Raw genomic sequence first — 57,671 nt, forward strand, 5'->3', positions numbered from 1 at the left:
AACATAGAATCTCCCACAGGATTCGCGTACATCCGCCAACCCTGTAGGAGCTGGCTTGCCAGCGATGGCGTCGTCACATCCAACATCTCAGCCGCCTGACACACCGCTATCGCTAGCAAGCCAGCTCCTACAGTATTTTTGGTCGTCCTCCGAGTCTGTGTACACCCATCACCCCTTGTGGGAGCTGGCTTGCCAGCGATGGGGCCGGCCCCTTCAATGCAAGGCTACAGTCAGTCCCGATAGCCCGGCGCCACCCTTTCCAGCAATCGCAACATCGCAGCCCACGCCAACTGCATGGCATCCGGGTCGCTCAACTCACCCTCATCCAGCGGCCGCCCCGGATCGTTGAACTGGCGCTCGGTATGCGCACACACCTCGTGCGATGGCAGCACCAGTTCCCCGGCAGCTTGCGCGGCCAGTTGAATTTCACACGCCTTCTCCAGGTAATACATGCGCAAAAACGCCTGGCTCACGGTTTCGCCAACCGTCAGCAAACCATGATTGCGCAGCATCAGCACCGGTTTGTCGCCCAAATCCCGGACCAGTCGCTGTTGCTCGCTCATGTCCAGCGCCACGCCTTCATAGTCGTGGTAAGCGACCCGACCGTAGAACTCCATGGAAATCTGATTCACCGGCAACAACCCGCACTTCAATGCGGCGACCGCGCAACCGGATTTGGTGTGGGTGTGCAACACGCATTGGGCGTCTTCACGGGCGCCGTGAATAGCACTGTGAATCACGAAACCGGCAGGGTTGACCGGATACGGTGAAGCCTCCACGGCGTGGCCATTGAGGTCGATCTTGACCAGATTGGACGCGGTTATTTCATCAAACATCAGCCCGTAAGGGTTGATCAGGAAGTGATGCTCCGGCCCCGGAATACGCACCGAGATGTGGGTAAAAATCAAATCGGTCATACGGAAATGCGCAATCAAGCGATAACAGGCCGCCAATTCTTCACGCAGGCGCTGTTCGGCCGCGCTGCGTGCAGTCAGGTGGGTGGCGATCTCGTTCATTGTTGTGATTCTCCAGGCTGATCGGCTGCGCAGACAGTAAGGCTGACACGTCAAATCGTCCAGCCAGCGAATCACGCTAGCGCAAGCGCAAGTAAAAAAACAAGTTGATTTTTTACTGTCGGTAAATTTCTATAGGACAATAATAACAACGCCGAAACCCGGTCTTTCGGCTTCAACCCGCCCGGAGTACCCGTACCATGCCGAGCCCGACCCCAGCCTTTGCCCACCTGTTCGAACCGTTGCAGATCCGTGGCAAACGCCTGAAAAACCGCATCATGTCCAGCGGTCACGACACCTCGATGCCCACCGACAACCTGGTCAACGAGCAACTGATCGCCTATCACCAGGCGCGTGCCGTAGGCGGTGTCGGGCTGATCGTGATGCAAGTGGCCGGCGTGCATGACAGTGCGCGTTATACCTCCCACGTGCTGATGGCCACCGACGACGCCTGCATCGAGGGTTACCGTAAAATCGCGCAAACCTGCCATGCCCACGGCACCGTCGTGCTGTCTCAAGTGTTCCATCCAGGGCGGGAAATCATGGAGTCCAGCGATGGCCTGCTGGCGGTGGCCTACTCTGCGTCGGCGGTGCCCAACGAACGATTCCGGGTGATGCCCCGCGCGCTGGATCAGGCGATGATCGACGAGATAGTTGGCGGTTATGCCGCTGCCGCCCGACGCCTGCATCAGGCCGGCATCGATGGCGTCGAAGTGGTCGCCAGCCACGGCTACTTGCCGGCGCAATTCATCAATCCGAGGGTCAACCGCCGCACCGATGGCTACAACGGCGAACTGGAACAGCGCTTGCGTTTCCTGCGTGAAATCATCGCCGCCATCCGGGACGCGACCGATGAGCAATTCATCATCGGCCTGCGCATTTCCGCCGATGAACGCGATCCCGAAGGCCTGACCGAAGACGAATCCCTGGCCGCCGTGCAATCGCTGCAACCACAACTGGATTACGTGCACATCGTCGCCGGCACCTCGGCCTCGCTCGGCGGTGCCGTGCACATCGTGCCGCCGATGGCGATCGAAGCGGCGTATCTGGCCAAGGAGGCTGGCACCTTCAAGGCCGGCTTGAACATTCCATTGTTTGTCACCGGACGCATCAACCAACCGCAAGAAGCCGAACTGATGCTCGCCCGAGGTCAGGCCGATGTGTGTGGCATGACCCGCGCCTTGATCTGCGATCCGCAAATGCCCAACAAGACCGATACCGGCCGAGTCGAAGACGTGCGCGCCTGCATTGCCTGCAATCAGGCGTGCATCGGGCACTTCCACAAAGGCTTGCCGATTTCCTGCATCCAGCACCCGGAAACCGGTCGTGAGCTGATCTTCGGCGAGCGTCAACCGACGACCCATCGCAAGCGCATCATGATTGCCGGCGGTGGCCCAGCGGGAATGAAAGCCGCTGCCGTCGCCGCGCAACGTGGCCACGACGTGACGCTGTACGAAGCCAGCTCACAACTCGGCGGCCAGGTGCAGTTGGCGCAACTGCTGCCGCGCCGTAGCGAATTCGGCGGCGCCAGTACCAACCTGCAACGGGAAATGGCATTGGCCGGCGTGCGCGTGGTGCGCAATATCCGAGTCGACCGCGCCTTGGTCGAACGGGATAAACCGGACATGGTGATCGTCGCAACGGGTGCCGAACCTTACTGGCCGCACTTCGAACGCGGTGGCGAATTGCAGGTGGTGGATGCCTGGCAAGTCCTGCGCGATGAAGTACAGATCGGCCGTTCGGTGGTGGTGGTCGACTGGCGCTGCGACTGGATCGGCCCCGGTATCGCCGAACGCCTGACCCGCGCCGGGCATCAGGTGCAACTGGCGGTCAACGGCACCCATTGCGGGGAAAACCTGCCGCTGTACGTGCGCGATCAACTGGCTGGCGAGTTGCACAAACTCGCCATTGGGATCACGCCTTACGCGCGGTTGTACGGTTGCGACGACAACACGGTCTACCTGCAACACACTGCCAGCGGCGAACCAATGCTGCTGGAAAATATCGACACGCTGGTGTTGTGTCAGGGGCATCAGCCGGTGGATACCCTTGGCGCTGAGTTGCAAGGTCTGGTGGAATTTCGGCGCATTGGCGATTGCCTGGCACCGCGCACCGCTGAAGAAGCGATTTATGAAGGACTGAAAGTCGCGTGGGAGCTTTAAGCCTGTTTATACTCCGGGCCTTCACATCCCCCCTGTAGGAGCTGCCGAAGGCTGCGATCTTTTGATCTTGTTTTTTTAAAGTCAAAATCAAAAGATCGCAGCCTGCGGCAGCTCCTACAGGGTTTGGCGTAGCCACCGGTTCGGAACTAACATGAGCAACAACAGCAAAGCCCAGCCGGCACCCGCCGCCGAACCACACTTTCTCGGCACGCGGATACGCGGCCTGCGCAAACGCCGGGGCATGACCCTGGCGGAACTGGCGCAACAGAGCGAACTCACCGCCGGCTACATCAGCCAACTGGAGCGCAACCTCGCCTATCCGTCGATTCCGGCGCTGTTCAACATCGCCCGCAGCCTCGGCGTGACCATTCAGTGGTTCTTCGCCAGCGAAGCGGTCACCGCTCCCGAAGACGACGGCATTGTCGTGCGCAAGAACAGTCGTCTTAGCGTGCATTACGAAGACGGCATCATCGACCAGTTGCTGACCCCACAACCCAACCAGCAGCTGGAAATGCTCCATTCGCGTTTCCCGCCCGGCACCTACAGCCAGCAAAGCTACAGCCACGAAGGCGAAGAAGCCGGGTACCTGCTTTCAGGGAGTTTCGAATTGTGGGTGGGCGAGCGTTACTTCCAGCTCAACGAAGGCGACAGTTTCAGCTTTTCCAGCCAGGAGCCGCATCGTTACGGCAACCCCGGCGATGTCGATGCCGTCGTGATCTGGGTGATTACCCCGCCGACCTTCTAACGGCGCCCGCGGCCATTTGGTTGCGCGGCGCTCACGCGTTTCAAGGTGTCGCTCGGCAACTCCTTGAACAGCGCGCGGTAGCTGCTGGAAAACCGCCCCAAATGCCAGAACGACCAATGCATCGCCACCTCGGCGACGGTGGTTTGCGTCGGTGTGCTGCTGAGCAATTCACGACGGGCACTGTTGAGGCGACGCAAACGCAGCCATTGGGTCGGCGCCATGCCGGTGTAGGTTTTGAAGGCGTGTTGCAATTGGCGCAGTGACACCCCGGCGACCTGGGACAGCTCCAGCAAATTCAAGTGTTCTTCTGGCGTATCCGCCGCCCATTCCCCCACCCGTTTCATGATCGCCCGTTCCCCCGCCCGACGCTGCAAGGCGCCCTGGTCCAGACAGACGCAGGCGTTGTCGAGAATGAACAGGCAATCGTCGAGCAATTGCTGAGTCAGCGCTTCGCGGCTCGGCGGATCGAACGTCTGCGACAAGCGTGTCAGCGTGCCACTGAGCCAGCGACTGAACAGCGCGTTCTGCTGCGAATTGAGCGGCGCCATGAACAACCCTTCCAGCCTGGCAACATCCAGCGCATGGCGCTGCACGAATTCCGGCCCGAATACTACGGCTATTTCCTGGTAGTTCTCCGGGGTGATCCAGATGTTGCGGCTTTCGCCATTCAACACGTAAAGCGCGTTATCGCTGCGATCGAAACAGAACGCCAGCGACCCTTGCGGCGCACTGAAATTCTGCTCGACCCGAGTGTTCATGTGTTCCTCGTAAATCTCCACGCCCTGCAAGTCCAGATAGCGCACCAGCCCCGCGAAATGCCCTGGCGACATCTGCTGGTAATGCTGAACCCAACCCGGTGTGGCGCGGATTTGCTCGGCCACATCGGCGGTACTGAACGCTTGAACCTGGAGGGGATTACACACTGTCATGGGGCGACCTTTGCGCACTCTTTTGGTGCGCTTTGTGCTGCTTAAAGTGGATAGATGGAACGTTGAGCCTCGCCCAAGATAGACGTCAACGCGCTACAGGGGAAGTGTCCTACAGACGAATCGGCTTTCTCCCGCGTTAACAAAACCAATAACGAGGTCTTTATGAATGCCCCTTTCGATCAGCTGTTCACTTGGCTGAAAGATCACAAGATTACCGAAGTCGAGTGCGTCGTCAGTGACCTGACCGGCATCGCACGCGGCAAAATCGCACCCACCAACAAGTTCCTGCATGAGCGAGGCATGCGCCTGCCGGAAAGTGTGCTGTTGCAAACGGTAACCGGGGACTTTGTCGACGACGACATCTACTACGACCTGCTTGACCCGGCCGATATCGACATGGTCTGCAAGCCGGTGGCCGATGCGGTGTACGTGGTGCCATGGGCGATCGAGCCGACCGCCATCGTGATTCACGACACCTTCGACAAGTTCGGCAACCCGATCGAACTGTCGCCGCGCAACGTGCTGAAAAAAGTGCTGCAGCTGTACACCGACAAAGGCTGGAAGCCGATCGTTGCGCCAGAAATGGAGTTTTACCTGACCCAACGTTGCGAAGACCCGGACTTGCCATTGAAAGCGCCGATGGGCCGTTCGGGGCGTGCGGAAAGCGGTCGTCAGTCGTTCTCCATCGATGCCGCCAACGAATTCGACCCGCTGTTCGAAGACGTTTACGACTGGTGCGAACTGCAAGGCCTGGACCTCGATACGCTGATCCACGAAGACGGCCCGGCGCAGATGGAAATCAACTTCCGTCATGGTGACGCACTGGACCTGGCTGACCAGATCACCGTGTTCAAACGCACCATGCGTGAGGCTGCGCTCAAGCACAACGTCGCCGCGACCTTCATGGCCAAGCCGATTGGCGACGAGCCGGGCAGCGCCATGCACATTCACCAGAGTGTGGGCGACATCGCCACCGGCAAGCCGATCTTCGCGGATGAAAACGGCAGCATGAGCACGTTGTTCCTGAACTACATCGGCGGCTTGCAGAAATACATCCCGAAAGTCCTGCCGATGTTCGCGCCGAACGTCAACTCGTTCCGCCGCTTCCTGCCGGACACTTCGGCACCGGTCAACGTCGAATGGGGCGAAGAAAACCGCACCGTCGGCCTGCGTGTACCGACCTCCAGCCCCGAGGCGATGCGCGTGGAAAACCGCTTGCCGGGCGCCGACGCCAACCCCTACCTGGCCATCGCCGCCAGCCTGTTATGCGGCTACATCGGCATGGTCGAAGGCATCGCACCGAGCGCCGCAGTTCAAGGCCGTGCCTATGAACGCCGCAACCTGCGCCTGCCGATCACCATCGAGGACGCGCTGACGCAGATGGAAGAGAGCGACACCATCGGCCGTTACCTGGGCGACAAGTTCGTGCGTGGATACGTCGCGGTGAAACGCGCCGAGCACGAGAACTTCAAGCGCGTGATCAGCTCGTGGGAGCGGGAGTTCCTGTTGCTGAGCGTCTGATTTCCCCGCTCTCACAAGGGATCACACCTCCCTGTGGGAGCGGGCTTGCCCGCGATGAGGCCGGCACTTTCAACCTCTTGGTTGACAGGAAGGCCGCCATCGCGGGCAAGCCCGCTCCCACAGGTTTAGGTGAACACCGAACGAATCCAATAATTCCAAGAAGGTATCGATATGCATCTATTGAAATCCGTGGTCCCGGTCGCGCTGGGGTTGTTGTTCAGCGCCGTTGTCCAGGCTCAGCCACAAGTCAGCGTCTACAACTGGACCGATTACATCGGCGAAACCACCCTCGCGGACTTCCAGGCCAAAACCGGGATCAAGGTGATCTACGACGTATTCGATTCCAACGAAACCCTGGAGGGCAAACTGCTCGCCGGGCGCACCGGGTATGACGTGGTCGTACCGTCCAACCACTTCCTGGCCCGTCAAGTGAAGGCCGGCGCGTTCCTCAAACTGGACCGCGAGCAACTGCCGAACTTCAAGAACCTTGACCCGAAACTGCTGGCCTTGCTGGAAAAAAACGATCCGGGTAACGAGCATTCGGTGCCGTACCTGTGGGGCACCAATGGCATCGGCTACAACGTCGACAAGGTCAAGCAAGTGCTGGGCATCGACCACATTGATTCCTGGGCCGTGCTGTTCGAGCCGGAAAACATCAAGAAACTCAGCGCGTGCGGCGTGTCGATGATGGACTCGGCGGACGAAGTGTTCCCGGCGGTGCTGAACTACATGGGCATGGACCCTCGCAGTGAAAATCCCGAGGACTTTAAAAAAGCCGAAGCCAAGTTGCTGAGCATCCGTCCTTACATCACTTACTTCCATTCCTCCAAGTACGTCTCGGACCTGGCCAACGGCGACATCTGCGTGGCGTTCGGCTACTCGGGTGATGTATTCCAGGCCGCCAATCGGGCCAAGGAAGCCAAGAACAACGTCAACATCGCCTACGCCATTCCCAAGGAAGGTGCGAATTTGTGGTTTGACTTGCTGGCCATCCCTGCCGATGCCAGCAACCCGAAAGAAGCCCACGCCTTCATTAATTACCTGCTCGATCCGCAAGTGATCGCCAAGGTCAGTGCCTCGGTCGGCTACGCCAACCCCAACCCGGCCGCCAAACAATTCATGGACCCTGAGCTGGTGAACAACCCAGAGGTCTACCCTTCCCAGGAAGTGCTCGACAAGCTCTATATCTCGACCACGCCGCCGCAGTCGATCATGCGCTTGATGATACGCTCCTGGAGCAAAGTGAAGTCCAACAAATGAACCAGTACACCAACGAACACGCCCATTCCTATTACGCCGCATCGGCCAACGGCATGGCACCCTACCCCGCGCTGGCCGAAGACCTGGTGGCCGATGTCTGCGTGATTGGAGGTGGGTTTACCGGCGTCAACACCGCCATCGAACTGGCTCAGCGCGGGCTCTCGGTGGTCCTGCTGGAAGGTCGGCGCATTGGCTGGGGCGCCAGCGGGCGCAACGGCGGGCAGTTGATTCGCGGCATCGGCCATGACGTCAGCGGTTTCGCCAGGCATGTCGGTGAGGAAGGTGTGCGCTATCTGGAGCATGCCGGGACTGAGTCGGTGCAGTTGGTGGGCAATCGGATCCGCGAACATGGCATCGACTGCGACCTGCGGTGGGGTTTTTGCGAGTTGGCCAACACCCCGGCGCAGTTCGCCGGGCTAAAGGCTGAACATGCGCAGCTGCAAGAATCGGGATACGCCCATGAAACCCGTCTGGTCGAAGCCGGGCAGATCCGAGACCAGGTAGTGAACTGCGGTGTGTATGCCGGCGGCCTGATCGACATGGGTTCGGGGCATCTGCACCCGCTGAACCTGGTCCTGGGCGAAGCGAAAGTCGCGCAATCCCTTGGCGTGCGGATTTTCGAGCAAAGTCCGGTGCTGGAGCTGGTCCACGGCAGCACCGTGCAGGTTCGTTGCTCCGGTGGCACGGTACGCGCCGGCAGTCTGGTCTTGGGTTGCAATGCGCATCTGGAAGAACTTGAGCCAAAACTCAGCGGTAAGGTGCTGCCGGCAGGCAGCTACATCATCGCCACCGAGCCCTTGTCGGCAGAGCTTGCCGCGCAATTGATCCCGCGTAATCTGGCGCTGTGCGACCAGAAAGTCGGCCTGGATTACTACCGGCTCTCGGCGGACCGGCGATTGCTGTTCGGCGGTGCCTGCCATTATTCCGGACGCGATCCACGGGACATCGCGGCTTACATGCGCCCGCAAATGCTCAAGGTCTTCCCGCAACTGGCGGACGTGCGCATCGACTATCAATGGGGCGGCAAGATTGGCATCACCGCCAATCGCTTCCCCCAGGTCGGACGCTTGAGCCAGTACCCGAACGTGTTCTACGCCCAAGGCTACTCCGGCCACGGCCTGAATGTGACCCACTGGTGCGCCAAGCTGTTGGGCGAAGCGATCCATGCCGGTCACAGTAAAGGTTTCGACGTGTTCAGCGCCGTGCCGCACATGACCTTCCCCGGCGGCCCTGCACTGCGCTCGCCGCTGCTGGCGCTGGGCATGTTGTGGTATCGGATGCGCGAGGTGCTGGGCTGATACCGTGTAGCACGGAAAGTATTACGCCTCTCAAAACACGAGGAAACGTCCGACACTCTTTTAGGGTTGCCCGTCAGAAGCCCGAAGTTTAGCGTGGTGGCTCCTGACACCAGTGGGGTTCACCATGAAGGATGCGTTTAACACCGCTGCCCGGCAATCCGGGCAGCAACGACAGCCGGCAACATACCGATTAGACTGGTCGGCACTGATCCCGGAGGTCACCATGAGTCCTCACATTCCCCCGATTCCAGAGTTCGAAACCGAAGAGCAGGCAGCCAGCCATGACCGTTGGTTTCGCGCAAAAGTACAAGCCGCGCTCGACGATCCACGCCCCGGCGTCTCGCATGAGCAGGTCATGGCCGATATGCGAGCCTTGATCGAGTCCAAGCGCAACAGGCGTGATGCTGATTGAATGGCGGCCCGAAGCGCGGGCTGAACTATGGCAAATCCTCAATTACATCGGTGACCGCAACCTCGCAGCAGCCATTGAGCTAAACCAGTCTATCGAAGCGGCTGTATCGGCTCTTCCGCAACATCCCTGCCTCTATCGAGTGGGTCGAGTATCCGGGACTCGGGAAATAGTGGTGCATCCAAACTACCTGGTGGTCTATCGAGCGACGGATCGGGTAGAGATCCTCGCCGTTTTGCACGCAAGACAAGAATTTCCCTGATTCCACCTGATCCCTTCGTATCCTCCAGTCGTTTAGCCTTTCGATTTGCTCAATTGCGAGTCACTTCTATATTGAGGGGGTGCTCATCAATTCTGCCCCTCTATCGAGCCTGGCCCATGGCGACGAGTGACCAACTGATCATCTGCGAGCACTGCGACTGCGTGTACGAAAAAGTAACGCTCGCCAAGCACCAGAAAACCCTGTGCACCCGCTGCGGCGGCGTGCTTCAGCGTTATAACGGCTTGTCCGTGGAGCAACGCCTGGCGTTGACCTTCGCCGCTTTGATGCTGTGGATTTTCGCCAACTTCTATCCGGTCATGAGCATCAGCCTCAAAGGCCTGAAAAACAGCGCCACACTTTGGGATTCGGTGGTGGCGCTGAGTCTGGGGCCAATCACCTTCATTGCCCTGGTGGCGGCGATCGCCATGATCATCGCGCCGATTTTCCAGTTGTTGCTACTGATCTGGGTGCTGAGCTTCGCCCTCAAGCAGCAGCGCGCGCCGGGTTTCAGTTTCTGCATGCGCTGGCTTGAATCCCTGCGCCCCTGGAGCATGCTGGAGGTCTGTCTGCTGGGCGCGATGGTCGCGGTGATCAAACTCGCCGGGTTGCTGGATGTGCTTCCCGGCATCGGTCTGTTCGCGCTGGCTGTCCTCAGCCTGATGATGATCCGCATTGCCGGCCGCGATATCCGTGAACTGTGGGACATCGTATGACAACGCCTCCCGTCGCCAGCGATCTCAACCTGTGCCTGTGCCACAGCTGCGGCCTGGCCTGTGACATGACCCATGAACCCCATGAGTGCGAGCGCTGCGGCGCCCCCCTCCATCGACGTAAAACCAACTCGTTGACCCGGACCTGGGCCTACATGCTCACAGCCCTGGTGTTTTACGTTCCGGCCAATCTGTTGCCGGTGATGAACACCAAAATGGTCGGCAGTGGCTCAGACAGCACGATCATCAGCGGCGTGATCGAGTTCTGGCAGCACGGTGCCTGGGACATCGCCCTGATTATTTTCATCGCCAGCATTGCAGTACCGGGCGTCAAGTTCGCCGCCTTGACGCTGCTGCTGGTGACCGTTAAACGCGAGAGCCAATGGGCTCTACGGCAGCGTTCGCAGATGTACCGTTTCGTCGAGCTCATCGGTTATTGGTCGATGCTCGACGTCATCGTCGTCGCCCTGGTGGCGTCCCTGGTGAAATTTCAAGCCCTGGCGGATATCGAACCGCGCCCGGGCATTCTGTTCTTTGGTCTGGTGGTGGTGTTCACCATGCTCTCGGCGATGAGTTTCGATCCGCGGCTGATCTGGGATAAAGAGCGGCAACAACCACAAAATGAGGAGGTCACGGATGAAGTCACAAGCCACTGACGGGCCACTGGTTCCCGGACCGGCTCCGATCAAGACCCGCCGTTTCAGCTTTTCGCTGGTGTGGGTCGTGCCGATTGTTGCGGTGCTGGTGGGGATATCGCTGGTGGTTCACAGCATCATGCAGGAAGGACCTACCATCACCATCACGTTCAAGACCGGTGACGGCCTGACCGCCAACAAAACCGAGGTGAAATACCGCAACGTGGTGATCGGCCATGTCTCGGACGTGGAACTGAGCAACGACCAGAAGAGCGTCAATGCCACGATCAAACTGGTGAAACAGGCTGAAAGCTTTACCCGTAAAGACTCGCAGTTCTGGGTGGTGCGGCCGCGGATCGGTGCTGGCGGTGTGTCGGGCATCGATACGCTGCTGTCAGGGGATTACATCGGCGCCGATATCGGCCAGGACAATGCCCGCGCGAAGAACTTCAAAGGCCTGGAAAACCCGCCAGCCATCACTTATGGCGAGCCGGGAAAACGCTTTACCCTGCACACCCAGGACCTGGGATCGCTGGATATCGGCTCGCCGGTCTACTACCGCAAGATTCCGGTCGGCCAGGTCGTGGCCTACGCATTGGACCCCGATGGCAAAGGCGTGAACATTGAACTGTTCATCCACGCGCCAAATGATCAGTACGTCACCGAGAACACACGATTCTGGAACGCCAGCGGTGTAGACGTGAGCGTCGGTGCCAATGGCTTTTCGGTCAAGACCGAGTCCTTGTCTTCCGTGCTGGTGGGCGGCGTTGCGTTCCGTGCACCTGAATACAGCCCCGATGACAAACCCGCGCCGGAGGAATACGCCTACGAACTGTTCGACGACCAGCTAACGGCCCTCGCCCCGCCGAGTGGCAAAGGACAGTTCATGACCTTGCGTTTTGAACAAGCCTTGCGCGGGCTGAAGGTCGATGCCCCGGTGGAATTTCTCGGCATCGAAATCGGCAAAGTGGTGTCAGTCAATCTGGATTTCGACGCGAAAAAACGCATCTTCCCGGTCAACGTCGGCATCATGATTTATCCGCAGCGCCTGGGCCGGGCACATACGAAAATGCTTGAGACACTCAATCACGATCCGAACGACGAAGCCGGCGCCGTCCGCGTCATCGGTACCTTTATCGACAACGGCCTGCGCGCGCAGGCACGCACCGGCAATCTGCTGACAGGTCAGCTGTACATTTCCCTGGACTTCTACCCTAAAGCGGAAAAAGTCGCGTTTGATCCATCCGCCCGTCCGGTCAGTATTCCGACCGTTCCAGGCAGCCTCGAACAATTGCAGGAAAAACTCGAGGCCATGGTCAACAAACTCAACCAACTGCCCATCGAGCGCATCGCCGGCAATCTGGACAGCAACCTCGTCGAACTGCGCAAAGGCCTGGTGCAATTCAATGCCAAGACCCTGCCGGGCGTGCAGACCACATTGATGGATGCGAGCAAGACGTTCCAATCAGCGACTACGACCTTGCAATCGGCCAATTCGACCATCGCCGAAGACTCGCCGCAACGGGAAAAACTCGGGCAGACCATGGACGATCTCGCGCGCACGTCGCGTTCCTTGCGCGACCTGGCGGATTACCTGGGTCGGCATCCGGAATCGCTGATTCGCGGTCGTCCGGATAATGCCGCGCCGATGGATATGAAAGGGCCGCCGAGCAAATGACCACAGGAGCAACATTCATGGCATTTCCACTGAAAATCACATTGGTCGCTGCGCTGTCGTTGCTCGCCGCTTGCCGCAGTGATCCGATCCAGTTTCACACCTTGACCCCCGCCCAGTTGACGGGCAGTTCACGCAATACGGCGGATATCCAGATTGAAAGCCTCACGGTTCCGCCGCAGGTCGATCGCCCGCAGATCGTCGTGCGCCAGGGCAATACCGGCATGGCGATCCTTGAAACCGAGTGGTGGGGAGCCAGTCTGGTGGATGAATTGCGCAGTGCGCTGGACGACCAGATGATCAACAACAATCCGCAACGCAGGCTATCCGTACGCATCGAGGTGCAGCGTTTTGATTCGGTGCCTGGCCAGTACGGGTTGCTCGACGTGAAATGGCGCCTTCGCACCGGCAATGGAAGTGAGGACGTCATGGAAACGTGTCGCAGCACTTTGCAGACACCGTCCGGCCCGTCCATTGATGAATTGGTGGCGGCGCAGCAGAACAACGTCAAACGCCTGGCCGCACTGATCAGCCAGGCAGCGACAGGTACGCAAAAAGGTTGTCCGTCAGTCCTGTAGGAGCTGCCGCAGGCTGCGATCTTTTGGCTTTGTTTTTAAAAATCACGATCAAAAGATTGCAGCCTGCGGCCGCTCCTACAAGGTTACGTAGTCGACCGTTTTAACGATTTTTTCTCATTCGGGGTCTTACATTAGCCGCGCCGTAAATCTGCAAATGATTCGTATTGATCTAGAATAATTGACGTCCTTCCTATGTCGATTCGCTCGAATCAGCCTGCAAGACTAAAAAACCAGGAGCTGGCGCCGCATGAAGTCCCCTATCCCTTCGTTTCTCAAAAAGGCCTTGCTGGCCACCGCGTTGCTGAGTACCGCTCAGGTCTATGCGGCCGATACCGTCGGCATCGTCGTCTACAACGCCCAGCATGAAAGCCTGACCAAATCCTGGGTCGAAGGTTTTACGCAGGAAACCGGTATTCCGGTGACCTTGCGCAACGGCGATGACACCGAAATGGGTAACCAGATCGTGCAGGAAGGCGCCGAATCGCCGGCCGATGTGTTCCTCACTGAAAACTCCCCGGCCATGGTCCTGGTCGATAGCGCAGGCTTGTTTGCCCCCGTCGACAAAGCCACCCTCGAGCAAGTCGATTCAGCCTACCGCCCGGCCCACGGCAAATGGGTGGGGATCGCCGCGCGTTCCACGGTGTTCGTCTACAACCCGAGCAAACTGCCGGAAGCCGACCTGCCTAAATCGCTGATGGATCTCGCCGCTCCGAGCTGGAAAGGTCGCTGGGGCGCCTCGCCGGGCGGTGCCGACTTCCAGGCCATCGTCGCCGCCATCCTCGAACAGAAAGGCGAAGCCGCTACCCTCGAATGGCTGAAGGCGATGAAAACCAACTTCACTGCGTACCGGGGTAACAGTTCCGTGCTCAAAGCGGTGAATGCCGGGCAAATCGACAGTGGCGTGATCTACCACTACTACAGCTTTGTCGATCAGGCCAAGACCGGCGAAAACAGCAAGAACACCGCCCTGCACTACTTCAAGCACAAAGATCCAGGCGCGTTCGTCAGCATCTCCGGCGGCGGCGTCCTGGCCTCGAGCAAAAACAAGGAACAAGCCCAGGCCTTCCTTAAATGGATTACCGGCAAGGACGGCCAGGCCATCCTCAAGAATGGCAAATCGTTTGAATACGCCGTGGGCAAAAACGCTGAATCCAACCCTAAACTGATGCCTTTGCAACAGCTTGACGCCCCCACCGTCGATGCCTCGAAACTCGACAGTAAGAAAGCCGTGGAGTTGATGACTCAGGCGGGACTGCTCTAATTGATACCTGAAATCCTGCCGGCGGGTGTCGCCGAGACGATACCTGCCAACCTGCGTCGACGTTCACGCGGCGTGTTCGCGAGCCGCGGTGGCGCGTGGGTGGTCGGTTTGTCGGTGTTGGTTTCGTTGCTGGCACTGCTGCCCATTGCGTATGTCATCGGCGTGTCGTTGCAAACCGGCTGGCAAACCGTTGTGACCCTGGTATTCCGGCCCCGTGTCGGTGAACTGCTGGTCAACACCTTGTTGCTGGTACTGCTGACGATCCTCTTGTGCATCGCGTTGGGGGTGACGCTGGCCTGGTTGACCGAACGCACGAATTTGCCCGGACGACGCTGGTGGTCCTTGCTCGCCACCGCGCCGCTGGCGGTGCCCGCCTTCGTCCACAGCTATGCCTGGGTCAGTCTGGTGCCACCGATTCACGGTTTGTTTGCCGGCGTGCTGGTGTCGGTGATTGCTTACTTTCCGTTTCTATACCTGCCGGTTGCAGCGACCCTGCGCCGGCTCGATCCCGCCATCGAAGACGTTGCCGAATCCCTGGGGCTCAAACCCTGGGCGGTGTTTTTCCGCGTGGTCCTGCCGCAATTGCGCCTGGCCATCTGCGGCGGCGCCCTGCTCGTCGGTCTGCACTTGCTGGCCGAATACGGTTTGTACGCGATGATCCGTTTCGACACCTTCACCACGGCGATCTTCGATCAGTTCAAATCCACCTTCAACGGCCCTGCCGCACACATGCTGGCCAGTGTGTTGGCGCTGTTTTGCTTGCTGATGTTAACGGTGGAGTCGGCGGCCCGCGGTACCGCGCGCTATGCCCGCGTTGGTTCGGGCAGCGCCCGTGAACAACGGATCGTATGCCTGGGCGTTACGTCGAAAGTCCTCGCCTTTGCCCTGCTGATCATCACCTGCGTATTGGCTCTGGGCGTGCCATTAATGACACTGGGCAGATGGTTGATCGCCGGGGGCACGGAAGTCTGGGACCTGACCGAGCTGTGGCCGGCCCTGGAGCAGACTCTGCTATTCGGCATCGCGGGCGCTGCCCTGACAACTTTGGCAGCGATTCCGATTGCCTGGCTGTCGATCCGCTCCCCCGGACGACTGCAACGCCTGCTGGAAAGCTGCAACTACATCACCAGTTCCTTGCCGGGAATCGTCGTCGCCCTGGCCCTGGTGACAGTCACGATCCATTTTGCCCGGCCGATTTACCAGACCACCATCACCGTGTTGCTGGCTTACCTGCTGATGTTCCTGCCGCGCGCGTTGGTGAGCTTGCGTGCGGGCATCGCCCAAGCGCCGGTGGAACTGGAAAACATCGCCCGCAGCCTGGGCCGTTCGCCCGCCCGGGCATTGTGGCTGATCACCCTGCGCCTGGCCGCACCGGGTGCCGCCGCGGGTGCTGCGCTGGTCTTTCTGGCGATCACCAACGAATTGACCGCGACCCTGCTGCTTGCCCCGAACGGTACACGCACCCTGGCGACCGGGTTCTGGGCGATGACCAGCGAAATCGATTACGCCGCGGCGGCGCCTTACGCGCTGCTAATGATTGTGCTGTCGATGCCGCTGACCGGACTCCTTTATCACCAATCCAAAAAAACGGCTGGCCGATGAACGCTTTAGAACTGCATTCGATCTCGAAGTCCTACGGTTCCCATCGGGCTCTGGAAAACGTCAGCCTGTCGGTGCCCGCCGGCAGCCGCACGGTGATTGTCGGCCCGTCCGGCTCGGGAAAAACCACGCTGCTGCGGATGATCGCCGGTTTCGAATTTCCCGATACTGGCCGCCTGTCCCTCAACGGGCAGACCCTGGTCGACAGCACCCATGAAGTTCCCGCCCATCAACGCCTGATTGGTTATGTTCCGCAGGACGGCGCGCTGTTTCCACACATGACCGTGGCTTCCAACATCGGCTTCGGGCTGACAATCAAGGGCAGTGAAAAACAGCAAAGAATCGCTGAGTTGATGGACAGCGTCGCCCTGGATTCACACATGGCCGAGCGCTGGCCCCACGAACTGTCGGGCGGTCAGCAGCAACGTGTGGCCCTGGCCCGCGCCCTGGCCCAACAACCACGACTGATGCTGCTGGACGAGCCGTTTTCGGCACTCGATACCGGTTTGCGCGCCACCATGCGCAAGCTGGTGGCGAGGTTGCTGGCCGAGGCAGGCGTCACCACCATTCTGGTGACCCATGACCAGAGCGAGGCGCTGTCCTTCGCCGATCAGCTGGCGGTGATGCGCCACGGCCGACTGGTGCAGTCGGGGCATCCGCTGGACCTGTATCGCTACCCTGACGATGTGCAAACGGCGTTGTTTCTCGGCGACGCCGTGGTCATGCCCGCCCGTATCGAAGCCGGTTGGGCCCATTGCGATCTGGGGCGGATACCGGTCAATAACCACCGCAACAACAGCGCCGCGCAGATCATGTTGCGTCCTGAACAACTGCAGTTGGCCAGTATCCTGCCCCACACCGCAGAAGTCGTGGGTTGCCGCGCCGTGGTCACCGACCGGGACTTCAGCGGCAATACCTGCACGCTGACGGTGGAGTTGCAGTCGTCGGCCTCTGGTGAGCAATCCGGTCGATCGCTGCTGGTACGCAGTTCTGGCATGTATGCGCCACCGGCCGGCAGCGCTGTTCATGTCTCGACCATCGGCCATGCCCACGTGCTGAGCGAACCTTGAGCGCTGAGCGTCAAAGATCGAAACGGTCCACCGCCCGACGCCGTTCGTTGTCGTCGCGCACATCGTAGTTGGCGGTTGTCTGGATGTTGCTGTGATGGGCGAGTTTCTGGGCGATCGACAGATCGTGTTCTTCGATCACTCGGGTGATGAATGAACGACGGAAATCATGGGGCATGATTTTCACCCCCACCTGCGCACCGCGCTGCCGGGCTATGTAATAGATCGCGTGTTTGGTGATGCGCTCGCGGGTGATGTGACTGCCACGGCGAATCCGGTTGAACAGGAACGAGTCGTCCACCTCGCCTTCCTTCAGCATTGATCGGCGCAACTCCAGCCAGGCGTCGAGTTTGGCAAACGCCCAGGCCGGGGCATATTTGATCAACTGCTTGTTGCCCTTGGCGGTGACACGCAAGCTGCGTTCGGTGAAATCGACCTGATCCAAATCGAGGTTCACCGATTCCGATTTGCGCATCCCCGAACCGTACAGAATCCCGATGATCGCCGCGTCCCGCAGACCTTGCGGCCGTGGATCGGCGGCGCAGACTTCCATCAATTCCTGGATCAGCGTGCGCCGAAGGTTCCGGCCCTGAGACAGCCGTGTACCGGCAATACCCTTGACCGAGCGCATTTTCAGCAAGTGTTCCTGGCTGATCAGGCTCATGCGCCACGCTTCGTTCATCACCCCGCGCACGGCGTTGACGTACAGCGACGAGGTGTTCGGCGCGTAACCATCGGCACGCAAGGCCGCCACCAGCGCAATCACGTCCTCGGGTTGCAGGTTGTGCCAGGGAATTTCCTCGATGTTCATGTCTTCGAAGCCCAGGCGGTCGGCGGCATCCTGCAACACATAGCGCATGGTCAGTTGGCTGGACGGCGCGAGACGCGCCAGATACAGGGTAAGCGGATTGGTCTGTGGGGTATTTGCAGCAACAGCGGGTAAGTCAGTCAAACGAAACGGCCTTGAATAAAAATACTGAAAGTAAGCAAAAAAGGATCGGGCGTTACGCCCGTGGCGAGGAAGCTTGCTCCCGCTGGACTGCGCAGCAGGCCCATTTCTTGTGGCCGCTTCGCGGCCAAGCGGGAGCAAGCTCCCTCGCCACAGGTAATCCGCGTTATCGGATCGGCATGGGGCGTTACGCTGCCGCTCAAGGCAGGGAAAGTCAATTACCGTGCGGCAGCGGCCCGTGTCTGGGCGATAGATGAACTGAAATATGGCCGTGTTAATCCTGAACCGGAGTCGATCGGGACAGGAGTGCCTCATGAAAATCAGTGTGTTTGGTAGCGGTTATGTTGGCCTGGTGCAGGCAGCGGTTCTGGCTGAAGTCGGCCACGACGTGGTGTGCATGGACATTGACCAGAAAAAAGTCGAGCTGCTGCAACAGGGCCACGTGAGCATTTTTGAACCGGGGCTGGCCAGCCTCGTGCGCGAAGGCCTGGATGCCAAACGGTTGCAGTTCACCAGCGATGAGAAACTCGCGGTGCAACACGGCCACGTGCTGTTTATCGCGGTCGGCACGCCGTCCCGGGACGATGGCTCGGCAGACCTGCGTTACGTGTTGTCGGTGGGCGAAGCTGTGGCTCGCCATCGCGAACAACCGGTGATCCTGGTGGAGAAATCCACGGTCCCGGTGGGCACCGGCGATACCTTGCGCGCGCACATCGATAAATGTCTGATCAAGGTCGGGCGCCTGCTGCAGTTCGATATCGTCTCCAACCCCGAATTTCTCAAGGAAGGCTCGGCCGTGGCCGATTGCCGGCGCCCGGACCGCATCGTCATCGGTTGCGAACGTGATGAAGTGCGTGACGTGATGCGTGACCTGTATGCACCGTTCAACCGCAACCATGACCGGATCATGTTCATGGACCTGCGCAGCGCCGAGCTGACCAAGTACGCCGCGAACTGCATGCTGGCGACCAAGATCAGCTTCATCAACCAGATTGCCGAACTGGCCGAACACCTGGGTGCCGACATCGAATCGGTACGGCTGGGCATCGGCGCCGATTCGCGCATCGGTTATCACTTCATCTACCCCGGTTGCGGCTATGGCGGCTCGTGCTTTCCCAAGGACATGCGCGCGCTGATCCACAGCGCCGAAGAGGCCCACTGCTCCAGCGACCTGCTGCAAGCGGTGGAAGCTATCAACCAACGGCAGAAACACAAGCTCTTCGAGCGCATCAAGGCGTTCTACCAGGGCGATTTGCGTGGCAAGACCTTCGCTGTGTGGGGCCTGGCGTTCAAACCCAACACCGACGACATGCGCGATGCCCCGAGCCGCGTGCTGCTGGAAGCACTGTGGGCCGCTGGCGCCAACGTGCGCGCGTTCGACCCGGAAGCCATGCAGGAAACCCAGCAGCTGTATCCCGATGAATCGAAGCTGATGCTCATGGGCACGCCGGAATCGGTGCTGGCCGGCGCCGATGCGCTGATCATCTGCACCGAATGGCAACAGTTCAAGGCCCCGGATTTCGAACTGATTCGCCAACGGCTGAATGCACCCGTGATCTTCGATGGTCGCAACCTCTACGACGCTGACCGCCTGGCGCGCAATGGCTTCACCTATTTCCCGATGGGCCGTGGCGAGTCGCGCCACTTGCCGATTCCGCTGCAGCGCTGGCCGGCGGCATCGATTGTCGCCTGATCGCCTGACACCAAAGGAGCTGATTAAACGCGTCGCCGTTGTAGGAGCTGCCGAAGGCTGCGATCTTTTGTCGTTGCATCGCCAGGATCAAGATCAAAAGATCGCAGCCTTCGGCAGCTCCTACAGGGATCAATCGTCATGTGTGGGAGGATCGCTGCAGCATTCGAACAAGGACTTTCATTCTCCCGTGGCCACCTACTCGCTCGTCATCCGCCGGTTGCTGATCTGCTCGCTGACCATCGTCATCAGCCGCGCGATCACCAGCCCGATGCTCACGCTGTTCCTGAGCAACAAGCTCGGCCTCAACCAACAGGACGTTGGCTTGCTGCTGGGCATCGCGGTGTTCGTCGCGACGCTGCTCGCGCTCTACGGCGGTTACATCATTGACCGTCTGGAAAAGCGCCGACTGCTGATGCTGACGATGCTGTCCAGCGCAATCGGCCTGGTGCTCCTGACCTTCGCTGAAAACCTCTACCTGACCACCGTCACCCTGGTGGTCACTGAAACCGCTTCGGCGTTGTTTCTTATCGGTTCCAAAGCGATCCTCAGTGAAAACCTGCCCGTGGGCCAACGCGCCAAGGCGTTTTCCCTGAGCTACACCCTGACCAACATTGGCTACGCCGTCGGGCCGATGCTCGGCGTAGTGATCGCCGGGGTTTATCCGATCGCACCGTTCCTGATCGCTGCCGGCATTGCGTTTTTCAGCATATTCTTGCTGACCGGGATCGCCAGAGACCCGGCATTGCCCCTCGCCACCGGACAAGTGCAGAGTTTCCTCAAAACCCTGATCACCCTGAAAAACGACCGCACGCTTATCATGTTCACCCTCGGCTGCCTGCTGAGTACCGTGGTGCATGGCCGCTTCACTTTTTACCTGTCGCAATACTTGCTGGTGACCAGCGACGACCAGAATACGCTCAAAGTCATGGCCGCCCTGCTCGCCTGCAACGCCATCAGCGTGATCCTGCTGCAATATCAGATCGGGCGATTCCTCAAGCGCGAGCATCTGCGTCACTGGATCGTCGTCGGCACCGCCCTGTTCATTTTCGGCCTGATTGGCTTCAGCCTCGCGGACAGCCTGGTGAGTTGGTGCGTGGCGATGTTTATCTTCACTCTCGGGGAAATCATCATTTACCCGGCCGAGTTTCTCTTCATCGACACCCTGGCCCCGCAAGAACTGCGTGGCAGTTATTACGGTGCACAGAATCTCGCGGCCCTTGGTGGTGCACTGAGCCCGGTGATTTGCGGGTTCCTGCTAATGCACACCCCGGCACCCACCATGTTCTACGCCTTGAGCGCACTTGCGGCGTTGGGTGGATTGCTGTGCTTCATGAGTGGCCGTGGCGTGGCAATACATCAGAAATAATGAACTGAAGCTTCATTAATATGAATTTGTCAGCATCAGCAATGAACGGCACACTGTGCACGTTCCTCCCCCAATAGTTGGAACAACTTCAAGGGCTTTCTGGGTATCCCCGGCAAGCCTTTTTTTTTCCTCGGTTTTTGTCTACGGAACGATCTTCATCATGCTCGCTCGCTGGTTGCCCGCCGCCATCAACACCCGCCCCACCGAATGGAGCCGCGCTGCCATTGGCATGGCCTTGGGAACCATGCTCAGTGTGTGGCTGTGCGGTCAGGTATTCGGCGTCGAGGTGGCGCAACACCTGATCGGTCCGCTGGGCGCATCGGCGGTGCTGCTGTTCGCGGTGTCTTCCGGCGCGTTGGCACAGCCGTGGTCGATTGTCGGCGGCTACTTGAGCGCAGCCGTCGTGGCGCTGTTGGTGGCGCACGTGCTCGGTCGCACCTTGACCAGCGCTTGTCTGGCGGCGGGCATGGCCCTGGTGTTGATGTGCTGGTTGCGCTGCCTGCATCCACCGGCCGGGGCGCTGGCATTGACTTTAGTCCTGGCCGATCCGGCAACCATCGCCATGGATTGGAAGGCGCTTGGCCCGGTGATGCTCGGCGCGTCGGTCATGTTGCTCAGCGCCCTGGCCTACAACAATCTGACGCGCATCCGTTACCCCAAGCGCCCCAGCGAACCGGTTGCCGTGGTGCCGGCCGATCATCCGCCCACCGACAGCCAGGCAATCACCGCCGAGGATCTGAAACTGGCGCTGGCGGATATGGAGGCGTTCTTCGACGTTACGCCGGAAGACCTCGAACAGTTGATTCATGCCAGTGAGTTGCATGCCAAGCGGCGCAGTATTGGAGAGGTGTTGAGCCGCAGCGCCTGATAATGTAAATGCCAGCCACTGTCTATTGTGGCGAGGGAGCGTGCTCCCGCTGGGCTGCGAAGCAGACCCAAAAGCAGGCGACTGCTGCGCAGTCGAGCGGGAGCAAGCTCCCTCGCCACAGGTACGTGTAATCCCCATGCAAAAATGCAGGAAGCACCTGCACATATCCCGGTTGTACATCACAAATTTGCACTGTTACGATCCTGCATCGCTCGCGCGCGAGCTTCTCTATAAAGAACAATAAAAGCAGGGAGTTAGTGATGACTGCTCAGGTTTCTTCTCCAGGGACTCAGTCTATGGATGCCACACAAAACGAAGTGCTGGCCGAGGTTCGCAACCACATCGGTCACCTGACCCTCAATCGCCCCGCCGGTCTCAACGCCATTACCCTGGACATGGTCCGCAGCCTGCAACGCCAGCTGGACGCCTGGGCGCAGGATTCGCAGGTGCACGCGGTGGTTCTGCGCGGTGCCGGCGAAAAAGCTTTCTGTGCCGGCGGCGACATTCGCTCGCTGCATGACAGTTTCAAAAGCGGCGACACGTTGCACGAAGATTTCTTCGTCGAGGAATACGCCCTCGACCTTACGATCCACCACTACCGCAAACCGGTGCTGGCCTTGATGGACGGCTTTGTCCTGGGCGGCGGCATGGGCCTGGTGCAAGGGGCTGACCTGCGGGTGGTCACCGAGAAAAGTCGTCTGGCGATGCCCGAAGTCGGCATCGGTTACTTCCCGGATGTCGGTGGCAGCTACTACCTGCCGCGCATTCCCGGTGAACTGGGAATTTACCTGGGCGTCAGCGGCGTACAGATTCGCGCCGCCGATGCGCTCTATTGCGGCCTGGCCGACTGGTTTCTGGAAAGCAGCAAACTGGCGACGCTGGACGAAAAACTCGATCAGCTGGAATGGCGCGACACCCCGCTCAAGGATCTGCAAGGCCTGTTGGCGAAACTGGCCGTGCAGCAATTGCCCGACGCGCCTCTGAAAGCGTTGCGCCCGGCCATCGACCACTTCTTCGCCCTGCCCGATGTGCCGAGTATTGTTGAGCAAATGCGCGCAGTGACGGTCGCCGACAGCCATGAGTGGGCCACGACCACCGCGAACCTGTTGGAAACCCGCTCACCGCTGGCCATGGGGGTCACGTTGGAAATGCTGCGTCGCGGTCGGCACCTGAGCCTGGAAAACTGTTTCGCCCTTGAGCTGCACCTGGACCGCCAGTGGTTCGAGCGCGGCGACCTGATCGAAGGCGTACGCGCCTTGCTGATCGACAAAGACAAGAACCCGCGCTGGAACCCGCCGACCTTGCAGGCGCTGGACGCCGAGCATGTCGCGAGTTTCTTTCACGGTTTCGATGAGAGCGGGAGCTGAGCCATGCACGACCTCGAACTGACCGAAGAACAAGTGATGATCCGCGACATGGCCCGGGACTTCGCCCGCGGTGAAATCGCACCCCATGCCCAGGCGTGGGAAAAGGCTGGCTGGATCGACGACGGTCTGGTGGCAAAAATGGGTGAACTGGGCCTGCTGGGCATGGTGGTGCCCGAGGAATGGGGCGGCACCTACGTCGACTACGTCGCCTATGCCCTGGCAGTGGAAGAGATCTCGGCCGGCGACGGCGCCACCGGCGCGTTCATGAGCATCCACAACTCCGTGGGTTGCGGGCCGGTGCTCAACTACGGCAGCGAAGATCAGAAACAGACCTGGCTGGCGGATCTGGCCAGCGGCAAGGTCATCGGCTGCTTCTGCCTGACCGAACCCCAGGCCGGTTCCGAAGCGCATAACCTGCGCACCCGCGCCGAACTGCGCGATGGTCAATGGGTAATCAACGGCGCCAAGCAATTTGTCAGCAACGGCAAACGGGCGAAACTGGCGATCGTGTTTGCCGTGACCGATCCTGATCTGGGCAAGCGCGGTATCTCGGCGTTCCTGGTGCCGACTGACACTGCCGGTTTTATCGTTGATCGCACTGAACACAAAATGGGCATCCGCGCGTCCGACACCTGTGCAGTGACGCTGAGCAACTGCACCATTCCCGAGGCCAACCTGTTGGGTGAGCGCGGCAAAGGCCTGGCGATTGCCCTGTCCAACCTCGAAGGCGGGCGCATCGGTATCGCCGCGCAGGCGCTGGGCATTGCTCGTGCAGCGTTTGAAGCGGCGCTGGCTTATTCGCGCGATCGCGTGCAGTTCGACAAACCGATCATCGAGCACCAGAGCATCGCCAACCTGTTGGCGGACATGCACATGCAATTGAACGCCGCGCGTTTAATGATTCTGCACGCTGCCCGTTTGCGCACGGCCGGCAAGCCATGCCTGTCGGAAGCGTCGCAAGCCAAACTGTTTGCGTCGGAGATGGCGGAGAAAGTCTGCTCATCAGCGATACAGATTCATGGCGGGTATGGGTATCTGGAGGACTATCCGGTGGAGAAATATTACCGGGATGCGCGGATCACGCAGATCTATGAAGGGTCGAGCGAGATTCAGCGGATGGTGATTGCCCGCGAGTTGAAAAACTACCTGGTGTGAAGCCCTAAAAGCATCGCTGGCAAGCCAGCTCCCACAGGTTTCGAGTTGTACACAGCATTTGTGAACGACCGAGAACATTGTGGGAGCTGGCTTGCCAGCGATAGCGTCAGAAAGAACGCCGCATTACTTACCGACGAACTCCGCCTCACGCTTGGCAATAAACGCCGCCATCCCTTCCTTCTGATCCTGCGTCGCAAACGCCGCATGGAACACCCGGCGCTCAAAGCGTACGCCTTCCGACAGGCTCACTTCGAAAGCACGGTTGACGCTTTCCTTGATCATCATCGCAATTGGCAGCGACTTCTTGGCGATCAGCGCCGCCACTTTCAGCGCTTCGTCCAGCAGTTCATCGCTCGGCACAATCCGCGCCACAATCCCACAACGCTCCGCTTCCACGGCATCGATCAAACGCCCGCTCAGGCACATTTCCATGGCCTTGGCCTTGCCCACGGCGCGGGTCAGGCGCTGGGTGCCGCCCATGCCCGGTAGTACGCCGAGGTTGATTTCCGGTTGGCCGAATTTGGCGTTATCGCCCGCCAGGATGAAGTCGCACATCAGCGCCAGTTCACAGCCACCACCGAGGGCGAAACCGTTCACGGCGGCGATGATCGGCTTGCGGCGGTTGGCCACGCGATCGCTGTCGCTGAACAGGTCGTCGAGGTAGATCTGCGGGTAGGTCAGCTCGGCCATTTCCTTGATGTCCGCGCCGGCGGCAAAGGCTTTCTTCGAGCCGGTCAGCACGATGCAGCCGATGTTCGAATCGGCTTCCAGGCCATCGAGGGCATGGTTCAGTTCGCTGACGATCTGCGCGTTCAACGCGTTCAGCGCCTGCGGACGGTTCAGGGTAATCAGGCCCACACGGCCATGGGTTTCCAACAAAATCGTTTCGTAGCTCATAAATAACTCCTGTTTTGCATATCGCTTATCCCCCTGTAGGAGCTGCCGAAGGCTGCGATCTTTTGACTTTGATTTTTCAAGATCAAAAGATCGCAGCCTTCGGCAGCTCCTACAAAGAGCCTACTCAAAGATTGCGCGAAATGACCATGCGCTGAATGTCGCTGGTGCCTTCGTAGATCTGGCACACCCGCACATCGCGGTAGATGCGCTCCAGCGGGAAGTCGTTCAAGTAACCGTAACCGCCCAGGGTTTGCAAGGCCGAGGAACAGACCTTTTCGGCCATTTCCGAGGCGAACAGCTTGGCCATCGACGCTTCGACCAATGCTGGTTTACCGCTGTCACGCAGGGCGGCGGCGTAATGCACCATCTGCCGTGCCACGGCGATCTGCGTCGCCATGTCCGCCAGACGGAACGCGACCGCTTGATGCTCGATGATCGGCTTGCCGAAGCTTTCGCGTTCACGGGCGTAATCGCGCGCCGCTTCGAACGCGGCGCGGGCCATGCCCACCGATTGCGACGCGATACCGACGCGGCCGCCTTCGAGGTTAGCCAAGGCGATCTTGTAACCTTCGCCCTCCTCGCCCAGACGGTTGGCCACCGGGACTTTCACGTCTTCGAAGAGGATTTGGCAGGTATCGGACGCATGCTGGCCGAGCTTGTCTTCGACCCGGGCGACTTTATAACCCGGCGAGTCGGTCGGCACGATCAGCGCCGTGATGCCGCGCTTGCCGGCGCTCGGATCGGTCACGGCAAACACAATCACTATCCCGGCGTTCTGCCCGGAGGTGATGAACTGTTTGCAGCCGTTAAGTACGTAGTGATCGCCTTCCAGACGGGCGCGGGTTTTCAAGCCGCTGGCGTCCGAGCCGGCCTGCGGTTCGGTCAACGCGAAAGCACCGAGCATCGCACCGCTGGCCAAAGGCTTGAGAAAGCGTTCTTTCTGGTCGTCGTTGCCGTAGTTGAGGATCGGCACGCAACCGACCGAGTTGTGCACGCTCATGATCGTCGAGCACGCACCGTCACCGGCGGCGATCTCTTCCAGCGCCATGGCGTAGGCCAGGTATCCGGTATCGCAACCGCCCCACTGCTCTGGCACCAGCATGCCGAAGAAGCCCAGATCGGCCATCTCGCCGATGGCTTCCTTGGGAAAGCGGTGCTCACGGTCCCACTCGGCGGCAAACGGTTTCAGCCGTTCCTCGGCGAACTGCCGGGCCATGTCGCGGATTTGTTGTTGGTCGTCATTGGGGATCATGACCAGTCCTTAATTTGGGTTCAGCGCAAGACCTGTAGGAGTGAGCCTGCTCGCGATGAGGCCGCGTCAGGCGACATCATCTTTGAATGACGCACCGCTATCGCGAGCAGGCTCACTCCTACATGGGAAAGCGTTCGTTTCAGTACAGGCATTCCACAGCCATGGCCGTGGCTTCACCGCCGCCGATGCAGATTGCTGCAACGCCGCGTTTCAGGCCTTTCTGGCGTAGAGCCGAGAGCAGCGTTACCAGGATCCGAGCACCGGACGCACCGATCGGGTGGCCCAGGGCGCAAGCGCCGCCGTGTACGTTAAGTTTCTCGTGAGGGATTTCTAGCTGAGTCATCGCCACCAGGCTGACCACGGCAAATGCTTCGTTGATTTCGAACAGATCGACCTGATCCAGAGACCAGCCGGTTTTCTTCACCAGTTTCTTGATCGCACCAATCGGCGCCACTGGGAACAGGCCCGGGGTGTCGGCGAATGCGGCGTGACCGTGAATCACCGCCAGCGGTTTCAACCCTTGTTTCTGCGCTTGCGACTGACGCATCAACACCAGTGCCGCCGCGCCGTCGGAGATCGAGCTGGAGTTCGCCGCCGTGACCGTGCCGCCATCGCGGAACGCCGGTTTCAGCGAGGCGATCTTGTCCAGTTTGGCTTTCGGCGGCTGTTCGTCGTTGCTGATCGTCACCTGCTCTTTACCGACCGTGACGGTCAGCGGCACGATCTCATCCTTGAAGCTGCCATCCTCGATCGCCTGCTGCGCGCGGGTGGTCGAGGCAATGGCAAACGCGTCCTGGGCTTCGCGGCTGAAGCCGTGGGTTTCGGCGCAGTCTTCGGCGAAAGTGCCCATCAGGCGGCCCTTGTCGTAGGCGTCTTCGAGGCCGTCGAGGAACATCGAGTCCAGCACCCGGCCATGGCCCATGCGATAGCCACTGCGGGCGCGGTCCAGCAGATACGGCGCGTTGGACATGCTTTCCATGCCGCCGGCGATCACTACGTCTGCGCTACCGGCAAGCAGCATGTCGTGGGCCAGAATCGTCGCCTCCATGCCCGAGCCGCACATCTTGTTGAGGGTGGTGCAGCGGGTCGATTTATCCAGCCCGGCACCCAAAGCCGCTTGACGCGCAGGCGCCTGGCCAAGGCCCGCAGGCAGCACGCAGCCGAACAGCACTTCGTCAACCGCATCGCTGGCAACGCCGGCACGTTCGACCGCCGCTTTGATCGCAGCGGCACCCAGTTGCGGTGCGGTGAGGCTTTTCAGTTCGCCCTGGAAACCGCCCATCGGCGTGCGGACGGCGCTGACAATAACAATCGGATCGTTGGAAATAGTCATGACTAATCCTCCTTATTTGGCGGCCATGCGCAAGGCACCGTCGAGACGGATCACCTCGCCATTGAGCATGCTGTTTTCGATGATATGCCTGACCAGAGCGGCGTACTCGTCCGGTTTACCCAAACGCGGCGGGAACGGCACGCCAGCAGCCAGGGAATCGCGAACTTCCTGGGTCATGCCGGCCATCATCGGGGTTTCGAAAATGCCCGGGGCGATGGTCATCACGCGGATGCCGAAACGCGCCAGTTCACGGGCCGCCGGCAAGGTCAGGCTAACGATGGCGCCTTTGGACGCGGCATAAGCCGCCTGGCCGATCTGGCCATCGTAAGCCGCCGCCGAAGCGGTGTTGATGATCACACCACGTTCGCCACCGGCGTCCGCTTCGCTTTCGGCAATCGCTGCCGACGCGAGGCGCAGCATGTTGAAGCTGCCAATCAGGTTGACGTTGATCACCTGGCTGAAGCTGGACAGCGCATGCGGGCCGTTCTTGCCGAGGATCTTCTCGCCACGCACGATGCCAGCGCAGTTGACCAGGCCATTGAGGCCGCCAAAGGCTTTGACCGTGGCCTGCACCGCCGCTTCGGCCTGCGCTTCGTTGCTGATATCAGCAACAACACTTTGCGCGCCGAGCCGAAGAGCCTGGGCCGTGACGGCTTCGGCGTTCATGTCCACCAGCATCACTTTGGCACCGGCCGCGACCAGCATTTCAGCGGTCGCCGCACCGAGGCCGGAAGCACCGCCGGTGACGAGAAAAACCTTGTTTTCGATCTGCATCATTGTTTCCTTGGATTCAAGCTGAAACGTTCTTCGCGGCGGCCTCTTGAGCCTTGGCGATTTCCTGGTTGCGCAAGATAAAGCGCTGCAATTTGCCGCTTGGGGTTTTCGGCAATTCGCTGACAAATTCGATTTCACGGGGGTATGAATGCGCGGCGAGGCGCTTGCGCACGTGTTGACGCAGTTCTTCGGCCAACTCCGGCGTGGCGCGGTATTGCGAGCAAATCACGACAAAGGCTTTGACCAGTTCGGTGCGCTCCGGATCCGGCTTGCCAACCACAGCGGCTTCGATCACAGCCGGGTGTTCAATCAGTGCGCTCTCCACATCAAACGGGCCGACGCGGTAACCGGAAGTGGTAATCACATCGTCACTGCGGCCGACGAAGCTGATGCTGCCGTCCGGGTTCCACTCGACGGTGTCGCCGCTCAGGTAGTAGTCGCCGACGAAAGCTTTGGTCGGCGCGCCTTCGTAACCGGCGAACCAGCACATCGGCGACTGGGTGCGGTCGATGGCCAGGATGCCCGGCTGGCCGACGCCCAGTTCCTTGTATTCATCGTCCAGCACCACGATGCGGTGGCCGGGCGAGGCAAAACCGGCGGCACCCATATGAATCGGGTGTTCCAGGCCGTGGTGATTGCACAGCACCATGCCGAGTTCGGTCTGGCCGTAATGGTCGTGAATGACCACGCCGAGGTTGTCGGCGAACCAGCGGATCACTTCCGGGTTCAGCGGTTCGCCGGCGCTGCTGACGATGCGCAGCTTGCCTTTGATCGACTTGGCGAATTCATCGCCACCGGCGATCAACAGGCGATAGGCGGTCGGCGAGCCAGTGAGGTTGGTGATCCGGTACTTGTTGATTACCCGGCAGGTGCTTTCGAGGGTGAACGGGCCATCGTAAAACGTGATCGGATGCCCCATGGCCATCGGCCCGGTGACGCCGAAATAGATGCCGTAGGCCCAACCCGGATCGGCGACGTTCCAGAACGCATCTTCCGGGCGCAAATCGACGGCATCACGGGTGTAGCTCTCGAACGCGACGATAGCTTTGAGCGGCACGGACAGCGCTTTCGACGGGCCGGTGGTGCCCGAGGTGAACATCAGCAGGAACGGGTCTTCACCGGTCAGCATCACCGGTTCGCATTGCGCAGAATAATTGGCCAGTTCGGCCCAGAAACTGAAATCGCCGCGAACGATGCCCTGCCCCTTGGCGCCGGTGACGGTAACGATGGTCGGGCAGTCGGCGACTTCGTCGAGTTTCGAGCGATTGACGGCGTCGGTGACCACAACCTTGGCGCCGGAACTGCCGAGTCGATGCTCGATGGCTTTCGGGCCGAAGGCGGTAAACAGCGGTTGATACACCGCGCCGATGCGCCAGGTGGCGAACACGGTGATCAGCAATTCGATGTTACGGGGCAGGAGGCCGGCGACCTTGTCGCCCTTTTTCACACCTTGGGCCAGGAGGAAATTGGCAAAACGCGCAGCCTTGTCCTGCAAGTCGCTAAAGGTGTAGGTCGCGCTGGAGCCATCGCGGCCTTCCCAGAACAGCGCAATCCGACCTGGCAAGGCATGCCGGTCGCAACACTCGACACAGGCGTTAAGGGCAGTCAGATCACCTGTGAGTGCGGCGTCGACGGTGTGCTGATAATTGAACTGTGAAACAGCAGACAAGTAATCGCGCATTGCCAGAATCCCTTTGTATTTTTATTAGGTTGGGGAACCGTAACCAACAGGGAAATACTCGCTCTGCGCGGGGTGCGGGGCAATGGTCAAAGTTATCAAGTTGCTTGACTGGTTTGGCCAAGGTTCAAGTGGTGCGGTGCCTGAGTGGCCGCCATCGCTGGCAAGCCAGCTCCTACAGGGGATCGCATTTCAATTTGTAGGAGCTGGCTTGCCAGCGATGGCGTCAGCCCAATCACCCAAAAGATTGATCAGTGGGACTCGTTGAGAATCAAACTCCGGTAATGACCCGGATTCGACCCCGACCACTTGCGAAACGCCTTGTAGAACGAACTCGCATCGGCAAAGCCCAGCCGCGTGGCGATTTCGACGAAGCTGATGGTAGGTTCTGCCAGCCAGACGATCGCCAACTCCTTGCGCACACTGTCCTTGAGCCCTTGATAGGTCTGCCCTTCCTCGGCCAGTCGGCGGCGCAGGGTCGAGGCCGACATGCACAGGCGTTGCGCCAGGGCTTCGGTTTCCGGCCAGTGTTCGGCGGCCAGTTGTCGCAGATCCTGTTTGATCCGGCTGGCCAGGCTTTCCGGGTCACGGTACTTGACCAGAATGTTCGCCGGCGCATGGGCCAGGAAACGCTTGAGCTCTTCCGCGCTGCGCTTGATCGGCAGATCCAGGCACTCGGCGGAAAAGATCATCCGCGTGCGTGGCCGGTCGAAGCGCAGGTTCTCGGAAAACATCACCTGATAGTCATCACAGAAATCCGGCTGCGGGCAGCGCAACTCGATGGCCAGAATCGGAATCCGCCGCCCGGCCAGCCAGCAGGCCACGCCGTGGACGATCATCCAGTAGGTGAAATAGGTGAAGGCCCGGCGTGGCTCGTGGTCGTCCTCCGCCAGCACGATTTCCGCCAGGCTTTGTTGGCGCACCAATTCGGCGGGCATGCGTTCGAGCATCAGCGACAGAAAACCCAGGCCACTGGTGAGCCCCGCCGCGAGGCTCGGCTGGACCATGGCGCAGCGGCAGAGAAATTCCAGGCTGCCGGACTTGAGCTTGCGCGGGTCCATGCCAAAAAACTCGTCATCGCCACGCCGCGCCAGCAATCGCCACAACCGTGCATAAGCGCTCGCCGGAACGCGGGCGTCAGTGCTTTGCAGCAAGGCCGGATCGATGCCGACCTTGTCCAGCACCTCGTCGGTGGCAACGCCAGGGGCGCAACTTTGCAACAGCGCTTCACGCACCAGTTGGATGGAGATGGTGTCTTTTTCCGCCATGGAGCGTGGTGAGCCTTGTTGTTTGAGTGCGAGGCATATTAGCGCAGCCAAACGGTAAAAGATCGCAGCCTTCGGCAGCTCCTGCAGGGGTACGCATTCCAATGTAGGAGCTGCCGCAGGCTTCGATCTTTTGATTCGTTCAGCTTAGGTTCAGGTAAATGGCAATAGTTGCCATTTGGGAATCAGTGTCATTATGTTACAAATTAGCACCCTATCTATTGCCGTCACGGTGCTGAATGCTCGTCCCTTTTTTGATCATGCTGCGCGAAGGCATCGAAGCCGCGTTGATCGTTGGCATCATCGCCAGCTACCTCAAACAGACCGGTCGCGGCCAGTGGATGCCTGCCGTGTGGATCGGCGTGTTCCTCGCCGCCGCCCTTGCCCTGCTGGTGGGTGGTGGGCTGGAACTGGTCAGCGCGGAATTCCCGCAAAAACAACAGGAACTGTTCGAGGGCGTGGTCGGCCTTGTGGCCGTCGGCATCCTCAGCTCCATGGTGTTCTGGATGCGCAAGGTCGCGCGTTCGATCAAGCATTCGCTGCACGCCTCCCTCGATCAGGCACTGACCGGCTCCAGACACCAAGTCACGGCGCTGATTGCCATGGTGTTTTTCGCCGTGGCGCGGGAAGGCCTGGAAACTGTGTTCTTCCTGCTCGCAGTGTTCCAGCAGAGCGAAGGCCCGCCCGCTCCTATTGGCGCCCTGCTCGGCCTGGTCCTGGCGATTATTGTCGGTTTCCTGATCTACACCGGCAGCATGCGCCTGAACCTCAGTGCTTTTTTCCGCTGGACCGGCCTGTTCATCCTCGTGGTGGCCGCCGGCATCCTCGCCAACTCGGTGCAAGCGCTGCATGAAGCCGGGGTGTGGAATCACCTGCAAACGGTGCTGTTCGACATCAGCGCGACGCTACCGATGGACGGCGCGCTGGGGTCGGTGCTCGCCGGCATGTTCGGTTATCAGGACGCGCCCACCGTCAGTACCCTCGGCGCGTATTTGATTTATCTGATCGTGGCGCTGGTGCTGTTTTTCCTGCCGGCCCCGGCACCCGCCAAACAATCTTCCTCCGTTTCCAGTCAGTAAGGGCAACCATGCCAAATCAAGCCCCCACTCAGGCTTCCCCTCCCCGCGCCTTGCGCTGGGCGGTGGCCGGCTCGGTGATCGTGATGATCGCCGCCGGCGGCCTGTTCTACTACGCCTCGCAAATGGCCGCAGCCAAGCGCCAGACCAACCACAACGAAGTGCTGGTGACCATTCTCCCGCACAGTTGCGAGCCGAACGCGCTGACGGTCCCGGCCGGCCACGCCAGTTTCCGCATCGTCAATCGCTCCGACCGGGCCGTTGAATGGGAAATCCTCGACGGTGTGCTGGTGGTCGAAGAGCGCGAAAACATCGCGCCGGGCCTGAGCCAGGTGATCAACGCCAACTTGCTGCCGGGCGACTACGCGATTACTTGCGGTCTGCTGAGCAACCCGCGCGGCACCTTGCACGTTACCTCGACGGCGGCGTCCGATGCGGCGGCCAAGGCCAAGCCTTCGATGGTGGCGTTTGTCGGGCCGCTGTCGGAATTTCGCGTGTACCTGAGCAGTCAGGGCACTGCGCTGATCAAAGCGGTGAACGCCCTTGAACAGGCCATCGCAGGCGGTGACCTGAGTCAGGCCCAAGCCTTGTACGTACCCGCCCGCGCCGCGTATCAACGGCTCGCCCCGGCGGCTCAACGCCTGGCCGAGCTGGACAACGGGATCAACGCCCGTGCCGATTACTTCGAAAAGCGCGAGCAGGATCCGGCCTTCACCGGTTTCCATCGCATCGAATACGCGCTGTTCCAGCAGCGCAATCTCGATGGTCTGGCACCGGTTGCCGAGCGCCTGCTCAGCGACGTCACCACCCTCAAACAGCAATTGCTGGCGCAGTCGCTGCCACCGGAGCAAATGGTCAACATCGTGGTGCGCAATCTCAACAGCATCGCCGACGTGCGCGCCAGCAGCGGCGAAGAAGAACGCTACAGCCACAGCGATCTGAACGGCTTTGCCGGCAACCTCGACGCCGCACGCAAAGTCGTCGACTTGCTGCGGCCGTTGCTGGCCAAGTCCGCCGCTGAGTTGCTGCCGAACATCGACAACGCGCTCAACGCCTTCGACACCGAACTCAAAGGTTTCAAGGTCGGCGACGGCTACGCCAGCTACGACAGCGTCAGCGCCGAGCAACGCAAACAGATCGCCGACAAGGCCAAGGCACTGGCCGACGCACTCGATGGAATCGATCCCGCCCTTGGCCTTTCCGGCCTGTAAGCAGAAGACGAGTTTCAGATGAACGATTCAGAGCAATTCAACCTTCAGCGTCGCCGGGTCTTGATGGGCATGGGCGCCGCCGGTGTCGCACTGGCAGGCTCGGCTTTGAGCTGTCCGGTTATGGCCGCGAACAGCGCGCAGGTCACCGAAGCTCCGAGCAGCGAGAAAACTGAAGACCGGCAAGACTTTCACGGCAAGCACCAGAGCGGCATCGTCACCCCGCGTCCGGCCTCCGGGATGCTGGTGTCGTTCGATGTGCTGGCCAGCGACCGCGAGGACCTTGCGCGACTGTTCCGCACCCTCAACGAACGCATCGCGTTTTTGATGAAGGGCGGTCCAGTCGCTCAGGTCGATCCGAAATTACCACCGGGGGATTCGGGGATTCTTGGCCCGGTCGTTACCCCGGATAACCTGACGATCACCGTGTCGGTCGGTGCCTCGCTATTCGATGAACGCTTTGGTCTGGCCGACGCCAAGCCCAAACGCCTGATCCGCATGGTCGGTTTTCCCAACGACGCACTGGAGGCCGATTGCTGCCACGGCGACCTGAGTCTGCAGTTCTGCTCCAACACCACCGACACCAACATCCACGCCCTGCGCGACATCGTGAAAAACCTCCCGGACTTGCTGCTGGTGCGCTGGAAACAGGAAGGCAGCGTGCCGCCACAGGCGCCGGCCAAACCCGGTGTGCCAGCGCAGAGCGCGCGTAATTTTCTCGGCTTTCGCGACGGCTCGGCCAACCCCGATTCCAACAACGCGAAAACCATGGACAGCATCGTCTGGGTGCAGCCCGGTAGCGATGAACCCGCCTGGGCCGCCAATGGCAGCTATCAAGCGGTGCGGATTATTCGCAATTTCGTCGAGCGCTGGGACCGCACGCCGTTGCAGGAACAGGAAAGCATTCTCGGCCGGGTCAAAAGCAGCGGCGCGCCCATGGGTGGCCAGCATGAATCGCAAGTGCCGGACTATGCCAAGGACCCCGAAGGCAAGCTGACCAAACTCGACGCGCATATCCGCCTGGCCAACCCGCGCACCGCCGCGACACAGGCGAACCTGATCCTGCGCCGGCCGTTCAACTACTCCAACGGCGTGAACAAGAACGGTCAGCTCGACATGGGCCTGCTGTTCATCTGCTACCAGGCCGATCTGGAGAAAGGCTTTATCACCGTGCAAACCCGCCTCAATGGCGAACCGCTGGAGGAATACCTCAAACCGGTCGGCGGCGGGTACTTCTTCACCCTGCCCGGGGTCACCGGCGACACGGATTTCATCGGTCGTTCGCTGCTCGATGCGACCCAGCCGAAAACCAACGCTTAACAACCACAACAACCTCCACGGAACCGTCCCATGAAAAAGTCGCCACTCGCGTTAATGCTGACACTTGGCTTGCTCAACACCCCGCTTTCAGCTTTCGCGGCGACGGCGCCGCTGGAGTTGGTGCAGCCGATTTCCGACTACAAGATCTACGTCACCGAGCAACTGGATGAGTTGGCCAGCCACACGCAACAGTTCACCGACGCAGTGAAAAAAGGCGACCTGGCCAACGCGAAAAAGCTCTACGCCCCGACCCGCGTCTTCTACGAGTCGATCGAGCCGATTGCCGAGCTGTTCAGTGACCTCGATGCCTCTATCGACTCCCGCGTCGATGACCACGAAAAAGGCGTGAAGGCCGAAGACTTCACCGGTTTCCACCGCATCGAATATTCGCTGTTCTCGGAAAACAGCACCCAGGGCCTGGACGAACTGGCAGACGGTTTGAACAAAGACGTGAAGGACCTGCAAACCCGCGTCGCCGGCCTGACTTTCCCACCGGAAAAAGTCGTCGGTGGCGCCGCTGCGCTGCTGGAAGAAGTCGCGGCGACCAAGATCTCCGGCGAAGAAGATCGCTACAGCCACACCGACCTCTACGACTTCCAGGGCAACATCGACGGCGCGCAGAAAATCGTTGATTTGTTCCGTCCGCAGATCGAGAAGCAGGACGCGGCGTTCGTCGCCAAAGTCGACAAGAACTTCGCGACCGTGGACAAGATCCTGGCCAAGTACAAAACCGCAGATGGCGGGTTCGAGACGTACGACAAAGTGAAGGAAAACGACCGCAAGGCGCTGGTCGGGCCGGTCAATACACTGGCGGAAGATTTGTCGACGATGCGCGGGAAGCTGGGGTTGAACTGAGTTTTGTAGCGTCGGGAAGGGCCTCATCGCTGGCAAGCCAGCTCCTACAGTGTTTGATGTCGATCACTTAATCGTGGCTCGATTCAGAAACCTGTGGGAGCTGGCTTGCCAGCGATGCTTTTTCAGGCCTCACAAAATGCGATAGAGCAACCGCTCAATCCTCACCCGACTCACCCGCTTTAGAAACTTCGCCACCCCTGCCGGGTAATCCGGCAACGTTTCCAGGTCCTGATAACGCTCGATGCGCCGGGTGTGCTGGAAAATCTCCACCAGCTCCGTGCGACGCGGTTCCTGCAACTCGCCTTTAGGGTCATCGATCAGCAAGGCGTTTTCCAGATCAAGACGAAACGCCCGCGGATTGAGGTTGTTGCCGGTCAGCAAGGTGTAGCGCTGATCGATCCACATGCCCTTGAGGTGGTAGGTGTTGTCGCCATCCTTCCAAAGATGCAGGTTCAACTGGCCGCTGTCGATGTTGCGCTGATGGCGCTTGGCGAAGCGGCGCAGGCTGATTTCGTAGAGGTACGGCAGCGCCGCAATCACCTTGAACGGTTCGCTCGGCGGAATATAGAAGTCGTTGGCGGTCTTGTCGCCGACCACGATGTCGATCTTCACGCCCCGCGCCAGAGCCCGGTTGATTTCCCGGGTCACGGCCAGTGGCAGGTTGAAGTATGGCGTGCAGATGGTCAGCTGATGTTGCGCGCTGCCGATCAGTTCGCCAATCACCCGGCTCAACGGGTTGTTCTTGCCAACGCCGAGCAGCGGGCTGACCGACAAACCATCCTTGGCCGTGGTGCCCTGGGTCGTGTCGTACGCGGCGTACTTGAGACGGCTGCGCAGGTCGCCGATGTCATTGCGCAGGCTGCGGGTGGTCGGCAGGTTGGGCAGATCGAGGCGATGCACGGCTTTGGAAGCTACAAGCCCATGCTGAACCAGATGGTGCATCGAATCGGCCAGGTCACGGTTTTGCAGCAGGTGATAACGGTCGTAGCGGTATTTGTCGAACTTGTGCAGGTAGACGTTGTTGAGGCTCGCGCCGCTGTAAATCACACAGTCATCGATGACAAAACCCTTCAAGTGCAAAACGCCGAAGAGCTCGCGGGTCTGCACCGGCACGCCGTACACCGGCACTTCACTGGCGTGAGTGCGGGTCATTTCCTGATACCACGCCGAGTTGCCGGGCTGCTTGCCGGCACCAATCAAACCGCGCTGGGCGCGCAGCCAGTCCACCACTACCGCCACGTCCAGTTCCGGACGTGCCAGTTTGGCGGCGTGCAAGGCATCGAGAATTTCCTGACCAGCCTCGTCCTGTTGCAGGTACAGCGCGACGATATAGATGCGTTGCGTCGCACTGGCGATTTTTTCCAGCAGGCAACGGCGGAACTCGGCAGCGCCATGGAGGATAGTGACGGCATCGGCGGTCAGCGGGAAACTGCGCAGTTTGGGCAGCAGGGAGCGTTTGAAAAGCGACGGCATAGGGCTCGCAATGGGTCGAATCCGAAGAGCTTGAGAGCTTACACCATGGAGGGGTTTGGGTCTTGCGGTGAGGTCACCCCATTAAAAAGATCGCAGCCTGCGGCAGCTCCTACACGGACCTCTGGAGGAGCTGCCGAAGGCTGCGATCTTTTGATTTTAAAAAACCTGTTGACCAAGGAGAACGACCGTTCTACTGTTAGCCACATGAACGAAATCACTAGCAACGACACACGCGACATCATTCTGGATGTTACCGAAAAGTTGATCTACAAAAGTGGCATCGCCGCCACCGGCATGGATCTTCTGGTGAAAACCGCCGGCGTTTCCAGAAAAAGTATCTACCGCTACTTCGCCAACAAGGAGGAGCTCACCGTCGCGGCCCTGCAACGCCGGGATCAACGCTGGATGCACTGGTACAGAACCGAAGTCGGACAAGCCGAAACCCCGGCCGACCGCTTGCTCAACCTGTTTACCGTGCTTAAATCCTGGTTCGTCTCCGAAGGTTTTCGCGGGTGCGCGTTCATCAACACCAGCGGTGAAACCGGCGATCCGCTCGACCCGGTTCGACTGGTCGCCAAGGACCACAAACAGAAGCTGCTCGACTACGTGTGCGAGCTGTGTACCGAACATGGCGCTGAAGATCCGGAGACGCTGGCCAAACAGCTGCTGATCCTGATCGACGGGGCCATCACCGTCGCACTTGTCATGGGTGACTACAGTGCCGCCGATAATGCGCAATGCATGGCGCGGAAGTTATTGGACCTGTAACTGCTTGAACGAGACCGACAACTTGCTTGAACTTTAATTTGATAGGGAGACGTGAAATGTCTAACGCTGAAGTTCGTCCGCCATTGCCGCCATTTACCCGTGAATCGGCCATTGAAAAAGTACGCCTGGCCGAAGATGGCTGGAACTCCCGGGATGCGGAGCGTGTATCGCTGGCCTACACCCTGGACACCAAATGGCGCAACCGTGCCGAATTTGCCTTCAACCGTGAAGAAGCCAAGGGCTTTCTGACGCGCAAATGGGCCAAGGAACTGGACTATCGCCTGATCAAGGAACTCTGGGCGTTCACCGACAACCGCATCGCCGTGCGTTATGCCTATGAATGGCACGATGATTCGGGCAACTGGTTCCGCTCTTACGGCAATGAAAACTGGGAGTTCAACGAAGACGGCCTGATGGCCCACCGCTTCGCGTGCATCAACGATATGCCGATCAAAGAAAGCGAACGCAAATTCCACTGGCCGCTGGGTCGTCGCCCGGATGATCATCCGAGCCTGTCGGATCTGGGCTTGTAAACATTGATCCCCTTTAGGAGCCGGCTTGCTGGCGATGGCGTAATCACATTCAACATCTATGTTGATTGATAGATTGCAATCGCCAGCAAGCCGGCTCCTACAGGGTTTGGCGTGTTCAGGCGACTGCGGCAGCTCGACCGAGCTGAGCCTCAGCCTCCAACTCGCGCACCAACGGCAACACTCGCTTGCCGAAATACTCCACTTCTTCCTGGAAGTGCAGGAACCCCGCCAGCACCAAATCCACACCCACCGCTTTCAACGCGACGATGCGCTCGGCGATTTGCTGCGGCGTGCCGATCAGGTTGGTCTTGAAGCCGTCGTTGTACTGCACCAGATCCTCGAACGTCGATTTGGCCCAATTGCCTTCGCCTTCCGGTGATGCCCTGCCCGCCTGTTTCGCCGCGTCGCCAAACGCATTCACCGCTTCCGGGTCCGCCTGATCGATGATTTGCGCGAGCACCGCGCGTGCCTCCTCTTCGGTATCGCGGGCGATGACAAAGGCGTTCACGCCGACCTTCACGCAATGATTGTTCGCCGCGGCCTTGGCGCGAATGTCGTCGACCTGAGCCTTGATGCCTTCCGGGGTGTTGCCGTTGGTGAAGTACCAGTCCGACACCCGCGCGGCCATGTCCCGCGCCGCACGGGAACTGCCGCCCTGGAAGATTTCCGGGCGGCCCAATGGCTTGGGTTTGAGGCTGTAGTTGTCGAAGCGGTAGAAGTCGCCGCGAAAGGTGAAATTATCTTCGGTCCAGATGCCTTTGAGTGAGCGAATGAATTCCTCGGAACGGCGATAGCGTTCGTCGTGCTCCAGCCAGTGTTCGCCAATGGCGTGGAATTCACCCTTGAACCAACCGCTGACGATGTTGACCGCGACCCGGCCGTTGGTCAGTTGATCGATGGTCGCCAGTTGCTTGGCCGCGAGTGCCGGTTGCCATGGACCTGGCAGGATCGCGGCGATGACTTTCAGTTTGGTCGTTGCGGCAAGCAATGCATGACTGAAGGCGACCGACTCATGCTGATACTCGGCACCGTAACCGGCAGTGAAGCGAATCTGCGTCAGCGCATATTCAAACCCCGCGTCTTCGGCCAGTTGCGCCAGTTTGCGGTTGTAGTCGATGCCCCAGTGGGTCCGTTGCTCGATCTTGCTGACCACCAGCCCTCCGCTGACGTTCGGCACCCAGTAGGCGAATTTGACGGCTTGCTGACTCATTGGCATGTCCTCGGGACTTTAGGGAGTCCTTGGGACAGAGCAGCAAGCGTGCCAGCCCTGAATCCCGAGGCGAGTGAGTACTGTGGCGAGGGAGCTTGCTCCCGCTGGGCTGCGCAGCGGCCCCAATTCTTTGTGAGCGCTGCGCACTCAAGCGGGAGCAAGCTCCCTCGCCACAGAAGCGATTCACTTGGGCAATTTGTTTATGCGCTGTTGACCCGGCAACAGTTGAAGATGGCGTGGGATCAATGCCGACCTGTAAATCCACGCTCCAGCCACTCGGCATGGACCATGCAATTGCCTTGGCAGACGCAACATCTTTTCTGCCCAGCCAAGGAGCCGTTCCCATGACCGAACACCAGGTAATCAACCCGTTATCCATCGGCACTGACTACGAAACACTGGCGAGTAAATTCCGGCCGATCTTCCAGCGCATAGCTGACGGCGCCATCGAAAGAGAAAAGTCGCGCACGCTACCCCATGAGCCGATTCAATGGCTCAAGGAAGCAGGGTTTGGCGCCGTGCGGGTGCCCGTGGAATACGGCGGTGGCGGGGCCTCTTTGCCGCAACTGTTTGAACTGCTGATCGAACTGGCCGAAGCCGACTCCAACGTTCCCCAGGCATTGCGCGGTCACTTCGCCTTCGCCGAGGATCGCCTCAATTCCCCTCCTGGCCCGACGCGGGATGTATGGTTCAAACGATTCGTAGAGGGCGACGTCGTCGGTTGCGCCTGGACCGAAATCGGCAACGTGGCCATCGGCGATGTGATCACCAAAGTATCGCCCCATGGTGAGCAATGGCGGCTTAACGGCGAGAAGTTCTACAGCACCGGCAGCCTGTTTTCCGACTGGATTGATGTCTATGCACAGCGCAGCGACACCGGTGGCGACGTGATTGCCGCCGTGCGCACGCGCCAACCGGGAATCGTGCAGACTGACGACTGGGACGGCTTCGGCCAGCGCACCACGGGCAGCGGCACGTCGCGTTTTATCGATGCTGAAGTGGACGCGGAAAACATCATCGACTTCGCCACCCGTTTCAAATACCAGACCGCGTTTTATCAATTAGTCTTGCTGGCCACGCTGTCGGGGATCGGGCGAGCGGCGTTGCATGACGTGTCGCGTCATGTGCGCGAGCGCCAGCGCATTTACAGCCATGGCAATGCCCAGCGTGTCAGCGAAGATGCGCAAATCCAGCAAGTGGTGGGCGATATTGCCGCGTGGGTGTACGCCGCTGAAGCCAGTACCTTGCGCGCAGCACAACCGGCGCAACAGGCTTACCTGGCGCGTTTCGCGGGTGATGACGAAAGGGAACACGCGGCAAACGTCGCCGCGGAAATCGAATCCGCGAAAGCGCAGGTAGTGGTCACGGAGCTGATCCAGCGCGCGACTTCGCAGCTGTTCAATGCGCTGGGGGCTTCGGACATTCGCCAGGGCAAGGCGCTGGACCGACACTGGCGCAATGCGCGCACGGTGTCGTCACACAATCCGGTGATCTACAAGGCGCGGATTGTCGGGGATTGGGCGATCAACGGCACCGAGCCGCCGTTTGTGTGGCAAATTGGAAATGGGTCACAGAGCAAGTGATGTGTCGCTTGGCCTGACGCCATCGCGAGCAGGCTCACTCCCACAGGGGAATGCATTTCAAATGTGGGAGCAGCTAGCCTGCTAGCGATGAGGCCAGGCGGCTCGCCGCAAGGGTTGGATATAGGTAAGATACCGGCCCTTCCCCGCAGCCCTTTTCTGCGCCCCGCCGATTAAGCCGATTCCATGCCTTTCGAACTCAGCGTTGACCTCACCACCCTGGCCATTTTGGCCATAGTCGCTTTCATTGCCGGTTTCATCGACGCCATTGCCGGCGGCGGTGGGCTGTTGACCACGCCGGCGTTGTTGACCGCCGGCCTGCCACCGCACCTGGTACTGGGCACCAACAAACTCAGCTCGACCTTTGGCTCGGCGACCGCCAGCTTCACCTTCTACCGCCGCAAGCTGTTCCATCCCAAGCAGTGGATGCACGCCATCGTCGGCACCCTGGTCGGCGCGCTGACCGGCGCCGTGGTCGCGCATTACCTGCCAGCGGAATGGCTGAACAAGATGCTGCCGGTGATCGTGTTTGCCTGCGGCCTCTACCTGTTGTTTGGCGGCACGCCGAAAGCGCCGCTGGACAGCGACGCACCGATCAAGAAGAAGTGGCAATCGACCCAAGGCTTCACCCTTGGTTTCTATGACGGCGTGGCCGGTCCCGGCACGGGTGCGTTCTGGACCGTCAGCAGCCTGTTGATGTACCCGATCGACCTGGTGAAGGCCAGCGGCGTGGCGCGCAGCATGAACTTCGTCAGCAACATTGCGGCGCTGTCGGTGTTCGTGTTTTCCGGGCAAGTGGACTGGATCATTGGCCTGAGCATGGGCCTGTCGGTGATGGTCGGGGCTTTCTTCGGCGCTCGCACCGCCATCAGTGGCGGCGCGAAATTCATTCGTCCGGTGTTCATCACCGTGGTACTGGGCCTGACCGTGCGGTTAGCCTGGCAACACTGGTTCAGCGTGGCCTAAGCGCCGCGCTACGTAGACGTCGATCAGATAACGGGCAATCGAGCGTGACGCCGGCAACGGCGGCAGCTCGTGAACGTTGAACCACTGGGCGTCTTCGATCTCGTCTTCCTGACAGACAATCTCGCCGCCTGCGTACTCGGCATGAAAGCCGAGCATCATCGAGTGCGGGAACGGCCAGCACTGGCTGCCCAGGTACTGGATGTTCTTTACCTCGATCTGCACTTCTTCGCGAACTTCACGAATCAGGCAATCCTCGGCCGACTCGCCCGGCTCCGCAAACCCGGCCAGTGTGCTGTAGACCCCGGTGACGAACCGTGGCGAGCGTGCCAGCAGGATTTCATCGCCACGGGTCACCAGCACAATCATGCTCGGCGAAATCCGTGGATAGCTGCGTAAATCGCACGGCTGGCAATACATCGCCCGCTCGCGCGGCACTTGCGTCATGGCCTGCCCGCAGTTACCGCAAAACCGGTGCTCACGGGCCCAAGTGCCAATCTGCGCGGCGTAGCCGAGCACCTTATAGATCGTGTGATCGCCATCGAGCATGAACGCCCGCAAGCCTTTCCAGTTATAGCCCGGCACTTCGCTGTGACTGCGCAACTCCAACAGGTACACCGGTTCGCCGTCGAGGTGGCCGATGCCGTGCTCGGCCAGGATCGACAAGTCCTGGCGCTTGAGCCATTCACGCGGAAACAGCGCGCCATTGTCATCGAACAGAAAGCCTTCGGGGCTGCGCGCCACGGCCCAGCCGCCAGGTTGTTCGGTGTCCAGTACTGCAGTGGTCCAGCGTGAAGTCATTTTTCAATCAATCCAGAAATTCGGGTTTCTGTTTGCTCATATGGGCGGCCATGGCCACGCGCAGATCGGTGGATTGCAGCATGGCGGCGTTCCAGGTGGCGACATATTCCAGGCCGTCGTCGATGCGATGATCGCGCATGTAGCTGATCATCTCCTTGGTGCCAGTAATGGCAATCGGCGACTTGCTCGCAATCTCCCGGGCAATGCCCATGACGCCGTCAAGCAGGCTGGCGGTGTCGCTGTAGACGCGATTAACCAGACCCATGCCCCGTGCTTCTTCGGCGCCGAAAGTGCGACCAGTGTAAGCCAGTTCACGCAGCATGCCGTCACCGATGATCCGCGGCAAGCGTTGCAATGTACCAACGTCGGCGGCCATGCCGATGTCGATTTCCTTGATCGAGAATTGGGCGTCTTCAGCGGCGTAGCGCATGTCGCAAGCGGCGATCAGGTCGATGGCACCGCCCAGGCAATAACCCTGGATCGCCGCGAGCACCGGTTTGCGGCACTGGTCAACGGCATTGAAGGAAGCTTGCAGATTGAGGATCTTGCGGCGCAGCAGGCGCGCATTGCGCCCCACGTCCTTGCCCAACTCATTGGCCACGCCCGCCAGCATCATCAGGTCGATGCCGGAGGAGAAATGCTTGCCCGCACCGCTGATCACCACCACGCGGACTTCGTCGGTGTCATCGATCCACTGGAAAATCTCGACGATTTCGCTCCAGAACGCAGCGTTCATCGAGTTGATCTTTTCCGGTCGGTTGATCTGCACATGGGCGATTTTATCGACCAGTTCGACGTTGAATGCTGTGTATTGAGACATGCTAGCGATCCTTTAGCGGGCAAAAAAAGAGGCCCGAACTATAACAAGGCATCGACTGTGGCAGTAAGGCAGTGGTTCGGCCAAAAGCGGGACTGCTTCAGCAACCGTGAGGCCTTCGAGCCTCTTCGCCAGCACGCTCAAATACGGGTTTTATAAGGTTTCGCGGGATGGTTTTCCGTCCACCAGGCGCTGAATACCCAGCGGGTTAGCGTTTCTCAACGCCTCCGGCAGCAGGTAATCCGGGTAGTTCTGGAAACACACCGGGCGCAGGAAGCGATCGATGGCCAGCGTACCGACCGACGTGCCGCGAGCATCCGAGGTCGCCGGATAGGGTCCGCCATGGACCATCGAATCACAGACTTCGACGCCGGTCGGATAGCCATTGAGCAGGATCCGCCCGACTTTTTGTTCGAGCAATGCCGTCAGCTCGCCGAACTGTTCGAAGTCCGCACGTTCGCCGATGATGGTCACCGTCAACTGCCCGTGCAAGCCGCTCAATGCTGCGCTGAGTTGCGCCTGATCCGCCACTTCAACCACCACCGTAGTCGGGCCGAACACTTCCTCTTGCAGCACCGCATCGCCTTCGATCAGCAGGCTGACATCGGCCTTGAACAGTTGCGGCTGCGCCTGGCGACCTTGTTGCGGCTGACCGGCCAGGTGTTCGATACCCGGATGATCAAGGAGCTTTTGCAAGCCGTTGCCATAGCTGCTCAGCGTTCCGGCGTTGAGCATGGTTTGGGCTGGCTGGTCCGCCATCATTTCGCTGACCAGTTGCAGGAACGCGCTGAACTGCGGCGACCGAATGCCGATCACCAGGCCGGGATTGGTGCAGAACTGTCCGCAACCCTGTACCACCGAAGCGGTCAGGCCACGGGCGATGGTTTCCGCACGGTCTTGCAGGGCCTGCGGCAATACGATCACCGGGTTGATGCTCGACATCTCGGCGAACACCGGAATCGGTTGTGGACGTGCAGCGGCCATGTCGCACAGCGCCCTGCCCCCTTTGAGCGATCCGGTGAAGCCCACTGCCTGAATCGCCGGATGCTTGACCAGCGCTTCGCCGACCCCGCCACCGTAAATCATGTTGAACACGCCGGCCGGCATCGCGGTTTTTTCTGCGGCACGGATGATCGCGTCGGCGACGTGCTCGGCTGTCGCCATGTGCCCGCCGTGCGCCTTGAACACCACCGGGCAACCGGCGGCCAGGGCCGCGGCGGTATCGCCACCGGCGGTGGAAAATGCCAAGGGGAAGTTACTCGCGCCGAACACGGCCACCGGGCCGAGGCCGATGCGGTACTGACGCATGTCAGGACGCGGAAACGGTTGGCGTTCCGGCAATGCCTGGTCGATCCGCGCGCCGTAGAAATCACCGCGACGCAGCACGTTGGCGAACAGGCGCATCTGGCCGCTGGTGCGACCGCGCTCACCAATGATCCGTGCGGCAGGCAGCGCCGTTTCGCGGCACACCAGCGTTACAAACTCATCGCCCAGCGCATCGAGTTCATCGGCAATGGCATCGAGAAACTGCGCGCGTCGCTCAGCACTCAGGCTGCGGTAAGCCGGATACGCAGCAGCGGCTGCTTTCGCGGCGGCATCGACCTCTTCCGGCGAGGCCTGGATGAAATCATGGGGCAATGCCTCGCCGGTTTCAGCGTCGACGCTCTGCAATTTGACGCTACCCAACGCACTGCGCTGGCCGCCGATGTAATTATGGCCAAGAATCCGGGTCATGAAATGCTCCTCAAAGTGTGCCAACGGTGCCGGGTTTGAATGCGGCGTCTACTGGAGCGATGCCATTGATCAACGGCGCGCCGAATTCAGTCTGGCTGATTTCAAACACATCGCCCGGCTGGGTACGGATGCCGTCGGCGAAAGACAGGGTCGCGGTGCCAAAGAAGTGGATGTGCACGTCCCCCGGCCGCAGGAACTGGCTGTACTTGAAATGGTGATATTCAAGGTTTGCCAGGCTGTGGCACATGTTGGCTTCACCGCTGAGGAACTCGTTCTGCCACAGCACTTCACCGTCACGCAGGATGCGGCTGGTGCCGGCCAGATGCTGTGGTAGTTCGCCAACCCGCAGTTCCGGGCCGTAGCTGCAACTGCGCAATTTCGAGTGAGCCAGATAGAGGTAGTTTTTGCGTTCCATAACGTGATCGGAAAACTCGTTGCCCACGGCAAAACCCAGGCGATACGGCTTGCCGTCGTGGCCGATGACGTACAGGCCACTCAATTCAGGTTCTTCGCCGGCATCTTCGGCAAACGGCGGTAGCGGAAACGGGTGACCGGGACGAACGACGATGCTGCCGTCACCCTTGTAGAACCATTCCGGTTGCACGCCGGCCTGACCCGCTGCGGGTTTACCGCCCTCCACGCCCCATTTGAAGATGCGCATGGTGTCGGTCATTGCGGCTTCATCGCCGGCCTGCTGGTGCATTTTGTCCCGGGCCGAAGCGCTGCCCAAGTGCGTCAGGCCGGTGCCGCTGACCAGCATGTGCGCCGGGTCCGGGTGATCCAGCGGCGGCAGGATGCGCAGTTGTACCAGCAGGTCTGCATAGTCATGGCTGATGCCCAGACCCAGGCTTTTTACCTGCTGCTCAAGATTGACACCCGCCTCGATGGCCGCCAGTGCCAAATCGCGAACCGTGCGCGCGTCTTGCACCTCGCGCACCAAGCCTTCCTCGACCACGCCTACGCGGCGTTCGCCATTACTCAATTCGAATTGAACCAAACGCATGAATTTTCTCCTGTTTATTGAAGCACTGCTGTTCCCTGTGGGAGTGGGTTTGCCCGCGATTGCGATCTATCCGACACATTGATGGTGGATGTGCCGACGTCATCGCTGGCAAGTCAGCTCCCACAGGGTCGGTGGTAGTTGCCTGTTTTTGTGTCAGGTACGGGTCGCGCCGCGTGCACTGGCCGCAAACTGATCCGCTGGCAACACGTGTTTGCGTTCCAGCAAGCGATAAACCACGCCGGTCAGCACCAGGCCGAACACCATCACGCAAGACAGGAAGTACAGCCCCGACGCCAGATTGCCGGTGTATTCCTTGAGCGCACCGATCACGAACGGGCCGATGTAGCCGCCGAGGTTGCCCACCGAGTTGATCAAGGCAATCCCCGCCGCCGCGCTGGCACCGGCAAAGAAGCGACCTGGCAAGGTCCAGAAAATCGCCGTGCAGGAAAACAGCGCGAACGCCACCAGGCACAGCGCCGCCAGTTGCAACACCGGAATCGTCAGCCAGGCGCTGAAGAACAGCCCGATGGCGCCCAGCACGTACAACACCGCCAAGTGGCCGTAGCGATCATTCAAGCGATCGGAACTGCGCGGAATGATCAGCAAACCGACGATCCCGAAAATGTACGGCACCGATGACACGAACCCGGTCACGAGGTCGCTGCCGCCGAATTGCTTGATCAGCGTCGGCAGCCACAAGCCCAGACCATAGATGCTCAGGGTCACTGGCAGGTAGAACAGCGCCAGGAGCAGCACGCGTTTGTCCTTGAGGGCGTGCAGCGGATTGCCGTGACGGGTCTGACCGTACTGTTGCAGGTCTTTTTTCAACTCGCCGGCGAGCCAGTCTTTCTCGGACTGGTCCATCCATTTCACCTGTTGCGGGCCGTCAGGCAGGTAACGCAACGTTGGCCAGGTCAGCAGGATCGCCGGGGTGCCGATGACGATAAACAGCCACTGCCAGCCATGCAGGCCCAGCACACCATCCATGCCCAGCAAACCGCCGGACACCGGGCCGGTGATCATCATCGCGATGGGTTGGGACAGGATGAACAGCCCGAGGATCTTGCCGCGATGGCGAACCGGGAACCACTGGGTGATGTAGTACAGAACGCCCGGGAAGAACCCGGCTTCCGCTGCACCGAGCAGAAAACGCATCAAATAGAAGCTGTTCGGCCCCTGCACGAAGGCCATGCCGATGGTGATGGCACCCCAGGTGACCATGATCCGCGCAAACCAGCGTCGCGCGCCGAAACGGTCAAGCATCAGGTTGCTAGGGATTTCCAGCAGGAAGTAGCCAATGAAGAACAGCCCGGCGCCCAGACCGTAAGCCGCGTCGCCGAGGCCGATGTCGGCGCCCATGTGCAACTTGGCGAAGCCTACGGCGGAGCGATCCACATAGGCGATCAGGTACAGCAGGATCAGGAAGGGAATCAGTTTCAGCGTGATGCGGCGAATAAGCCGCAGTTCCTGGCTCATGAGATCGGTCTCCGATTGTTGTTTTTATAGAACCTCGGGGGACGCCTCTCACGGAAAACCGCCAGGGCCATCCCTCCGCTGAAAACGACTATATAGTAATACTATTTACCCAACAACACTTCCAAAGCGCCGAATTTGCGCTTATGTTACGCCTCAGCAGAAACAATATAGTCTTACAATAAGAGAATCGATCATGTCTGATAAGAAACCCACCCTGCGCTCCGCCCAATGGTTTGGCACCGCCGACAAGAACGGTTTCATGTACCGCAGCTGGATGAAGAATCAGGGCATCGCCGACCACCAGTTCCATGGCAAGCCGATCATCGGCATTTGCAACACCTGGTCGGAACTGACCCCGTGCAACGCGCATTTCCGCCAGATTGCGGAGCACGTCAAACGCGGGGTGATCGAGGCTGGTGGCTTCCCGGTGGAATTCCCGGTGTTCTCAAACGGTGAATCCAACCTGCGCCCGACCGCCATGCTGACCCGCAACCTGGCGAGCATGGATGTCGAGGAAGCAATTCGTGGCAACCCGATTGACGGCGTGGTGCTGCTCACCGGTTGCGACAAAACCACTCCGGCGCTGCTGATGGGCGCGGCCAGTTGCGACGTTCCAGCCATCGTTGTCACCGGTGGGCCGATGCTTAACGGCAAGCACAAGGGCAAGGACATCGGCTCGGGCACCGTGGTCTGGCAGCTCAGCGAACAGGTCAAGGCCGGCACCATTACTATCGACGATTTCCTCGCGGCCGAGGGCGGCATGTCCCGCTCGGCCGGTACCTGCAACACCATGGGCACCGCATCAACCATGGCCTGCATGGCTGAAGCCCTAGGCACTTCCCTGCCCCACAACGCGGCGATTCCAGCGGTCGACGCGCGCCGCTATGTGTTGGCGCACATGTCCGGCATGCGTGCGGTGGAGATGGTCCGCGAAGATCTGAAGCTGTCGAAGATCCTGACCAAGGAAGCCTTCGAAAACGCCATTCGCGTCAACGCGGCCATCGGCGGTTCGACCAACGCGGTGATCCACTTGAAAGCCATCGCCGGTCGCATTGGCGTGGAACTGGATCTGGACGACTGGACCCGCATGGGTCGCGGCATGCCGACCATCGTCGACCTGCAACCGTCCGGGCGTTTCCTGATGGAAGAGTTCTACTACGCCGGCGGTTTGCCAGCGGTACTGCGTCGCCTCGGTGAAGCCAACCTGATCCCGAACCCCAACGCCTTGACCGTCAATGGCAAGTCCATCGGCGAGAACACCAAGGACGCGCCGATCTATGGCGAAGACGAAGTAATCCGCACCCTCGACAACCCGATCCGCGCCGACGGCGGCATTTGCGTATTACGCGGCAACCTGGCGCCGCTGGGTGCGGTGCTCAAGCCGTCAGCGGCTACGCCAGAGCTGATGCAGCATCGCGGGCGCGCGGTGGTGTTCGAGAACTTCGACATGTACAAGGCGCGGATCAACGACCCGGAACTGGACGTGGATGCCAACTCGATTCTGGTGATGAAAAACTGCGGTCCGAAGGGTTATCCGGGTATGGCCGAAGTCGGCAACATGGGCTTGCCGGCCAAATTGCTGGCCCAAGGTGTGACGGACATGGTGCGAATTTCTGATGCGCGCATGAGCGGTACCGCGTACGGCACGGTGGTTTTGCACGTGGCGCCGGAAGCGGCGGCTGGCGGGCCATTGGCGACGGTAAAAGAAGGCGACTGGATCGAGCTCGACTGCGCCAGCGGCCGTTTGCATCTGGATATCCCGGATGCTGAACTGGCCGCGCGCATGGCCGACCTGCAACCACCGCAGCAACTGCTGGTGGGTGGCTATCGTCAGCTGTACATCGAGCATGTATTGCAGGCGGATCAGGGCTGCGACTTCGACTTCCTGGTGGGGTGCCGAGGTGCCGAAGTGCCGCGTCACTCTCACTGACACCCTCATAATCCAGTCATAGCGATATCTGTGGCGAGGGAGCTTGCTCCCGCTGGGCCGCGCAGCGGCCCCAATCCAGACACTCGCGGTCTTTCAGCAAGACCACGACTGCCGATCTGCGACTGCTTCGCAGCCGAGCGGGAGCAAGCTCCCTCGCCACAAGTTACACGCTGACTTTGAGGACTGATGCATCCCGCCGCGCCTGTTATCATGCGCGGCATCTCCATCGCACAGGACCGCGCCGTTCCCCATGGATTACCGCAAACCTTCCGACCGCAAAAGCATGCACTCGCGCATCGTCCAGGAACTGGGCATGCAGATCGTCTCCGGACGCTTCCAGCCCGATGACAAACTGCCCGCCGAAGCCCTGCTCTGCGAGGAATATGCCGTCAGTCGACCGGTGTTGCGTGAAGCCACCCGGGTATTGGTCGCCAAGGGTCTGGTGTATTCGCGCCCACGGGTTGGCACCGTGGTCAAACCGCGCAAAGACTGGCACATGCTGGATCCGGACGTGCTGCACTGGCTGATGCAAAGCAGTCCGCAGAACCAGTTCTTCGATCTGCTGACCAGCGTGCGCAGCATCATCGAACCGGCCGCCGCCGCCCTCGCCGCGCAATTCGCCACGGACGCCGACATCGCCTCCATCGGCGAAGCCTACCAACGCATGGAAGCCGCACCGACGCCGGAAGCCTTGCTGCAACCGGACCTCGATTTCCACAGCCGCATCGCCGATGCGACCCACAACGACTTGCTGGCCAACCTGTGCAATATGCTCTCGGTGGCGATTGCCGAAGCCTTGAAGCATTCGAACCAACGGCCGAATCTGCATGAACTGGCGCTGCCGCGACATAAGGCAATTCTCACCGCGATCGAGAACCGCGATGCCCTCGGCGCGCGGCATGCGACGCTGGTGCAGCTGGATGATGCGCGCAGCGCGTTGAATGTGGTGCTGGGTAGCGATCCCGCATAAACGTTAACCTTGTAGGAGCCGGCTTGCTGGCGATGGTGTGTCAGCCACATTGATGTTGACTGACACACCATCGCCAGCAAGCCGGCTCCTACAACGGGTTTTGTTGATCAGCAGACATAAAAAAGCCGCAACCCTGAGGTTGCGGCTTTTTCATTTCAGCGTCGATCAGTGAGCAAACAACGAATTGCCCTTCTGCCCCGCCAGTTTCTCCGGTTTGATCAGGAACCGCGCCAGTGCCGGCAACAGCCACAGTGCACCGAACATGTTCCAGAGCAGCATGAAGGTCAGCATCAGACCCATGTCAGCCTGGAACTTGATGGCCGAGAAGATCCAGGTGCACACGCCGATGGCCAGGCACAGGCCGGTGAACAATACGGCTTTACCGGTGGACTTCAGGGTCTGGTAATACGCCTCTTGCAACGGCAGGCCGGCACGCAGAAAGCTTTCCAGACGGCTGTAGATGTAAATGCCGTAGTCCACGCCAATCCCCACCCCGAGCGCCACGACCGGCAGGGTCGCGACTTTTACGCCGATGCCCATGAACGCCATCAGGGCGTTGCCGAGCACCGAGGTCAGCACCAGCGGCAACACGATGCACAGGGTCGCCGCCCAGGAACGGAAGGTGATCATGCACATGACCGCGACGCAGATATACACCAGGATCAGGATGGTCAGTTCGGACTTCTTGATCACTTCGTTGGTGGCCGCCTCGATCCCCGCGTTACCGGCCGCCAGGATGAACTCCAGGTTCTCGGTGTTGTGTTCCTTGGCAAACGCCTGCACCGCATGCACCGCACGATCCAGGGTTTCGGCCTTGTGATCGTTAAGGAATACCAGCACCGGTGCCAATGAACAGCTGTTGTTGTACAGGCCATCGGCCCGGGCAATGGAGTTGTTCAGCACGTCAGGGTTACGCGACAGGGTTTCCCATTTCAGGTTGCCCTCGTTCATGCCCTTGATCATTTGCTTGGACACAGTCACCAGGGAAATCGCCGACTGCACGCCCTCGGTGTTCTGCATCTTCCACATCAGTTCGTCGATCGGCGCCATGGCTTCGTAGCGCGAGCAGCCTTCAGCCTTGGTCTTGACCATCACCACCAACACGTCGGAACTGGTGGAGTAGTTGCTGATGATGAAGTTGTTGTCCTTGTTGTAGCGCGAATCCGGACGAAGTTCCGGCGCACCCTGATCGAGGTCACCGATTTTCAGGTTCTGGCTGTACCAGAGGCCGCCGCCGAAGGCGATCAATGCCAACAGGATCGAAACCGGGGCGACTTTGGCGCTGGCAAAGTTCGACAGCAAGCGCCAGAACGGATGCTCGCGAGTCGCGTCTTTCTTGCTGCGGGCTACGGCGCGTTTGCTGATGCCGACATAGGAAATGGCTACCGGCAGCAGGATCAGGTTGGTGAACACGATCACCGCCACGCCGATGGACGCGCCGATGGCCAGTTCACGGATCACACCGATATCGATGATCAGCAGCGTGATGAAGCCCACGGCATCGGCGAGGATCGCGATCATCCCCGGCAGGAACAGTTGGCGGAACGTGCGCCGAGCCGCCGTCAGAGCGTTTTCCGCCTCGCTGGATTGCAGGGCGATACCGTTGATTTTCTGCACGCCGTGGGAGATACCGATGGCGAAGATCAGGAATGGCACCAGCATCGAGTATGGATCGAGCCCGAAGCCGAAGAAGTGCATCAACCCCAGCTGCCAGACCACCGCCACCAGCGTCGTACTCAACACGGCGACGGTACTGCGCAGGCAGTTGGTGAACCACAACAGGAGAATCAAGGTAATGACGAAAGCGATGCCGAAGAACATCACCACCATCACCAGGCCATCGATCAGGTCACCGACTTTCTTGGCGAAACCGACGATGTGGATCTTCACGTTGGGGTTCTGTTTCTCAAACTTGTCGCGGATCTTGTCTTCGAGTTCGTGGGAGAACTTGCGATAGTCCAGCGCCAGCAACTTGCCCTGGTCCTGCGGGTCCGGGTAGGACTCCAGCAACGGGATGTCGACGATGCTCGACTTGAAGTCGTTGGCCACCAGCCGCCCTACCTGACCGGACTTGAGCACGTTGTTGCGCAGCAGGTCGAGGCTGGCCTGGGAGCCGTTGTAGCTTTGCGGGATCACTTCACCACCGGCGAAGCCCTCCTCCGTCACTTCAGTCCAGCGAACGCTCGGACTCCACAACGACTTGAGGCCGGAACGGTCAACGCCGGAGATGTAGAACACCTCGTCGTTGATCTGGCGCAGGGTCTCCATGTACTCCTTGGAGAAAATGTCGCCGTCGGTGGCTTCAACCGAAATTCGCACGGTGTTGCCCAGGTTCGCCAGATCGTTGCGGTGCTCCATCATCTTTTGAATGAATGGATGCTCAAGCGGGATCATTTTTTCGAAACTGGTGGACGGCCGGATCAGCGTGGCCTGCCAGAACAGAAAAACACTGACCAGCAGGCAGATCGTGATCACTGCCGGACGGTTGTTGAAAATCAGGCGTTCAAGAAACGTCGCCTTGTCCTGATGATGAGTACTCAAGGAAGTCATAGCTCCGCCTTCTTATTATTAACCTGGCTCATTTGCCCAGCTCGGCGCCGTTTGGCGAAGTGGCGCGAACGCCGCCCTGTCCAGCCAGAATCAGATTGCCATTGCCCGCGGCAACCACCGACGAGAGCGAGATACGATCCCGGCGGTTAAAGACGCTGAAGGTTTCGCCGTTGTCGCTGCTGCTGATCACCGAACCGCCGTTGCCGACGATCACAATCGAACCGTCATCAAGCAGTGTGCCGCCGGACAAACCGAATTCCAGGTCACCGCGCTCAGCCTTGAGTTCGACCTGTTCCCAGGTGCTGCCGAAATCCGTGGAGCGGTAAAGATTGCCGCGCAGGCCATAGGCCAATAGCGTATTGGCTTGCGCCGTGCCGATCACACCGAACAGCGAACCTTCATAGGGACCTTCGAGCTTTTCCCAGGTCTGGCCCCAGTCGGCAGAGCGGAACATGCTGCCCTGCTCGCCAACGATGAACAGGCCTGCATCCTTGACCGCCGTGATGGCGTTAAGGTGGAACTGGTCTTCGTTGTCGAGGCGGTCGCTGACGTCTTCCCAGTTCTTCCCGCCGTCGGTGGTGGCCATCAGCGCCCCGTAGGCGCCCACGGCAAAGCCGCTGTTGGCGTCCTGGAACCAGACGTCGAGCAGCGGCGATTCGCGTTTCAGATCTTCGAATTGCTTGGTCCAGGTGATACCGCCGTCCTCACTGGCGAGGATCTGCGCATCATGACCAACGGCCCAGCCGTGCTTGTCATCGACAAAGAACACCGAGGTCAGCAGTTGCCGGGTTGGCACCTTGGCCTGGGTCCAGGTCGAACCCTGGTCGTCGGAATAGAGAATGTGCCCACGATCCCCGACGGCCACCAGTCGCTTGCCGGCGTGCACGACATCGAGAACCAGGCTTTTGCTGGCCTTGGCCGATTCAACGGAATAAACAACGTCGGATGCCGGCGCGTCAGCGGCCAGCGTAGATGCCGACCACATGGCACAACCCACCAGCGAGAGCGCTGTAGCCAGCAACGCGAATTTGCGCAGTGCCGGCGGGCGGCAGATACCCACACCCATGACAGGCTCACTCATAGACCTTCCCCCATTATTATTGTTAGGTCGTTCAACCTTTCAGGGCGCCGTAAGGTTTGCTCTCGGGATCACCTGTTTCAGAGCATAGTCTTGAAACCCGCAATCCAGAGCCCCTTCGGAAGCTGGCTTATCCTATCGGTGTTTTTGAAGGGCTGACAATCGACGGCTCGTTATCTTTTGTTAACCAGAGGGGATTGGGTGGGGGCTGAATGATTGGGTATCAGGTGGGGTGATTGCGGGTTTGGGTTTGGGGTTTTGGGTTTGGTGTACATATCCATTGCTTCGGTAACGGCCACCTATGGTTTCGCTTTTACAGCGAGTCACTTGGGAAAGTCCCAAGTAACCAAGGGCTCTTGCCCCTGGCGTTCGGTGCCTCGCCTAGGCTCGGCATACCCTCGTTCCGGTCCTGCTCCGTGGGCCCGCCGCCATCGGCCATCCATGGCCGGGGGCGGCTAACCCGGCATCCATGCCGGGTTGCCCACTGCGCAGAACCTCCACTCGGCCTCTCGAGGGGGCGTGTACCGCAACAGCACCGCGAGGCGAGCTAACGCTCGACCTCGTGTTCGGTGGTGTACGCGTTCTCCTGTAGGAGCCGACTTGCTGGCGATGGCGTCCGTTCAGCAATCAATGTGTCGACTGACCCACCGCCATCGCCAGCAAGCCGGACTCCTACAGATACACATTCCCCTGTAGGAGCTGCCGAAGGCTGCGATCTTTTGATCTTGATCTCCCCCGTCGGAAGGCCGAGCGCAGGTTCTGCGCAGTGGGCACCGGGCAGGGATGGCCGATGGCGGCGGGCAAGACCAACCTCAAGCCAGGCTTTTGCTTACCACCTCAAACACATCACTCGACAGTTGCCCCGAACCGCGAATTCGCTCCAACTCACCCTTCATCAACGCCTGACGAGCGTCGTCATACTTGCGCCACCGAGTCAGCGGAGCCAATTGGCGAGAAGCGATCTGCGGATTGAAGCCGTTCAGCTCGATCACCAGATCCGCCAGGAAGCGATACCCGGAACCATCCGCCGCATGGAAGTTGATCAGGTTCTGCCCGGCGAACGCGCCGACCAGTGCCCGCACCTTGTTCGGGTTCTTGATGTTGAACGCGGGGTGCTGCATCAACGCCTTGACCCGCTCCAGACCACCCGGCAGCACGCTGCCGGCCTGGACGCTGAACCACTGGTCCATGACCAGCGGGTTGTCCTTGAAGTGCTCGGCGAAACTGGCCAGTGCCTTGGCTTTCTGCTCTTCGAAGGGCGAGTTCACCAACACGGCGAGCGCAGTCAGGCGTTCGGTCATGTTGTCGCAAGTATCGAACTGCTCCAGCGTTGCCGCCAATACTTCCGGCTTGCCGCTGAGCATCAGGTACGACAGCGCAATGTTCTGCAATGCGCGACGGGCGAAGTGCTCGGCTTCGGCCACGTACGGCGTTTGCTTCGACAGGTCGCGGTTGGCCTGATAACGCAGCCACAAACCTTCGAACAGCGCATCGGCCAGTTGCTTGCGCGCAAACTCGCGGGCGCTGTGAATGGCGTCGACGTCGGCCACTTCGCTGATTTCGGTCAGGTACGCTTCGCTTGGCAGCGAGAGCATTTCGGCGACCATCGCCTGGTCCAGCGACTCATCGGACAGCACAGAACGCAGGGCCGAAACCAGACGCTGATCCAGCACCAGCGCTTCGCCCTTTTGCTGCTGGGCGATCAGTTCTTGCAGCACCTGCACCGACAATTGCTGGCCAGCATCCCAACGATTGAAGCCGTCGCTGTCGTGCTGCATCAGGAACATCAGTTGATCGCGGTTGTACGGGAAGCTCAGTTTTACCGGCGCCGAGAAACCACGCAGCAACGAAGGCAGCGGCTGTTCGGCGATGTCGACGAAAGTGAACGTCTGCTCGGCTTCGGTCACCGAGATCACTCGGGAAGTGCCTTGAGCCGATGCCTCGCCGGCAAGACGCAGGGCGATTTCACCGCCCTTGCTGTCCAGCAGGCCGAGTTCGACCGGAATCACGAACGGCAGTTTTTCAACTTTGTCCGGGGTTTCCGGGCAGCTTTGGCGGAAGGTCAGGCTATAGGTTTTTACCGCTGCATCGTAGGACTCGCTCACCGCCAAACGCGGCGTGCCGGCCTGGCTGTACCAGCGTTTGAACTGGGTCAGGTCGACGCCATTGGCGTCTTCCATGGCCTTGATGAAATCATCGCAAGTCACGGCCTGGCCGTCGTGGCGCTCAAAGTACAGGTCGCTGCCTTTGCGGAAGCCTTCGGCGCTGAGCAAGGTGTGGATCATGCCGACCACTTCCGAACCCTTTTCGTACACGGTCAGGGTGTAGAAGTTGGAAATCTCGATGAAACTGTCCGGGCGTACCGCGTGAGCCATCGGGCCCGCATCTTCGGCGAACTGGTGGGTACGCAGGTACGCCACGTCCTGAATGCGCTTGACCGTGGCCGAGTTCATGTCGGCGGAGAAACCGGAATCACGGAATACCGTGAAACCTTCCTTGAGCGACAACTGGAACCAGTCGCGGCAGGTCACGCGGTTGCCCGACCAGTTATGGAAGTATTCGTGGGCAACGATCGCCTCGACCCGCTGGTGCGCGGCGTCGGTGG

The 57,671-nt window shown here is 60.0% G+C and carries 48 protein-coding genes (1 of these 48 running past the window's edge); 29 read left to right on the forward strand and 19 right to left on the reverse strand.

Translation table 11 applies throughout. The annotated features are described in order from the left end of the window. Positions 1 to 230: 230 nt before the first annotated feature. On the reverse strand, positions 231 to 1,016 hold the full coding sequence (locus tag NL64_RS01610; protein ID WP_034146415.1) for a class II aldolase/adducin family protein: 786 nt from the start codon (positions 1,014 to 1,016) through the stop codon (positions 231 to 233). A 197-nt stretch (positions 1,017 to 1,213) separates the two neighbouring features. Here NL64_RS01610 and NL64_RS01615 point away from each other — a divergent pair, with 197 nt between their 5' ends. Both NL64_RS01615 and NL64_RS01620 read left to right on the forward strand, forming a co-directional pair. Further along, the gene (locus tag NL64_RS01615) at positions 1,214 to 3,175 is read left to right on the forward strand and encodes an FAD-dependent oxidoreductase (protein ID WP_034146416.1); all 1,962 of its coding nucleotides are present in this window, start codon (positions 1,214 to 1,216) and stop codon (positions 3,173 to 3,175) included. Positions 3,176 to 3,326: 151 nt separating this feature from the next. Then, a complete protein-coding gene (locus NL64_RS01620) occupies positions 3,327 to 3,920 on the forward strand; it encodes a cupin domain-containing protein (RefSeq protein WP_034146417.1) in 594 nt (197 codons plus the stop codon). On the opposite strand, the gene NL64_RS01625 is transcribed toward NL64_RS01620, so the two are convergent. Continuing rightward, positions 3,917 to 4,849, reverse strand: coding sequence for a helix-turn-helix domain-containing protein (locus tag NL64_RS01625; RefSeq protein WP_034146418.1), 933 nt, complete (start codon positions 4,847 to 4,849; stop codon positions 3,917 to 3,919). The two genes, NL64_RS01620 and NL64_RS01625, sit on opposite strands and share 4 nt — an antisense overlap. 162 nt (positions 4,850 to 5,011) lie before the next feature. Between NL64_RS01625 and NL64_RS01630 the strand changes: the two genes are divergently transcribed. The 12 genes from NL64_RS01630 to NL64_RS01680 all read left to right on the forward strand — a co-directional run bounded on the left by NL64_RS01630 (position 5,012) and on the right by NL64_RS01680 (position 17,127). Beyond that, positions 5,012 to 6,370 carry a glutamine synthetase family protein gene (locus NL64_RS01630; protein ID WP_034146419.1) on the forward strand — a complete coding sequence of 453 codons (1,359 nt, stop codon included), beginning with the start codon at positions 5,012 to 5,014 and terminating at the stop codon, positions 6,368 to 6,370. A gap of 171 nt (positions 6,371 to 6,541) precedes the next feature. Next, positions 6,542 to 7,630, forward strand: a complete 1,089-nt coding sequence (locus NL64_RS01635) for a polyamine ABC transporter substrate-binding protein (protein ID WP_034146420.1) — start codon at positions 6,542 to 6,544, stop codon at positions 7,628 to 7,630. After that, positions 7,627 to 8,928: an NAD(P)/FAD-dependent oxidoreductase gene (locus tag NL64_RS01640; protein WP_034146421.1), complete on the forward strand. Its 1,302-nt coding sequence runs from the start codon at positions 7,627 to 7,629 to the stop codon at positions 8,926 to 8,928. Before NL64_RS01635 ends, NL64_RS01640 begins: the two co-directional genes overlap by 4 nt. A gap of 223 nt (positions 8,929 to 9,151) precedes the next feature. Next, entirely contained in the window at positions 9,152 to 9,340 is a 189-nt protein-coding gene (gene relB, locus NL64_RS01645) for a type II toxin-antitoxin system RelB family antitoxin (protein WP_034146422.1), read from the forward strand. Beyond that, the gene (locus tag NL64_RS29280; RefSeq protein ID WP_080757827.1) at positions 9,330 to 9,599 is read left to right on the forward strand and encodes a type II toxin-antitoxin system RelE/ParE family toxin; all 270 of its coding nucleotides are present in this window, start codon (positions 9,330 to 9,332) and stop codon (positions 9,597 to 9,599) included. Before relB ends, NL64_RS29280 begins: the two co-directional genes overlap by 11 nt. A 116-nt stretch (positions 9,600 to 9,715) precedes the next feature. Next, complete coding sequence (locus NL64_RS01650) at positions 9,716 to 10,312, forward strand: paraquat-inducible protein A (RefSeq protein WP_034146423.1); 597 nt, start codon at positions 9,716 to 9,718, stop codon at positions 10,310 to 10,312. After that, on the forward strand, positions 10,309 to 10,965 hold the full coding sequence (locus NL64_RS01655; protein WP_034146424.1) for a paraquat-inducible protein A: 657 nt from the start codon (positions 10,309 to 10,311) through the stop codon (positions 10,963 to 10,965). The genes NL64_RS01650 and NL64_RS01655 overlap by 4 nt, the downstream gene beginning before the upstream one ends. Next, the gene (locus NL64_RS01660; protein WP_034146425.1) at positions 10,946 to 12,622 is read left to right on the forward strand and encodes an intermembrane transport protein PqiB; all 1,677 of its coding nucleotides are present in this window, start codon (positions 10,946 to 10,948) and stop codon (positions 12,620 to 12,622) included. Before NL64_RS01655 ends, NL64_RS01660 begins: the two co-directional genes overlap by 20 nt. Positions 12,623 to 12,639: 17 nt before the next feature. Beyond that, entirely contained in the window at positions 12,640 to 13,197 is a 558-nt protein-coding gene (locus NL64_RS01665) for a PqiC family protein (protein ID WP_034146426.1), read from the forward strand. Positions 13,198 to 13,444: 247 nt separating this feature from the next. Continuing rightward, complete coding sequence (locus NL64_RS01670) at positions 13,445 to 14,458, forward strand: iron ABC transporter substrate-binding protein (protein ID WP_034146427.1); 1,014 nt, start codon at positions 13,445 to 13,447, stop codon at positions 14,456 to 14,458. 3 nt (positions 14,459 to 14,461) lie between these two features. Continuing rightward, positions 14,462 to 16,060: an ABC transporter permease gene (locus NL64_RS01675; protein ID WP_034146700.1), complete on the forward strand. Its 1,599-nt coding sequence runs from the start codon at positions 14,462 to 14,464 to the stop codon at positions 16,058 to 16,060. Continuing rightward, a complete protein-coding gene (locus tag NL64_RS01680) occupies positions 16,057 to 17,127 on the forward strand; it encodes an ABC transporter ATP-binding protein (protein ID WP_034146428.1) in 1,071 nt (356 codons plus the stop codon). Before NL64_RS01675 ends, NL64_RS01680 begins: the two co-directional genes overlap by 4 nt. Positions 17,128 to 17,137: 10 nt before the next feature. Here the strand turns inward: NL64_RS01680 and NL64_RS01685 are convergent, their stop codons facing one another. Beyond that, positions 17,138 to 17,983, reverse strand: a complete 846-nt coding sequence (locus NL64_RS01685; protein WP_437176905.1) for a site-specific integrase — start codon at positions 17,981 to 17,983, stop codon at positions 17,138 to 17,140. A gap of 403 nt (positions 17,984 to 18,386) precedes the next feature. On the opposite strand from NL64_RS01685, the gene NL64_RS01690 reads away from it, so the two are divergent. From NL64_RS01690 to NL64_RS01710, 5 genes are all read left to right on the forward strand, one after another. Continuing rightward, the gene (locus NL64_RS01690; RefSeq protein WP_034146430.1) at positions 18,387 to 19,766 is read left to right on the forward strand and encodes a UDP-glucose dehydrogenase family protein; all 1,380 of its coding nucleotides are present in this window, start codon (positions 18,387 to 18,389) and stop codon (positions 19,764 to 19,766) included. Between the two features lie 187 nt (positions 19,767 to 19,953). Beyond that, positions 19,954 to 21,132, forward strand: coding sequence for an MFS transporter (locus tag NL64_RS01695; RefSeq protein WP_034146701.1), 1,179 nt, complete (start codon positions 19,954 to 19,956; stop codon positions 21,130 to 21,132). Positions 21,133 to 21,292: 160 nt separating this feature from the next. Further along, positions 21,293 to 22,000 (forward strand): HPP family protein, encoded by a 708-nt coding sequence (locus NL64_RS01700; protein WP_034146431.1) that lies wholly within the window; start codon positions 21,293 to 21,295, stop codon positions 21,998 to 22,000. Positions 22,001 to 22,260: 260 nt separating this feature from the next. Further along, on the forward strand, positions 22,261 to 23,367 hold the full coding sequence (locus NL64_RS01705) for an enoyl-CoA hydratase/isomerase family protein (protein WP_034146432.1): 1,107 nt from the start codon (positions 22,261 to 22,263) through the stop codon (positions 23,365 to 23,367). A 3-nt stretch (positions 23,368 to 23,370) separates the two neighbouring features. Continuing rightward, positions 23,371 to 24,522, forward strand: a complete 1,152-nt coding sequence (locus NL64_RS01710; RefSeq protein ID WP_034146433.1) for an acyl-CoA dehydrogenase family protein — start codon at positions 23,371 to 23,373, stop codon at positions 24,520 to 24,522. Positions 24,523 to 24,645: 123 nt separating this feature from the next. Here NL64_RS01710 and NL64_RS01715 read toward each other — a convergent pair whose 3' ends face one another. The 6 genes from NL64_RS01715 to NL64_RS01740 all read right to left on the reverse strand — a co-directional run bounded on the left by NL64_RS01715 (position 24,646) and on the right by NL64_RS01740 (position 31,724). After that, positions 24,646 to 25,419 (reverse strand): enoyl-CoA hydratase, encoded by a 774-nt coding sequence (locus tag NL64_RS01715; RefSeq protein WP_034146434.1) that lies wholly within the window; start codon positions 25,417 to 25,419, stop codon positions 24,646 to 24,648. Positions 25,420 to 25,543: 124 nt separating this feature from the next. Next, a complete protein-coding gene (locus NL64_RS01720) occupies positions 25,544 to 26,671 on the reverse strand; it encodes an acyl-CoA dehydrogenase (protein ID WP_034146435.1) in 1,128 nt (375 codons plus the stop codon). 139 nt (positions 26,672 to 26,810) lie between these two features. After that, positions 26,811 to 28,004 carry an acetyl-CoA C-acyltransferase gene (locus NL64_RS01725; protein WP_034146436.1) on the reverse strand — a complete coding sequence of 398 codons (1,194 nt, stop codon included), beginning with the start codon at positions 28,002 to 28,004 and terminating at the stop codon, positions 26,811 to 26,813. A 12-nt stretch (positions 28,005 to 28,016) separates the two neighbouring features. Next, positions 28,017 to 28,778 (reverse strand): SDR family NAD(P)-dependent oxidoreductase, encoded by a 762-nt coding sequence (locus NL64_RS01730; protein WP_034146437.1) that lies wholly within the window; start codon positions 28,776 to 28,778, stop codon positions 28,017 to 28,019. Between the two features lie 16 nt (positions 28,779 to 28,794). Then, entirely contained in the window at positions 28,795 to 30,459 is a 1,665-nt protein-coding gene (locus NL64_RS01735; RefSeq protein ID WP_034146438.1) for an AMP-binding protein, read from the reverse strand. Between the two features lie 248 nt (positions 30,460 to 30,707). Then, positions 30,708 to 31,724 carry an AraC family transcriptional regulator gene (locus tag NL64_RS01740; protein WP_034146439.1) on the reverse strand — a complete coding sequence of 339 codons (1,017 nt, stop codon included), beginning with the start codon at positions 31,722 to 31,724 and terminating at the stop codon, positions 30,708 to 30,710. Between the two features lie 236 nt (positions 31,725 to 31,960). Between NL64_RS01740 and efeU the strand changes: the two genes are divergently transcribed. From efeU to efeO (NL64_RS01760), 4 genes are read left to right on the forward strand one after another with little or no spacing between them, the layout of a single operon-like run. Beyond that, positions 31,961 to 32,800 carry an iron uptake transporter permease EfeU gene (efeU, locus tag NL64_RS01745; protein ID WP_034146440.1) on the forward strand — a complete coding sequence of 280 codons (840 nt, stop codon included), beginning with the start codon at positions 31,961 to 31,963 and terminating at the stop codon, positions 32,798 to 32,800. Between the two features lie 8 nt (positions 32,801 to 32,808). Then, complete coding sequence (efeO, locus tag NL64_RS01750) at positions 32,809 to 34,008, forward strand: iron uptake system protein EfeO (protein ID WP_034146441.1); 1,200 nt, start codon at positions 32,809 to 32,811, stop codon at positions 34,006 to 34,008. An 18-nt stretch (positions 34,009 to 34,026) separates the two neighbouring features. Beyond that, positions 34,027 to 35,325 carry an iron uptake transporter deferrochelatase/peroxidase subunit gene (efeB, locus tag NL64_RS01755; protein WP_034146442.1) on the forward strand — a complete coding sequence of 433 codons (1,299 nt, stop codon included), beginning with the start codon at positions 34,027 to 34,029 and terminating at the stop codon, positions 35,323 to 35,325. 30 nt (positions 35,326 to 35,355) lie between these two features. After that, complete coding sequence (gene efeO / locus NL64_RS01760; protein ID WP_034146443.1) at positions 35,356 to 36,180, forward strand: iron uptake system protein EfeO; 825 nt, start codon at positions 35,356 to 35,358, stop codon at positions 36,178 to 36,180. 129 nt (positions 36,181 to 36,309) lie between these two features. On the opposite strand, the gene pssA is transcribed toward efeO (NL64_RS01760), so the two are convergent. Then, positions 36,310 to 37,653, reverse strand: a complete 1,344-nt coding sequence (pssA, locus tag NL64_RS01765; protein WP_034146444.1) for a CDP-diacylglycerol--serine O-phosphatidyltransferase — start codon at positions 37,651 to 37,653, stop codon at positions 36,310 to 36,312. A gap of 204 nt (positions 37,654 to 37,857) precedes the next feature. On the opposite strand from pssA, the gene NL64_RS01770 reads away from it, so the two are divergent. Both NL64_RS01770 and NL64_RS01775 read left to right on the forward strand, forming a co-directional pair. Next, on the forward strand, positions 37,858 to 38,421 hold the full coding sequence (locus NL64_RS01770; protein WP_034146445.1) for a TetR/AcrR family transcriptional regulator: 564 nt from the start codon (positions 37,858 to 37,860) through the stop codon (positions 38,419 to 38,421). Positions 38,422 to 38,477: 56 nt separating this feature from the next. Then, complete coding sequence (locus tag NL64_RS01775) at positions 38,478 to 38,954, forward strand: DUF1348 family protein (protein WP_034146446.1); 477 nt, start codon at positions 38,478 to 38,480, stop codon at positions 38,952 to 38,954. 115 nt (positions 38,955 to 39,069) lie between these two features. On the opposite strand, the gene sfnG is transcribed toward NL64_RS01775, so the two are convergent. Then, positions 39,070 to 40,164 carry a dimethylsulfone monooxygenase SfnG gene (gene sfnG / locus NL64_RS01780; protein ID WP_034146447.1) on the reverse strand — a complete coding sequence of 365 codons (1,095 nt, stop codon included), beginning with the start codon at positions 40,162 to 40,164 and terminating at the stop codon, positions 39,070 to 39,072. Positions 40,165 to 40,508: 344 nt separating this feature from the next. Here sfnG and NL64_RS01785 point away from each other — a divergent pair, with 344 nt between their 5' ends. Next, positions 40,509 to 41,747, forward strand: coding sequence for an acyl-CoA dehydrogenase family protein (locus NL64_RS01785; protein ID WP_034146448.1), 1,239 nt, complete (start codon positions 40,509 to 40,511; stop codon positions 41,745 to 41,747). A gap of 183 nt (positions 41,748 to 41,930) precedes the next feature. Then, positions 41,931 to 42,710 carry a TSUP family transporter gene (locus tag NL64_RS01790; RefSeq protein ID WP_034146449.1) on the forward strand — a complete coding sequence of 260 codons (780 nt, stop codon included), beginning with the start codon at positions 41,931 to 41,933 and terminating at the stop codon, positions 42,708 to 42,710. On the opposite strand, the gene nudC is transcribed toward NL64_RS01790, so the two are convergent. The 5 genes from nudC to NL64_RS01815 all read right to left on the reverse strand — a co-directional run bounded on the left by nudC (position 42,678) and on the right by NL64_RS01815 (position 48,538). After that, positions 42,678 to 43,508, reverse strand: coding sequence for an NAD(+) diphosphatase (nudC, locus tag NL64_RS01795; protein ID WP_034146450.1), 831 nt, complete (start codon positions 43,506 to 43,508; stop codon positions 42,678 to 42,680). The genes NL64_RS01790 and nudC overlap by 33 nt on opposite strands. A 7-nt stretch (positions 43,509 to 43,515) precedes the next feature. Continuing rightward, positions 43,516 to 44,328 carry a crotonase/enoyl-CoA hydratase family protein gene (locus NL64_RS01800; protein ID WP_034146451.1) on the reverse strand — a complete coding sequence of 271 codons (813 nt, stop codon included), beginning with the start codon at positions 44,326 to 44,328 and terminating at the stop codon, positions 43,516 to 43,518. A gap of 150 nt (positions 44,329 to 44,478) precedes the next feature. Beyond that, complete coding sequence (locus NL64_RS01805) at positions 44,479 to 46,059, reverse strand: aldehyde dehydrogenase (NADP(+)) (protein ID WP_034146452.1); 1,581 nt, start codon at positions 46,057 to 46,059, stop codon at positions 44,479 to 44,481. A 10-nt stretch (positions 46,060 to 46,069) separates the two neighbouring features. After that, positions 46,070 to 47,062 carry an AraD1 family protein gene (gene araD1 / locus NL64_RS01810; RefSeq protein ID WP_034146453.1) on the reverse strand — a complete coding sequence of 331 codons (993 nt, stop codon included), beginning with the start codon at positions 47,060 to 47,062 and terminating at the stop codon, positions 46,070 to 46,072. Positions 47,063 to 47,215: 153 nt separating this feature from the next. Continuing rightward, positions 47,216 to 48,538, reverse strand: coding sequence for an MFS transporter (locus tag NL64_RS01815; protein WP_034146454.1), 1,323 nt, complete (start codon positions 48,536 to 48,538; stop codon positions 47,216 to 47,218). Between the two features lie 193 nt (positions 48,539 to 48,731). Between NL64_RS01815 and NL64_RS01820 the strand changes: the two genes are divergently transcribed. Together NL64_RS01820 and NL64_RS01825 are read left to right on the forward strand one after the other, a co-directional pair. After that, positions 48,732 to 50,468 carry an IlvD/Edd family dehydratase gene (locus tag NL64_RS01820; protein ID WP_034146455.1) on the forward strand — a complete coding sequence of 579 codons (1,737 nt, stop codon included), beginning with the start codon at positions 48,732 to 48,734 and terminating at the stop codon, positions 50,466 to 50,468. Between the two features lie 250 nt (positions 50,469 to 50,718). Beyond that, the gene (locus tag NL64_RS01825) at positions 50,719 to 51,438 is read left to right on the forward strand and encodes a FadR/GntR family transcriptional regulator (protein ID WP_034146456.1); all 720 of its coding nucleotides are present in this window, start codon (positions 50,719 to 50,721) and stop codon (positions 51,436 to 51,438) included. Positions 51,439 to 51,603: 165 nt separating this feature from the next. On the opposite strand, the gene NL64_RS01830 is transcribed toward NL64_RS01825, so the two are convergent. The 3 genes from NL64_RS01830 to pepN form a co-directional block, all read right to left on the reverse strand. Beyond that, positions 51,604 to 53,988 (reverse strand): efflux RND transporter permease subunit, encoded by a 2,385-nt coding sequence (locus tag NL64_RS01830; RefSeq protein WP_034146457.1) that lies wholly within the window; start codon positions 53,986 to 53,988, stop codon positions 51,604 to 51,606. Positions 53,989 to 54,016: 28 nt separating this feature from the next. After that, positions 54,017 to 55,069, reverse strand: a complete 1,053-nt coding sequence (locus NL64_RS01835; protein ID WP_034146458.1) for a WD40/YVTN/BNR-like repeat-containing protein — start codon at positions 55,067 to 55,069, stop codon at positions 54,017 to 54,019. An 809-nt stretch (positions 55,070 to 55,878) separates the two neighbouring features. Next, a protein-coding gene (pepN, locus tag NL64_RS01840; RefSeq protein WP_034146459.1) for an aminopeptidase N crosses the window boundary here: on the reverse strand, positions 55,879 to 57,671 show its 3' portion. The gene runs 865 nt beyond the window's last position; 1,793 of the gene's 2,658 nt are visible here — the last part of the coding sequence; its start codon lies off the right edge, out of view; its stop codon occupies positions 55,879 to 55,881.

Origin of the sequence: Pseudomonas fluorescens, assembly GCF_000802965.1 — a bacterium.
Classification (GTDB): Bacteria; Pseudomonadota; Gammaproteobacteria; order Pseudomonadales; family Pseudomonadaceae; genus Aquipseudomonas; species Aquipseudomonas fluorescens_A.

Excerpts from the sequence above, each read along its gene's own strand:
- NL64_RS01610 (WP_034146415.1), bottom strand. The coding sequence starts at position 1,016 with ATGAACGAGATCGCCACCCACCTGACTGCACGCAGCGCGGCCGAACAG.
- NL64_RS01615 (WP_034146416.1), top strand. The coding sequence starts at position 1,214 with ATGCCGAGCCCGACCCCAGCCTTTGCCCACCTGTTCGAACCGTTGCAG.
- NL64_RS01620 (WP_034146417.1), top strand. The coding sequence starts at position 3,327 with ATGAGCAACAACAGCAAAGCCCAGCCGGCACCCGCCGCCGAACCACAC.
- NL64_RS01625 (WP_034146418.1), bottom strand. The coding sequence starts at position 4,849 with ATGACAGTGTGTAATCCCCTCCAGGTTCAAGCGTTCAGTACCGCCGAT.
- NL64_RS01630 (WP_034146419.1), top strand. The coding sequence starts at position 5,012 with ATGAATGCCCCTTTCGATCAGCTGTTCACTTGGCTGAAAGATCACAAG.
- NL64_RS01635 (WP_034146420.1), top strand. The coding sequence starts at position 6,542 with ATGCATCTATTGAAATCCGTGGTCCCGGTCGCGCTGGGGTTGTTGTTC.
- NL64_RS01640 (WP_034146421.1), top strand. The coding sequence starts at position 7,627 with ATGAACCAGTACACCAACGAACACGCCCATTCCTATTACGCCGCATCG.
- relB (WP_034146422.1), top strand. The coding sequence starts at position 9,152 with ATGAGTCCTCACATTCCCCCGATTCCAGAGTTCGAAACCGAAGAGCAG.
- NL64_RS29280 (WP_080757827.1), top strand. The coding sequence starts at position 9,330 with ATGCTGATTGAATGGCGGCCCGAAGCGCGGGCTGAACTATGGCAAATC.
- NL64_RS01650 (WP_034146423.1), top strand. The coding sequence starts at position 9,716 with ATGGCGACGAGTGACCAACTGATCATCTGCGAGCACTGCGACTGCGTG.
- NL64_RS01655 (WP_034146424.1), top strand. The coding sequence starts at position 10,309 with ATGACAACGCCTCCCGTCGCCAGCGATCTCAACCTGTGCCTGTGCCAC.
- NL64_RS01660 (WP_034146425.1), top strand. The coding sequence starts at position 10,946 with ATGAAGTCACAAGCCACTGACGGGCCACTGGTTCCCGGACCGGCTCCG.
- NL64_RS01665 (WP_034146426.1), top strand. The coding sequence starts at position 12,640 with ATGGCATTTCCACTGAAAATCACATTGGTCGCTGCGCTGTCGTTGCTC.
- NL64_RS01670 (WP_034146427.1), top strand. The coding sequence starts at position 13,445 with ATGAAGTCCCCTATCCCTTCGTTTCTCAAAAAGGCCTTGCTGGCCACC.
- NL64_RS01680 (WP_034146428.1), top strand. The coding sequence starts at position 16,057 with ATGAACGCTTTAGAACTGCATTCGATCTCGAAGTCCTACGGTTCCCAT.
- NL64_RS01685 (WP_437176905.1), bottom strand. The coding sequence starts at position 17,983 with ATGCGCTATGTGTTGCAGGATGCCGCCGACCGCCTGGGCTTCGAAGAC.
- NL64_RS01690 (WP_034146430.1), top strand. The coding sequence starts at position 18,387 with ATGAAAATCAGTGTGTTTGGTAGCGGTTATGTTGGCCTGGTGCAGGCA.
- NL64_RS01700 (WP_034146431.1), top strand. The coding sequence starts at position 21,293 with ATGCTCGCTCGCTGGTTGCCCGCCGCCATCAACACCCGCCCCACCGAA.
- NL64_RS01705 (WP_034146432.1), top strand. The coding sequence starts at position 22,261 with ATGACTGCTCAGGTTTCTTCTCCAGGGACTCAGTCTATGGATGCCACA.
- NL64_RS01710 (WP_034146433.1), top strand. The coding sequence starts at position 23,371 with ATGCACGACCTCGAACTGACCGAAGAACAAGTGATGATCCGCGACATG.
- NL64_RS01715 (WP_034146434.1), bottom strand. The coding sequence starts at position 25,419 with ATGAGCTACGAAACGATTTTGTTGGAAACCCATGGCCGTGTGGGCCTG.
- NL64_RS01720 (WP_034146435.1), bottom strand. The coding sequence starts at position 26,671 with ATGATCCCCAATGACGACCAACAACAAATCCGCGACATGGCCCGGCAG.
- NL64_RS01725 (WP_034146436.1), bottom strand. The coding sequence starts at position 28,004 with ATGACTATTTCCAACGATCCGATTGTTATTGTCAGCGCCGTCCGCACG.
- NL64_RS01730 (WP_034146437.1), bottom strand. The coding sequence starts at position 28,778 with ATGCAGATCGAAAACAAGGTTTTTCTCGTCACCGGCGGTGCTTCCGGC.
- NL64_RS01735 (WP_034146438.1), bottom strand. The coding sequence starts at position 30,459 with ATGCGCGATTACTTGTCTGCTGTTTCACAGTTCAATTATCAGCACACC.
- NL64_RS01740 (WP_034146439.1), bottom strand. The coding sequence starts at position 31,724 with ATGGCGGAAAAAGACACCATCTCCATCCAACTGGTGCGTGAAGCGCTG.
- efeU (WP_034146440.1), top strand. The coding sequence starts at position 31,961 with ATGCTCGTCCCTTTTTTGATCATGCTGCGCGAAGGCATCGAAGCCGCG.
- efeO (WP_034146441.1), top strand. The coding sequence starts at position 32,809 with ATGCCAAATCAAGCCCCCACTCAGGCTTCCCCTCCCCGCGCCTTGCGC.
- efeB (WP_034146442.1), top strand. The coding sequence starts at position 34,027 with ATGAACGATTCAGAGCAATTCAACCTTCAGCGTCGCCGGGTCTTGATG.
- efeO (WP_034146443.1), top strand. The coding sequence starts at position 35,356 with ATGAAAAAGTCGCCACTCGCGTTAATGCTGACACTTGGCTTGCTCAAC.
- pssA (WP_034146444.1), bottom strand. The coding sequence starts at position 37,653 with ATGCCGTCGCTTTTCAAACGCTCCCTGCTGCCCAAACTGCGCAGTTTC.
- NL64_RS01770 (WP_034146445.1), top strand. The coding sequence starts at position 37,858 with ATGAACGAAATCACTAGCAACGACACACGCGACATCATTCTGGATGTT.
- NL64_RS01775 (WP_034146446.1), top strand. The coding sequence starts at position 38,478 with ATGTCTAACGCTGAAGTTCGTCCGCCATTGCCGCCATTTACCCGTGAA.
- sfnG (WP_034146447.1), bottom strand. The coding sequence starts at position 40,164 with ATGAGTCAGCAAGCCGTCAAATTCGCCTACTGGGTGCCGAACGTCAGC.
- NL64_RS01785 (WP_034146448.1), top strand. The coding sequence starts at position 40,509 with ATGACCGAACACCAGGTAATCAACCCGTTATCCATCGGCACTGACTAC.
- NL64_RS01790 (WP_034146449.1), top strand. The coding sequence starts at position 41,931 with ATGCCTTTCGAACTCAGCGTTGACCTCACCACCCTGGCCATTTTGGCC.
- nudC (WP_034146450.1), bottom strand. The coding sequence starts at position 43,508 with ATGACTTCACGCTGGACCACTGCAGTACTGGACACCGAACAACCTGGC.
- NL64_RS01800 (WP_034146451.1), bottom strand. The coding sequence starts at position 44,328 with ATGTCTCAATACACAGCATTCAACGTCGAACTGGTCGATAAAATCGCC.
- NL64_RS01805 (WP_034146452.1), bottom strand. The coding sequence starts at position 46,059 with ATGACCCGGATTCTTGGCCATAATTACATCGGCGGCCAGCGCAGTGCG.
- araD1 (WP_034146453.1), bottom strand. The coding sequence starts at position 47,062 with ATGCGTTTGGTTCAATTCGAATTGAGTAATGGCGAACGCCGCGTAGGC.
- NL64_RS01815 (WP_034146454.1), bottom strand. The coding sequence starts at position 48,538 with ATGAGCCAGGAACTGCGGCTTATTCGCCGCATCACGCTGAAACTGATT.
- NL64_RS01820 (WP_034146455.1), top strand. The coding sequence starts at position 48,732 with ATGTCTGATAAGAAACCCACCCTGCGCTCCGCCCAATGGTTTGGCACC.
- NL64_RS01825 (WP_034146456.1), top strand. The coding sequence starts at position 50,719 with ATGGATTACCGCAAACCTTCCGACCGCAAAAGCATGCACTCGCGCATC.
- NL64_RS01830 (WP_034146457.1), bottom strand. The coding sequence starts at position 53,988 with ATGACTTCCTTGAGTACTCATCATCAGGACAAGGCGACGTTTCTTGAA.
- NL64_RS01835 (WP_034146458.1), bottom strand. The coding sequence starts at position 55,069 with ATGAGTGAGCCTGTCATGGGTGTGGGTATCTGCCGCCCGCCGGCACTG.